We start from the raw sequence: 56,539 nt of genomic DNA on the forward strand, positions 1-56,539 counted from the left end.
CCGCGCGAGAGCGTCCAGAAGCTGCTCCTCCGGGTGCGGCATGACCCAGCGCAGGTGGTTCTTCTCCGGGGTCTCGCACCAGTACGCGGCCTGCACGGCGGACAGCCGCACGGTCGGGATCGCCGCGGCGTTGGCCCGCTCCAGGGAGGCGGCCACCTCCGGGCTCGCGTTCTCCGCGTCCGGCACCCAGAACTCGAAGCCGCTGTGCACGACCGGCTGGAAAGCGCCCTCCGGGTCGAGCAGGTCCTGCAACCGCGGGCCCTCGGCGGGGGCGCGGCGGCCCTGCACCGGGGTGCCCGGCTCGGCCTCCAGGGCGCGCAGCAGCGTGTCGGCGAGGTCGCGGCTGATGTCGCCGGACGCCGTGTCGTTCTGCAGGCCCAGCAGGACCGAACCGTCGTCCCGGCGCAGCGCGGGCCAGGCCATCGGCAGCACCGTGGCCAGCGTGACCGACGGGACGCCGTCGGGCAGGCCGTCCCGCAGGGTCAGTTCCGCGGTCGCGGCCGGGACCAGCTCGCGCAGCGCGACCCAGTCGCACTCGCCGGGCAGTCCCTCGAACGGGCGCTGCACCAGCTCGGTCACGGCGTGCGCGGCGGCCCGGCCGTGGCAGGCCTTGTAGCGCCGGCCGCTGCCGCAGGGGCAGGGCTCGCGGGCGCCGACAACCGGGATCTCCCCGTCGATCGGCTGCGGCTTGGCCTTCGTCTGGGGGCGCTTCTTGGCCATGGTGGGTGTCTCCCGGTTACGGCTCTTCTCGTACGTCGGGAGCCTAGCCGCTTCGGCCGTGACCGACGGGAACCTGTGGACAACGCACGGGCGCTCGACGGCTGGTGGCGGTAACGGAATCCGGTCCGCCGGTGTCCGGTGCGCCGGTGCCCGGCGTCGCGCGCGGGTGGCGGCCCGTCGCGCCGGCCGGCCGCCGCCGGCCCCGCGGGGTCAGTCCAAGTCCTCGAAGGCGTCCGTGAAGTCCAGACCGGACAGGTCCGGCAGCGCCAGGCCCGGGGTGGTCAGGCCGGACAGGGGCACGTCCGTCGTGGTGATGCCCGTGAGCGTCGCGTCCGATATCGCTGTCAGCGGCAGGTCCGGCAAACTCTCGTCCGCCGGCGACAACCGAGGCAGCGGCACCTCGCCGGCCACCGCACCCGTCAGTGCCGTCTCCGGGGCCGTCGCCACGGCCGGCAGCGCCAGATCGGCGAGCGGTGCCTCCCGGGCCAGGTCCGCGAGCGGTGCCTCCCGGGCCACGGGCCGGGTGACGCGCGTAGCGAACGGGTCGCGGGGGCAGCCGGCATCGGGATCGTGGACGTCGCCGTGGACCACCACCCAGACCGTCACCTCGCCCTCGACGTCGTCCCGGACGCCCCAGTCGTCGGCGAGGGCCGTGATGATGTTCAGCCCGCGCCCGCCGTGCGCGGTCACCGACGGTGTCGCCGGTGCCGGGCGGGTCGGGCCGCCGCCGTCCGTGACCTCCACGAGCAGCCGTCCGCGCGCGTCGACCCGCCACGCGGCGCGTACGTCGCCGTCCCCGGCCGGCGCGTCCCCGAGGGGCCGCCCGTGCCGGCAGGCATTGCTCAGCAGTTCCGAAAGGATCAGTACGGCGTCGTCGATGACCGACTCCGCCACGCCCCCGCTGCGCAGCTGCGCCCGCATCCGGTGCCGCGCCTTCCCCACGCCCGCAGGGCCATGGGGTACGGCCATGCTCGACGACGTGGGCACTTCCTGTGCCACCACCAACGCCACCCCCGAGACCTCCTTCGCCCCACGCCACGGTGTGGATGCCCTTTTGGTCTGCGCCGGAAACCGGCCAGTCCTCTTCCGGTGACGCACTCGACACAGACGGACACCGAGCGAACGCGCCGGTGCACTCCCCGTGACGGCGTCTTCCCGCTCGTGTCCGGCGGGGGCCTCCGGTCGGCGGCTCAGCGGCCGAGACGGCGCAGCACCGCGCGCGGACGGTTGGTGATGATGGCGTCGACGCCCAGGTCGAGGCAGAGGTCGACGTCCTCGGGCTCGTTCACGGTCCACACGTGGACCTGGTGGCCGGACTGCCGCAGTCGCTCCACATAGGCGGGGTGGTTGCGCACGATGCGGAGCGAGGGCCCGGCGATGCGCACGCCCGCGGGGAGCCGGCCGTCGCGCAGCCGGGGCGAGACGAACTGCATCAGGTAGACCGTCGGCAGGGTCGGCGCCGCGGTGCGCACGCGGTGCAGCGAACGGGCCGAGAAGCTCATGATCCGGACCGGCGACTCGGCGGCGGAGGCCGGCACTGCCAGGCCGAAACGGTTCAGCAGGGCCAGCAGCCGCTCCTCGACCTGGCCCGCCCAGCGCGTGGGGTGCTTGGTCTCGATGGCCAGCTCCACCCGCCGCCCGGCGTCCGCGACGAGTTCCAGCAGTCTCTCCAGGGTGAGGACGGAGGTCTCCTCGCGGTCCTCCGGCCGGTGCTCCCAGTCGGGCTCCTCGTCCCGTCCGTGCCAGGCCTCGCGCGTCTTCCAGGAACCGAAGTCGAGCGCGGCCAGGTCGGCCAGTTCCAGCGCGGAGACCGCGCCGCGGCCGTTGGAGGTACGGTTCACCCGCCGGTCGTGGACGCAGACCAGATGTCCGTCCGCGGTCAGCCGTACGTCGCACTCCAGGGCGTCGGCGCCGTCCTCGATCGCCTTCCGGTAGGCGGCGAGGGTGTGCTCGGGGGCGTCTTCGGAGGCGCCGCGGTGGGCGACGACCTGGATGGAGCGCTGGGGTGCGTGGGTCACCGCGTCATGGTGCCACCGTCACCGGGTAGCCGTGGCGGGGTGGGTGCGACTCCCCGGCGAACGGCGGCTTCGCCGCGGACAGGCGAGGACCTCCTGGTCGCTTATATAACTTTTACGGTAAATGCCGTTAAAGATCCTATATAAAGAGGACCGCCGGACGCACAGGCACCGCTTATGGTGCTCTGACGGCTCGTGGGAAAAGCTGACGCAAGACAGTGCGACCGACGACAACAGGCGTGGACCGAGGAGAAGAGCTGTGAGCACCGAGAACGAGGGCAACGCGGTACCCCCGGCGCCGTCCGCACCTCCCGTGCCGGTGGCCTCTCCCGACGCTTCCCCGCAGGGCCCCGGGCCCGAGGGGAGCGCCCCGACGGCACCGCTTCCGCCCGTGCCCCCGGAGAACCCGGCGGCCCCGCCCGCGGCCCCCGCGTCCGGCCCGGCCCCCGACGGCTCCTGGCCGCCTCCGCCCCCGGCCACCCCGTCCTACGGCGACCCGGGGCCCTACGGCGCCGGCCCGTCCCACGGCGGCGGCCCCTCCTACGGCGCCGGCCCGTCCTATGGCGGCGACGCGGGCGGTCAGGGCACCGGCTGGGGCGCCACCTGGCAGCAGCCCGCGCCCAAGCCGCGCGGTCGCGGCGGCCTGGTGGCGGCGGTCCTGGTGGCCGCGCTGGTCGCGGGCGGCCTAGGCGGCGGCCTCGGCTACACCCTGGCCAAGGACCGTGACGACCACGGCTCCACCACGATCTCCGCCTCCGACGGCGCCACGCAGGTCAAGCGCGCACCGGGGACGATCGCGGGCGTGGCCTCCAGGGCGCTGCCCAGCACGGTGACGATCCAGGCCGAGAGCAGCGACGGCGAGGGCGGCACGGGCACCGGGTTCGTCTTCGACACCCAGGGGCACATCGTCACCAACAACCACGTGGTCGCGGAGGCGGTGGACGGCGGCCGGCTCACGGCCACCTTCGCGAGCGGGAAGAAGTACGACGCCGAGGTCGTCGGCCACGCGCAGGGCTACGACGTGGCGGTCATCAAGCTCAAGAACGCCCCTTCCGACCTCAAGCCGCTCGCCCTCGGCGACTCCGACAAGGTGGCCGTCGGCGACGAGACCATCGCCATCGGCGCCCCCTTCGGACTGTCGAACACGGTGACGACCGGCATCATCAGCGCCAAGAACCGCCCGGTGGCCTCCAGCGACGGCAGCTCCACCAGCAAGGCGTCCTACATGAGCGCCCTGCAGACCGACGCGTCCATCAACCCGGGCAACTCCGGCGGCCCGCTGCTGGACGCTTCCGGTGCGGTCATCGGCATCAACTCCGCGATCCAGTCCACGGGCAGCGGCGGCTTCGGCTCCGCGCAGTCCGGCTCGATCGGCCTGGGCTTCGCCATCCCGATCAACCAGGCGAAGTACGTCGCCCAGCAGCTGATCAAGACCGGCAAGCCGGTGTACGCCAAGATCGGCGCCTCCGTCTCCCTGGAGGAGTCCTCCGACGGCGCGAAGATCACCGAGCAGGGCACGAGCGGCGCCGCCGCGGTCGAGTCCGGCGGCCCGGCGGACAAGGCCGGCCTCAAGCCCGGGGACGTCATCACCAAGCTCGACGACCACGTGATCGACAGCGGCCCCACGCTGATCGGCGAGATCTGGACCCACAAGCCGGGCGACAAGGTGACGATCACCTACAAGCGGGGCGGCCAGGAGCACACGGTGGACCTGACGCTGGGCACCCGGCAGGGCGACAGCTGACGGGGCCGGCCCGCCACGGCCGGAGGGCCGGTAATCTGTACCCGCGCCGTCGATCTCCGTCGGCGCGGGGAGGTGTGCCCGAGCGGCCGAAGGGAACGGTCTTGAAAACCGTCGTGGCAGCGATGTCACCGTGGGTTCAAATCCCACCGCCTCCGCAGAGGTTGTAGATGTACAGGTGAGAAGGGGTGCTCCTTGATGGGGGCACCCCTTCTGCGTGGGCCGCGTCCGGTGGGTCCGGGTCGGCTCCGGGGGCCGGGGCGGGTACCAGAGCTTGCGGGCGGTGCCGGTGCCGATGGTGAAGACGTGCGGATCTCCTCGTCCGACGGCTGGCGGGCCGTGGCGGGCCGCGGCGGGGTGTCTCTCCCGGGAGGCGCCCCTGCCTCGCTGTCCGGTCCCGCCGTCCGTCGGTTACTCCACGGCCGGGTCCTCCTGGGCCTGTCGTACCGCGCGGCGTACCGCCTGCTCGACCTCGTGCGGGTCGGTGCCCGTCGCCTCGGCGCGCGTCGTGATCGCCTCGTGCACCGCGTCCGAGGCCGTGCAGAAGCGGCGCTGCTGCTCGGCGTACGCCTCGCCGGTGAGGCCCGCCAGGCGCGCGCGTTCCTCTTCGGCGGTGCGTTCCAGCCTGATCAGTTCATCCGGTATGTCCGTCACGTTCGGATCGTAAGAGGCTTCGCGCCACCGCGCCTGCCCAGCGGTCCCCAGGCCCTGCCCGGCGGTCCGGAGCCGCCGGCCCGGCGGTCCGCGGCCCCCCGTTCAACGCTCCCGGTGCGTGGTCATCCGGGCCGCCGACGCGATCGTCGCGCGGGCCTCGCGCTCCGGCAGGCCGGTCGTGCAGGCCGCCTCGGTCAGGGCGTCCGCCAAGGCGGGGCCGATGCCGCTCTCGTAGGCACGGCAGGCCGCCCAGAAGAGGCGGGTGTTGCGCTGGCCCTCGTGTGCGGAGAGGACGAAGTGGACCAGGCCGTGGCCCTGGTCGCCCGGGGTGGACGGTGCCGGGTGGCGGGGCCGGGGCGGAGGCGCCAGGAGGCGGAGCAGGGCCGGCGGGCAGGGGGCCGGAGGCAGGTGGGCGGTGCCGGGCGCGGTGGTGTAGACGCCGTGGTCGGTGCGGGAGCCGGGGCCCACCAGATAACCGCCGGCGCCCCGGATGTCGATGCCGGGGGCGAGCCGGCCGGCCGAGTTCGGGACGACGGTGTCCGGCGGTCCGGTCAGCCACAGGTGGCGGCCACCGCTCGGAGTGAGCACGACGACCGTTTCCGGGATCGTGAACAGGTGGCGCAGGGCCAGTTCGCGCAGGGCGGCCGGGGCGTCCGTGCCGGTCTTGGTGTCCAGGTCGACGCCGATCAGGTGGTACGGCGGCAGCCCGCAGGCGATGCCGTAGCCGGTGGCCCGGGGTGCGGCGGCGAACAGGGCGCGGATGTGTCCGGGGTCGGTGGAGGCGTCGTACACACCGTGGCCGAAGCGGCCGCAGGCGCCGTGGCAGGGCGGTCCCTCGGGTGCCGGCTCGTCGCGGTGGGGGGAGCGCAGGGCCGGGAGCTTCGTCCGGGACAGGGGGATGACGGCCAGGCCGCGCTCGGCGGCGGACAGGGCGTGCGCGAGGGCCAGGGTGGTGGCCTGCCGGTCGGGGGTGGCCATGACTCTATCGTCGTACGTGTGTTCGAAAATGGGAAGGGCGGGGTGGTGGTCGCGCGTCTGGTTCGGGAGTGGGTGGAGCGGAAAGGTGCCGATGGGGGTTTATCGACCTTTCATCACGCTTGCGTGGGAATCATGGGCCTCGGTGCGGTTCGCCGGAGTCCCGGTGGGCAGCAGACCACTCTCACCGCAGTAGGGGGTGAGCCTCGGCTGAGGTCCTTCGTGGGGAGGGGTCTCAGGGGGTGTGCTTCAGGGTCGAGACGCATGTGCGCGGCGGTGCTCCGGCGCCGCCGCGCGGTGTCCCTGGAGGTCTTGACGGTTCCGAATGAACGAATGATGCGCAGGAGGGGATGACCGGCTTCTGCCGGGACGACCCGGCACGGCGGCCGCGGGGCGCGGCCGTGAGCCAGGTGCTCGCGGCCTTGCGGACCCTGGTGACGGCCGGTGCCGGGGTGCCGGCATCAGGGCTGGTCCCGACGGCGGACGGGTGAGTCCTCAGGGTCGTACCCGCAGACGGGACGGACCCGTGGTCCACCTTCAGGAGGTGGAGCCAGCCCCACCCCTACAACCTGAGGGGGACTCGCCTTCAGGACCTGCGGCCGATACCCGGCGGGGGAGGCCGCTCCTAGCGTGGAGGCATGACCACACCCGTCTGCACCAGCGCCTCGGCCGCCGCCGCACCCGGGCGGCAGACTCCCCTCTACCCGACGTTCGCGGCGTACGTGCGGGCCCGTCAGCCGGTGCTGCTGCGCACCGCCCGCTCGCTGACGGCGAACCCGACCGACGCCGAGGACCTGCTGCAGACGGCCCTGGCCAAGACCTATGTGGCCTGGGAGCGGATCGAGGACCAGCGCGCGCTGGACGGCTATGTGCGCCGGGCGCTGCTGAACACCCGGACCTCCCAGTGGCGCAAGCGCCGGGTGGACGAGTTCACCTGCGACGAGCTGCCCGAGCCCGAGCGCCTGCCGTGCGGCGACGACCCGGCCGAGCGGCAGGCGCTGCGCGACGCGATGTGGCGGGCCGTCCTGCGGCTGCCGGCCCGCCAGCGGGCGATGGTCGTCCTGCGGTACTACGAGGACCTGAGCGAGGCCCAGACCGCCGAGGTGCTCGGGGTGTCGGTCGGCACGGTGAAGTCGGCGGTCTCCCGGGCGCTGGGCAAACTGCGCGAGGACCCCGAACTGGCGCCGGCCCGCTAGGGCCTGTCTGACAATTCGCGTCGTCGCCCGAAGCGCGGCAGACGGGAATTGCCAGACAGGCCCTGGGGCGCCGACGCCCGCGGTGACCTGAGCGTGACACGCCTCCTAGTGACATACCGCGTGGTATGTGCGCAGAATCAGCGCAACCTCTACCACCGCGTAGGCAATGTCGCCCGGGAGGACTCCGTGCTGAGCACCATGCAGGACGTACCGCTGCTGATCTCCAGGATCCTGACCCACGGGTCCACGGTCCACGGATCGTCGCGGGTGACCACCTGGACCGGGGAGTCCGAGCCGCACCGGCGCACCTTCGCCGAGGTCGGGGCGCGCGCCGCCCGGCTGGCGCACGCCCTGCGCGACGAGCTGGGCGTGCGGGACGACGACCGGGTGGCCACGCTCATGTGGAACAACGCCGAGCACGTCGAGGCGTACTTCGCCGTGCCGTCCATGGGCGCGGTGCTGCACACGCTCAACCTGCGGCTGCCCGCCGAGCAGCTGGTGTGGATCGTCAGCCACGCGGCCGACAAGGTCGTCCTCGTCAACGGTTCGCTGATCCCGCTGCTCGCACCGCTGCTGCCGCAGCTGCCGACGGTCGAGCACATCGTCGTCTCCGGCCCCGGCGACCGTGCCCCGCTGGCGGGAGCCGGCGCCCGGGTGCACGAGTACGAGGAGCTGATCGTCGGCCGGCCCGACCACTACGACTGGCCCGAGCTGGACGAACGCCGGGCCGCCGCCATGTGCTACACCTCCGGCACGACCGGCGACCCCAAGGGCGTGGTCTACAGCCACCGTTCGGTCTACCTGCACTCCATGCAGGTCAACATGACGCAGTCGATGGGCCTGACGGACCGGGACACCTCGCTGGTGGTCGTCCCGCAGTTCCACGTGAACGCGTGGGGGCTGCCGCACGCCACCTTCATGACCGGCGTGAACATGCTGATGCCGGACCGCTTCCTCCAGCCGGCCCCGCTCGCCGAGATGATCGAGTCGGAGCGGCCCACCCACGCGGCGGCCGTCCCGACCATCTGGCAGGGCCTGCTCGGCGAACTCACCGCGCGCCCGAGGGACGTCTCCTCCCTCGGCCAGGTCACCATCGGCGGCGCCGCCTGTCCGCCGTCCCTGATGACGGCCTTCGACGAGCTGGGCATGCGGGTCTGCCACGCCTGGGGCATGACGGAGACCTCCCCGCTGGGCACGGTGGCCCGTCCGCCGGCCCATGCGGCCGGCACCGACGAGGAGTTCCGCTACCGCGTCACCCAGGGCCGCTTCCCGGCCGGTGTCGAAGCCCGCCTCACCGGCCCCGGCGGCACCCGCCTGCCCTGGGACGGCGAGTCGGCCGGCGAGCTGGAGGTGCGCGGCCCCTGGATCGCGGGCGCCTACTACAACGGCCCCGACGCCGACCCCCTGCGCCCCGGCGACAAGTTCAGCGCGGACGGCTGGCTGAAGACGGGCGACGTCGGCACCATCTCCGCCGACGGCTACCTCACCCTCACCGACCGCGCCAAGGACGTCATCAAGTCCGGCGGCGAGTGGATCTCCTCGGTGGAGCTGGAGAACGCCCTGATGGCCCACCCGGACGTCGCCGAGGCCGCCGTGGTCGCCGTACCCGACGACAAGTGGGGCGAGCGCCCGCTGGCCACGGTCGTCCTGCGGCCCGGCGCGAGCGCCGACTTCCAGGCCCTGCGCACCTTCCTCGCGGAGGAGGGCCGGATCGCCCGGTGGCAGCTGCCGGAGCGCTGGACCACCGTGCCGGTGGTGCCGAAGACGAGTGTGGGCAAGTTCGACAAGAAGGTGCTGCGCCGGCAGTACGCGGACGGGGAACTGGAGGTCACCCGCCTGTGACGGCGGTACGGACCCGCCGGCCGTGACGAGGGCCGGGGCCGGTACCCCCGCCCGTGGCGGGCCCCGGTCCCGGCCCCGGTGTCACCGGCGGCCGGTCCGCAGCGTCGCCGCCCAGCCCAGCGCCAGCCACACGCCCGCCACCGCGCACACCCCGGTCCAGCCCCAGTGCCCGAAGGCGGGGCCCGCGGCGGCCGAGGCGAGCGCACCGCCGGCGAAGCCCGAGACGACGTAGGCCGTGTTGGCGGTCGCCGGAGTGGTGGTCGTGGTCAGCGCCACGGTCTGGTTGGCCACGTGGGAGGCGACCAGGGCCGCGTGGATCGCGATCGCGGCGGCGAACAGCGCCGGCAGCACGTGCCCGCCGAGCCAGAACAACGGTACGGCGACGGCGGCCAGCACGAACGCGGTGCCGACGACCCGCGCGGCACCGAACCGGTCCACCAGGCCGCCCGCCAGCGGCGCCACCGCGCTGGCGGTCAGCCCGAAGAGGCCGAAGAGCCCGGCGGTCGCGGTGGACAGGCCGTACGCCGGCCCGGTCAGCAGCAGGGCCAGCGAGGTCCACAGGGCGCTCCAGGCGCCGAACATCCCCGCCTGCCGGATGCAGGCGCGCCGCAGCTCGGACGACTGGCGCAGCAGCCCCGGCAGCTCGGCTATGCCGGAGAACAGCCCGCCCTGCCGCGCCCGCCGCTCGGCCGGCAGGGCCAGGGCGGTGGCCAGACCGAGCGCGAGGGTGAGGACGGCGGACCCGGCGAACACCCAGCGCCAGCCGAGGCCCTGCCCGGCGAGACCGCCGAGCACGCGGGCCGCGACGATGCCGGTGAACAGACCGGCGATGACGGCGGCGACGTGCCGGGCGCGCCGGTCGGCCGGGGCACGCGCGGCCACCAGCGGGACCAGCAGCTGGGGCACGACCGTCGCCGCCGAGGCGACGAAGACGGCGGCGGCGAGGGCCGCGGTGCCCGGCGCCGCCGCCGCGCCGGCCAGCGCGACCGTGGTGGCGACGGAGAGCCAGGCGACGAGCGAGCGGCGGTTGACGCGGTCGCCGAGCGGCGCGAAGAAGAGCAGGCCGGCCGCGTAGCCGAGCTGGGCCACCGAGGCGATCCAGGCCACGGCCGAGGCGGTGGTGCCGAAGTCGCGGGCGATGAGCGGGAGCAGCGGGGCCGCGAGGTAGATGTTGGCGGCCGTGACGGCGGTGCAGACGGCGATGAGCAGGAGGAAGAGGGTGCCGGAGGCCGACCGCTCGCGGGCGGGGACCCGGACGGGCGGTGTCTGGCGGGTGGTGGTGGCTGACGGCATGAGCGGAGGTTCTCCTTAGAGCCGACTCACACAACTAACTGGTTGGTTGCAAGGCTCCAACAGCGTGCCCCGGCCCGCGCATTCCCGTCAACCAAATAGTTGGTTACCGCTTCCCTGACGCCTACCCTGTCCCCATGGCAACAGTGAGGGACCCCGAGGCCACCAAGGCCCGCATCTTCGAGGCGGCGGTCGCCGAGTTCTCCCGGCACGGCATCGCGGGCGCCCGCATCGACCGCATCGCCGCCGCGGCCAAGGCCAACAAGCAGCTGATCTACGCCTACTTCGGCAACAAGGCAGAGCTGTTCACCCAGGTCCTCGGCCGGTGCATGGTCGACCTGGCGTCGTCTGTGCCCGTCGACCCCGACGACATCGACGGCTGGGTGGACCGCCTCCTCGACTACCACGCCGCCCATCCCGAACTGCTGCGCCTGCTCTTCTGGGAGGGCATCGAGTACGGCAGCGCGGACCTGCCCGACGAGGCGGCCCGCCAGGACCACTACGCCCGCAAGGTCGCCGCGATCCGCGACGGCCAGGACCGGGGCGTCATCACGGACGTCATCCCGGCCGGCGACCTGCTCATCCTGCTGATCTCGCTGACGAACTGGATCTCCGCGGTCCCGCAGATGCGGCGCATCCTCGCGGGCTCGCGGGACGACGACCGCGACCGCCTGCGGGCCTCCATCAAGGAGGCGGCCCGCAGGCTGGTGGCACGCTAGTCCGGCGCCGGGCCGGTGTCCGGCTGCGGTCGTCCGTCGTCCGGCTGCCGGCGTCCTGCGGTCGTCCGTCGCCCGGTGGCCGGCCGGGGCCGGTCCGGTGTTCGGCCGTGGCCGGCCGGTGGCGCCTAGTTGGTGCCGATCCGGGCCAGCAGGTCGACGATCCGGCTCTGCACCTCCGTGCTGGTGGACCGCTCGGCGAGGAAGAGCACCGTCTCGCCCGAGGCCAGCCGGGGCAGGTCGGCCTGGTCGACGGCGGCGGTGTAGACGACCAGCGGGGTGCGGTTGAGCTGCCCGTTCGCGCGCAGCCAGTCCACGATCCCGGCCCGCCGGCGGTGCACCTGCATCAGGTCCATCACCACCAGGTTCGGCCGGAACTGCGCCGCCAGCGTCACCGCGTCGTTGTCGCTCGCGGCCCGCGCCACCTGCATGCCCCGCCGCTCCAGCGTCGAGGTCAGCGCCAGCGCGATCTCCGCGTGCTCCTCGATGAGCAGCACCCGCGGCGGATGCTGCTCGCTGTCCCGGGGAGCCAGCGCCTTCAGCAGGACGGCGGGATCGGCGCCGTACGCCGCCTCGCGCGACGCCTGGCCGAGCCCGGCCGTGACCAGCACCGGCACCTCCGCCGCCACCGCGGCCTGGCGCAGCGACTGCAGCGCCGTACGGGTGATGGGCCCGGTCAGCGGGTCCACGAACAGCGCGGCGGGGAAGGCCGCGATCTGCGCGTCGACCTCCTCGCGCGAGTGCACGATCACCGGACGGTAGCCGCGGTCGCTGAGCGCCTGCTGGGTCGTCACGTCCGGCGCGGGCCAGACCAGCAGCCGGCGCGGGTTGTCCAGCGGCTCCGGAGGCAGCTCGTCGTCCAGCGGCTGCGGGCGCGGGGTGTCCGCCACCTCCACGGCCCCGCCGGGGCCGTCCAGCGGCTCCGGTCCCTCGGCCGCGTCGGGCTCCGGGGCGCCGATGGCGTACGACCGCCCGGCTCCTTCGGTGCCCGGGGCCGGCCGTCCCGGCAGGGGCGGCTGGCCGGCCGGCGCGGGCTGCGGTGCCGGCGGCCGGCCGCCGGGGGCCGGGTGCGCGGACAGCGCCTCGGGCGCCGGGTGCGGCCGGGCACCCTGGTCCGGCCTGGGCTCCTGGCGGGCGGCCGGGTCCGGAGGCGTGCCGAGCTTGCGCCGGCGGCCGGAACCGCCGGGCGCGTGCGGCGGCGGGGTCGCCGTCGGCTGCTGCGCCTGCGCGGCCTGCCGGGCGAACGGCACGCCCTGCCCGAGCGTCCGCACGGAGATCGCCCGCCCCTGCGTCGAGTCCGGGTCGACCGGACCGCCGCCCACGGATTCGGCGGGCAACGGCTGCGCGGCGCGCGGCGGCTGACCGGGAGGAGGAGGCGTGGACGTGGTGGGTACGGCGGTCCCGGCGGGCGCCGAGGGTCCGGCGGGGAGAGGGGTGCCCTGAGCCGGTGTGGTCGGCGCCGGGGCGCCGGGAGCCGGGAGCGGGGTTCCCGCGCCCGCGGTGTCACCGGCACCCGGCCACTGCGGCGGGGCGCCGGTCGCGGGGCCGGGCGGCACCGGCACGGGCCGGGCCCCCGGCGCCTGACCGGGTGCGGCCTCGGCGGGCAACGGCAGCGGACCGGGGCCCGCCACCGGAGTACCGGCGGGCGGGGTTCCCGGCTGCGTGGCGGCCGGAGTCCGCGGCGCCCGGGCGGGAGCGGCGCCCGGGGCGGGCGTGCCGTGGGCGGGAGTGGCCTGCGCGGGCGTGCCGTGCGTGGGCGTGCCCTGTGCGGGTACGGGCGCGGCGGGCATCGGGGTGCCGGGTGCGGCGGGGCGGCCCTGGACGGGGATGCCCTGTCCGATCGTGCCTTGCGCGGCCGCGCCCTGCGCCGGAACGCCGGGCACCTGGGCGGCCTGGGCCCCTTGGCCCGGAACCGGCGGTACGGCGGCGGCCCTCTGCGGACCCGGACCGGCAGTGCCCGGCATCGGAGTGGCCCGCGACGGGGTCTGGCCGGGCACGGCGGGCCCCGGCGCCGTCGCCTGGGCGGCCTCCGCGGGCCGGGCCACGGCCCGGCGCCGACGGCCGGTCGGGGCGCGCTGGGGGTGCGGCTGCGGCGGGGTGTGGTCCTCGGACTGGTCGAGCGGTACGGCGTCGTGCCGCCCTTCGAGGCCCGGCAGCCCCTCGGCGGACATCGGCATCTGCGCGGGCACCTGCACCTGACCGGGCAGCGGCCCGGCACCGGGAACGCGCGGCAGGCCGGCCTCGGCGGACCCGGCCCCCGGAGTGACGGGCGTACCGGCGTCCGGAGTCACGGGCGTACCGGCGCTCACGGCGGCGCCCGGGGCCATCGGTACGGCCGTAGGCGCGCCCGGGGCCGGAACAGGTCCACCCGCCGGAACAGGTCCACCCGTCGGAACGGAGCCACTCGCCGGAACAGGACCACTCGTAGGAGCCGTGCCGCTCGCCGGCGCCGGAATCGTCTGGGCCTCCTCGGTCCCGTGAGCCTCAGCGGTCTCAGGGGTCTCCGGAGTCCGGTCGGCCTCGGCCGGCGGCAGGGCGAACACCGTACGCGGGCCGCTCGCCTCCTGCGCCGCGGCACGCTCCGCCGCGGCGGCCAGCGCCCGACGGCGCCGCCCGGTCGGCTGCGCCTCCTCGGCGCCGTCCGCCTGAGCCGGATCCCCCGCCGCGGGCAGGGCGGGCGGCAACGCGGCCTGCGGTGCGTCCACCTCGTGGTGGGCACGCCGGCCCGGGCCCACGGGCACGCCCTGCGGCGGTACGGTGCCGCCCAGCCCCGTACCCGAGGCGGCGGCGCCCGCGCTCTGCTCGGCCGAGGTCACGACGGCACCCTCGGCCACGCCCTTGCTCTCACCGGCACCGGCACCGGCGTCCGTACCGGCGTCGGCACCATCGGCCGGCCGCGCACGGCGCCGACCGGTCCCGCCGGACGCGTTCTCCGCGCCCTCGGCCGCAACCGCCGCGCTCTCCTCGGCGGGCGCGACGGCCCGCCGGCGGCGCCGGCCGGTCGGGGCCGCCGTCCCGAACTCACCGGTGTCGCCGGCACCGGCCAGGTCGCTCTCCAGGAAGGCGTCCGTGGAGGACCGCCGGGCCCGCCGCCGGCCGCCTCCGCCGCTCTGCTCGGCCGCGCCGGCATCGTCCCCGGCGGCCTCGCCGGCGTCCGGCAGCGGCATACCGGCGACGGCCTCCGGCAGCGGAGCCGCGGCAGCGGCGTCCGGCAGCGGGGCACTGGCGACGATCTCCGGCATCGGCGCACCGGCCGAGGCGGCGGCCGGGCCCGGGACCTGCGCGGCGACCGCGCCCGCCCCGCCGCCGAGCGGCACCTCGAGGACGTACGCGCTGCCGCTCATGCCCGGCACCTCGTGCGTCTGGAGCACGCCGCCGTGGGCGCGCACGATCCCGCGCACGACCGGCTCGTGCACCGGGTCTCCGCCGGCGTACGGCCCGCGTACCTCGATCCGCGCGACCTCGCCGCGCTGGGCGGCGGCGATCACGACGGTGTTGTCCAGGTAACCGCCCGCCGCCACCGGCGTGTTGCCGGTGGCGTCGACGCCGGCGACATCCGCCACGAGATGCGCGAGCGCGACGGCGAGCCGCTGGGGGTCGACCTCGGCCTCGATGGGCGGCGCGTGCACGGCGAACTGCACCCGTCCCGGCCCGATCAGCTCCACGGCCCCGTCCACACCGGCGGCGACGACGGCGTCCAGCATCACCTTCGTACGGGTGATGTCCTCGCTGCCCGCGTCCAGCCGCTGGTAGCCGAGGACGTTGTCGATGAGGGTGGTGATCCGGGAGTAGCCGGCGGACAGGTGGTGCAGGACCTGGTTGGCCTCGGGCCACAGCTGGCCGGCGTCGTCGGCCGCCAGCGCGGACAGCTCGCGCCGCAGCTCGTCCAGCGGGCCGCGCAGCGACTGTGCCAGCAGGGTCAGCAGCTGCTCGTGCCGCCCGGAGAGAGCCTCGTACCGGTCCTTCTCCCGCTCGGCGAGCGCCGCGTACCGCTCCTCGTCGGCCGCCAGCTCCTCCGTGTGCTTCTCGCGCAGCTCCCCGATCTCGGTGACGTGCTTCTCGCGCAGCTCCTCGACCTCGGTGACGTGCTGCTGGCGCAGCGCGGTCAGGTCGGATGCGTGCTCCTCGGAGAGCCGCTCCAGCTCCTCGGCGTGCGCCTTCTCCAGCGCGGCCTTCTCCTCCACCAGGGCGTCGTACGGCCGCCGGTCGGCGAAGGTCATCACGGCGCCGACGAGCTGGTCCCCGTCCCGCACCGGCGCGGTGGTCAGATCGACCGGCACCTTCTTGTCGCCCTTGGACCACAGCACCTGCCCGCGCACCCGGTGCTTGCGCCCGGAGCGCAGCGTGTCGGCGAGCGGCGACTCGTCGTACGGGAAGGGCGAGCCGTCGGCGCGCGAGTGCAGCACGAGGGTGTGCAGCTCCTTGCCGCCCAGCTCACCGGCCCGGTATCCCAGTATCTGGGCGGCGGCCGGGTTGACCAGCACGATCCGCCCGTCCGTGTCGGTGCCTACGACACCTTCCGAGGCCGCCCGCAGGATCATCTCGGTCTGCCGCTGCGAGCGGGCCAGCTCCGCCTCGGTGTCGACGGTCCCGGACAGGTCCCGGACCACGATCATCAGCAGCTCGTCGCCGGTGTAGCCGTAACCGTCGTACGCCTGCTGCCCGTTCTCCAGGTTCGCGCTGGTGACCTCGACGGGGAACTCGGTCCCGTCGGTCCGCCGCGCGACCATCCGGGTGGGCTTGGTCCGCCCCCGGGGGTCCATGTGGCTGGGCCGCCGCATCGAGCCGGGGATGAGCCGCGAGTCGAACTGCGGCAGCAGATCGAGCAGCCCGCGGCCCACGAGAGCCGTGCCGGGCGTCTCGAAGGCCTCCAGCGCGATGGTGTTGGCGTTGACGACGGTTCCGTTGGCGTTGACCAGGACCAACGCGTCCGGCAGCGCGTCGAGTATGGCTGCGAGGCGAGCAGCGCCTCGGGATGGCCTGCTGCTCACGAGACGCCTTCCTCCCTGTTACCGCACCTTGCCGACCGCTCGGGCCATCTTGCCAAGGGGCCCGCTACGTGTCACGCGAGGGAGTCTAAGGGCACGGATCGTCCTCGCGGCGCCGGACGACGGCGAGGTCCCACGAGGAAGTGACGGCGAACGCGTGACCGATGCCCCGGCTCCGCGATACCTCCCCGGGTCCTTTACGGAACCGGTGCGTCCGTCGAGCCCGCAGGTCACCCGCGTCGTCCGCCGCCGCTCGGGGCCGGTCTAGGCGGGGTCACCCATCCTCGGCAGGAGGGGCACCATGCGGTCCCAGCGGGCGATCCGGCACCCGTCACCGCGGTCGTACGAGGCGTCGACCGGGCGTCCGGCCCAGGTGCCGGTGATCCGGGCGGTGGCCGGGCCGCCGTAGAGCTGGGTGCAGAGGGCGCCGGGGTCCACCGGCGCGAAGGGGTCCTCGCCCCAGCGCGTGTGCGAGTCGAGCGCCCGGCAGGCGCCGGCGGCGTCCGGGTGCCGGCCGGACTCCGGGTGGCAGCGGACCTGGTACGTCCCGTCCCGCCCGGCGCCGGCGTGCCGGACCACGACGGTGAGGTGATCACCTCCGTCCTCGGGCCGGACCGGCGGCGGCATGGCGCCGGCCGCGGCGGCGGGGACGGCGAGGAGCGGGACGAGGCAGGCGGCGGTGGCCAGGGACGCCAGGAGGCGGCGGTGCCCGGGGGCCGGCAGGAGGGAGACCATGCCCTGTCCAACGCGCCACCGGCCGGGACGTTGCGCCGCGTCACCGGGAAGCCCTTTGCCCTGCGGCCCGACTGCCTAGTACCGTGGGGGACGATTGGTGGCAGGGCACCCGCCTGTGTCATCATCTGCACGCACCACTCGCGCGCTCGCGTGGGAGGTTGTGCTGGAGGCGTCGCCTAGTCCGGTCTATGGCGCCGCACTGCTAATGCGGTTTGGGCCTTAAAGCCCATCGAGGGTTCAAATCCCTCCGCCTCCGCTCCATCCGAAGCCCCGGTCCCCAGGACCGGGGCTTCGGCGTTTCCCTCCACCCGAGCGGCGTCCCGGACGTTTCCGCAGGTCACAAGGGGTGCGGGGATCGGATTTCACATGACGGCGGCAGTCATGTAATGTTCTTCCTGTCGCCGCGAGCGGGCCGAAAGGACCGGGAGCGAAGGCAAAACAAAAGAACAAGCACTCGTAGCTTAACGGATAGAGCATCTGACTACGGATCAGAAGGTTGCAGGTTCGAATCCTGCCGAGTGCACACAGATAAGAGGCCCCGGAGAGATCCGGGGCCTCTTGCGTTTGCGTTGACCACGGACGGCGACAAGCGCGCCCGCCGCCCGTCGGGGAGCGTCGACGCCCGGGATTCAGCTCAGGGCCTTGCCGACCTCGTAGATCGTCGGCCTGTCCTCGGGAGCATGGCTGAGCATGGCCTCGATCAGTTCTCCCAGCTCGCCTTGCACCTTCACGGGTCGGCGCTTGCCGTCGGCCACGGCCCTGCGCTGCACGGGGCGCGGGGCGTCGTCCGGGTAGTCGATCGCCCGCCAACCCGTGGCGGAGATGAGCAGCGCGGCGCCGAGCGCGTAAATGTCGGCCTCCCGCGTGGGCTCTGCCACTCCGGTCGCGAGCACACTGCGCGCGATCTCCGGAGCTTCGTAGTGGACGAGGCAACCGCGGAACGGGAAGTCGTACCCCTCGGGCACGCGACCACCGCGCGCCAGCGCCAGGTCGATCAGGTGTGTGCGATCAGGACCGACGATGAGGTGCGCAGGCTGTACGTCGCCGTGGGCCCACCCTTTCGCGTGCAGTTCGGCCAGGGCTTCCACACAGCCCAGAGCCACACGGGGGTCCGGTTCGATGCGCGACTCCGGATCGCGGCAGGGCTGCCACAGCCGATAGAGGTCCGGCCCCTCGCGCCACGGCTGGAAGTTCCAGGTGCCGCCGTCCCACTCGCCGTACGCGAAGTCGTGGAAGCCGAGGCGGCACAGCACGGCGCCCTCGCGTGCGGGTGCGAGCGCCGTCCAGGGCTGGGCCGGCCAGTCGGCCGTTGCCTCGATGGGGTATCCGACCTTCACGGCGTAGTGGCCGCGATGGCTCTCGACCTCCCAGACCCTGGAGCCCCGGCGATCGAGGACCAGGCGCTGAGCCGTGGGCATGAGTGCGTCGAGCACGACGATCGGCAGTTCGGGGGGTGTCCCGGGCAAAGTCTGTTCTCCTTCCGGGCGACGCGGCCGACGCCGTACCCGAGGCCGGCCGCGTCGCTGGTGTCGTGTCCCTACGCCTGACCGTACGGACGGCCGCAGTCCGCGTCGCACTGCGCGAGGTTCGTGCCGTCCACGGTCCAGAGGTCGTCGAAGACCATGAACCCGGCCGCCTTCATCGCGTGTGCGGAGGCGGCGACCTTCTTCGGGTTACGCGCCCCTCCACCCGGCTTGGGGTTGTGGTGGAGGAAGCGGCCCGCGCACCGCTCGCACAGTTCGGCGTACTCCTTGGTGTGCAGGATGAGCGCGTGGAGGCCGAGGTCCACGTCGTCCGACGGGACCATGGGCACGGTGGCGGTCGCCGCGGTCACCACGAAGGCCACCGCCTGGTCCGCGATCCGCTCGGCGCGCTCGTGCGGCTGTCCGTTGTGGACCACCATGAAGTGGATGAGGCTGTCGAGCAGTTCCTCACCAGCCACCGCGCGACCGGTCTTCTGGTCGTTGGCCGTTGCCGTCATGCGAATACTCCTTGAGTGTCGCTGTGCTCTGGCATTTGCGCCCGCACCGGTCACCGAGGCGGGGACCACGGGCCACCGGGGGTTTGGAAGGCCAGCACCGAACGGGGAAGGGAGAGCCAAGGAAGGTGTCATCCCGTTCGGGGCGGCCGGTCTACTGGCTGATACCGAGGGCCACACCGATCACCAGGCCGCAGGACCCACTGACCACGATGACGAAAAGACCCCTCGCGAACCGGCCGATGGCGCGCATCACAGGCCACCCCGGCTGTTGCCGTTCTTGATGGCAAGGCGGGCGCTCAGTTCCTCCCGCGCGGACGGCGCCACCAGGTTGTTCGGCAGGGCGTCCCACTCGACACCGCCGCCGACGGGCCTTATCTGCACCCTGGCGCCGACCTCATCCATGACGACGCCGATCCGCCCACTGGCAGTGTCTTTCGCGAGTTCACCGATGCCTGGTCTGGTCTGCTGGTTGCTCGCCATGCGGCAGAGCGTCCCGCCGCTCGGCAGGACGCCAGAACCCCCGACGCCCCCCACTTCGGGACGTCCTGCGTCGGGTAGAACGTCCCTAGTGCCGTCCCTGCGTGTCAGGAGAGATCGGGATGCCGAACGAGAGGCTGCGCGCCGCCATGGCGACCGGCGGTTGGACGTACGCCGCCCTTGCGAACAAGGTCGAGGTCGACCCCAAGTCCGTCGAACGATGGGTCAATCTGGGGCGTACGCCGCGTCGCGCCACGGCCATGCTGACAGCAGAAGCACTAGGAGAAGACGTGCACGCTCTATGGCCCGGCTCAGGCAGGCGCGCCCTGCCCGCGCCGTCAGCCCGGAACTTGTGGCTCTCTACGACCAGCGGGCAGACATCCCCGTGTCCACCTTCGTGGACATGCTGACCCAGGCCCGCGAGCGGATCGACGTGTTGGTGTACGCCGCTGTTTTCCTGCACGAGGCGTACCCGCGGCTCAACGACCTGCTGCGAGAGCGAGCCGCCGATGGGTGTGCGATTCGTATCGCAGTCGGCGACCCGGACAGCCCGAATGTCCAACAGCGCGGCACCGAGGAGAAGTTCGGCCACGGCATCGAGTCCCGCTGCCGACTCGCCCTCATGCACTACCGCCCGCTGGCCGAAGTCGCCGGCATCGAGGTCCGGACCCATGCCACGACGCTCTACAACTCGATCTATCGTGCGGATGATCAGGCGCTGGTCAACGCCCACGTCTGGGGAGTGAATGCCTACGGTGCTCCCGTATGGCATCTGCGTCGTAGCGGAGAAGGTGGCATTTTCGATACCTACGCCAGCAGCTTCGACGCGGTGTGGGAAACCGCGACGCCGGTAAGCGAAGAAGGGTGACCATGGCCAGGACCGAGTATTACGACGACCCGGCGGCACCGGAGCCGAACAGCATGGTGGTCGCCGCGTCCGCCGTGGTGACCGACGACGAAGGACGCATTCTCCTCCAGCGCCGTCGGGACAACGATCTCTGGGCGCTACCAGGCGGCGGCATGGAGATGACCGACTCACTCCCGGGAACAGCCGTCCGCGAGGTGAAGGAGGAAACGGGTCTGGACGTGGAGATCACCGGGCTCGTGGGCACGTACACCGACCCTCGCCACATCATCGCCTACTCGGACGGTGAGGTGCGCAGGCAGTTCAACGTCTGCTTCACCGCCCGGGTGGTCGGGGGTCGGCTCACGATCTCGGACGAGTCCACGGATCTGCGTTTCTTCCCGGTTGATGAGCTTGCCAAGCTGCCCATGCACCACACGCAGCGACTACGGATTCAACACTTTATGGAGCATCGGGAGCGGCCATACCTCGGCTAATGCTGTCCGCCGCATGAAGCAACAATGGTGACAGTGACGATACACCTATCCAGAACCTGCGTGAGGACCCATCACCTTGATGATGGGTCCTCACGCAGGTTCGAGGTTTAGCTCCTCCATGCTTATCCTGTTGCTATCGAGGCAAGAGGTGCCTAGCTTATGAGGGATTATGAAGCCAGTCCTTGCTGTATCCTCTTGCGGGCAAGAGCGAAGGCGCGGTTCGGCACGGGAACATCGGTAGCAGTGATCTGCTCGTAGGCGGAATTTAGAGAGCGCAGCAACCCTTGCGCCTCGTTCCAGTCGATGTCTTTTGAGAGCAACCCGATCTCAACCTGATATTTATGGCGAAGTGCCGTATAAGACCGGGCGGACGATTGGAAGTCTGCGGCCTTCTTAGTCGAGCCGAGGAAAGGAGCTGTGGCCGCGTCGAGTGATGCCATCTTCAGTTTGCGATTGCCTATCATGTGGACTTTCGCACGTCTTCGCATCATTGTCCACGACGTCTTCCAGGAGATAGGAATCTCGGCTCGATGGTTCCATCGGTAGCTGTAGACCGAGGAATGGCGAGCCTTGTCTACCTCGGCGGCGATCCCGAATATTAGGGCATCGTAAACAAGTCTATCCCGGGCCGAAAATCGCGCCAATGGGCGCACGGCGATATCGTTTTTCGGGTAGTCTACGATTTCGGTGTGGCTGGGCCCGATGTTGCCATCTCGTATGACCGCAGCTAGCTCGTCGCAATACCCCTTATTCCATTGATCTGCAACGTCGGCGTAGACAGCAACGTCGGGGATCTCTGAGAACTCTTGTCCAGAGATCAAGAGGCGCAAGGCGGTTGTAAGCTGCTCGGCGATATCGTCCACGAATCCCCCCTCCCTAGTAACAGATGGTAAGGGAGGGAGCGACCACTATATCCACGGAGCGGCCGCCAGCTCCCGCACGGCTTCCAATCGCGGCGTAACTGTCGACCGTATGACGCCATGCGACCATCCTCTGGCCGGCAGGAGCAGGGCACTGCGAACGGTCAGAGGCTGACGGCAACGTTGACGGCAACGACGGCACACAGAGACCGACGATCACGAGCCGCAGCGATCAGTACCGCTGAGGAGGGAGCCCTCGTCCAACATGCCGCCCGATCCTACGGATCAGAAGGTTGCAGGTTCGAATCCTGCCGAGTGCACACAGGTGAGAGGCCCCGGATTACTCCGGGGCCTCTTGCGTTTCAGGGGCGTACCGCAGGGCGAACACGCGTTGCCCGGCTCGATCGGCGTCCCGTACTTCGTGGTGGCCGAGGCAGAGGACCGGCGCCCGGGCGGCGGTCCGTGGATACGGCGGCAGGTTGTCGCGGACAGCAGCGAAGTACCGCGACCACGGCAACCCGCCCTGCCCGCGGGCGTCCTCGGGGTGTCAGCAGTCTTCGGTCGGGGTGTTGCGGTTGAGTTTTTCCAGGTATTCGTGGGCCAGGGTCGTGGTGCGGGTGAAGCAGTCGGTGATGAGTGCGAGTTGCTCCGGGGAGTAGTCCGCGAAGAGGGCCGTCAGGCGCTTGGAGTGGCCCGCGTAGACCGTCCGTACGCGGGTGATCGCCTCCGGGACCGCCGCCACGCGGACGCGGCGGCGGTCCGCGGGGTCCGGGCGGCGGGTGACGTAGCCGGCGCGTTCCAGGCGGTTGAGGATGCCGGTCACCGCTCCCGTGGTGACGTGCGCGCGGGCCGCGAGGTCGCCCGCCGTGAGCAGGTCGTCGCCGGCCTCCAGGACGAAGGTGAAGCAGGCCAGGTCGGTGACCGTCAGGCCCAGCCGGCGGGCCAGCTCCTGCTGCCCGATGAGGTGGGCGGCGATGAGGTGGTCCATCGCCGACAGCGCTTGGGCGGGGGTGGCGGGCTCGGTCGGCGTGCCGTGCATCTTCTCGGGGTCCCTGAGTGGTGAGGTTTTCGGTTCGTATCGCTTAGCTGGTAAGAGAACCATGGTGTCAGACCCGGCCCTTACCCTCGCCAGTGATGGCACAGGTCTGGAAATGCGCGGGGCTTCGCTGGATGGCGGACGGCCCGGTGCTGGTGTGGAGCGGTGGGCGGCGCAGTGCGCTCATCCGGGGGAAGCGGATCGGGTTCGCCGTGCCGGAGGGGGGTGTGCGGACGTGCGCGGGAGCGCGGGGGAACGGGTGTCCGGTGCGCGCCGTCGTGCCGGGGAGGAGTACGGGCGGCCGGTGCGAGGAGTGCGCGCGGCTGGAGCGGGCGCACTCGGTGGCCGCCGACAAGGTCGCGGACGATCCCCGGCCGTACCGGGTGTACCTGGCCTGGTTCGGGCCCGGGATGGTGAAGGTCGGCATCACCGCCGTGGAGCGGGGGCCGGCCCGGCTGCTCGAACAGGGTGCCGTCTGCTTCAGCTGGCTCGGCACCGGTCCGCTGATGGCCGCGCGGCGCACCGAGGAACTGCTGCGGGCCGCGCTGCGCGTGCCGGACCGGGTGCCGTATGCCGAGAAGCGGGCGGTGCGGGCCGTGCTGCCGGAGTCGGAGGCGGAGCGCGCCGCCGAGCTGCGGGAGCTGCACGCGCGGGCCGTCGCGCTCCCCGGCCGGCCGGAGTCGCTGCGCGCCGAGCCCTGCCGGGTCGTCGATCAGCTCGGCGTGTTCGGGCTCGCCGGTGGACCGGAGGCGTTCGGTGAGGTCGTGGAGCTGGTGCCGGGCGGGGCCGTGCGCGGGGAACTGGTCGCGGTCGCCGGGCCCGATCTCCATCTGGCCGTCGGCGGGCGCGGAGCCGTCGCTCTGGACACCCGGCTGATGACCGGCTGGGAACTGGTGCCGGCCGGCACCGCGGCGGACGGATGCGGCTTCCCCGTCCGGGAGTTCGGCAGGCCGCCGGAGAGGCTGTTCTGAGCCGTCCGGTCCACAACCCTCTGACCGGTGCCCGGCCGCCCCGGCCCTTTCTCAGAGAAATCACAGACTCCGGAAAGCGTCCTCTCAGAGCACGCCGCCAGGGTGTCCGCCATGACCACGACCTCGCCCCAGGGGCGCACCGAACTGCTGAGGCCGGACGGGAGCCCCGTCCGCGTGCTGGTGGTGGACGACGAGTTGTCGATCACCGAGCTGCTGAGCATGGCCCTGCGCTACGAGGGCTGGCAGATCAGGAGCGCGGGCGACGGACAGGGCGCGATCCAGGCGGCCCGTGAGTTCCGGCCCGACGCCGTCGTGCTCGACATGATGCTCCCGGACATGGACGGCCTGTCCGTGCTCGGCCGGCTGCGGCGCGAACTGCCGGACGTGCCCGTGCTCTTCCTCACCGCCAAGGACGCGGTGGAGGACCGTATCGCCGGGCTCACCGCCGGCGGCGACGACTACGTCACCAAGCCGTTCAGCCTGGAGGAGGTCGTCGCCCGGCTGCGCGGGCTGATCCGGCGGTCGGGGGCCGCCGACCGGCGGTCCGACTCCGTGCTCGTCGTGGGGGACCTGACGCTGGACGAGGACAGCCACGAGGTCGCGCGGGGCGGTGAGTCGATCCACCTCACCGCCACCGAGTTCGAGCTGCTGCGCTTCCTCATGCGCAACCCCCGGCGGGTGCTCAGCAAGGCGCAGATCCTGGACCGCGTGTGGTCGTACGACTTCGGCGGCCAGGCCAATGTCGTCGAGCTGTACATCTCCTATCTGCGGCGGAAGATCGACGCCGGTCGCGAGCCGATGATCCACACCCGGCGGGGAGCCGGCTATCTGATCAAGCCCGCCGCGTCGTGAGCGGGCGGCGACGGCCGCTGCGACGCGGACAGCCGCGCACCCTGCGGACGCGGCTCGTCGTCGCGTCCGTGACGCTGATCGCGGTGGTGTGCGCGGTGATCGGCACGGTGACCACGCTGGCGCTGCGCTCGCACCTGTACGAGCAGCTGGACGGCAAGGTCACCGAGATCGCCATGCGCGGGGTCGGGCACCTGGAGCCCGGCGGCGCCGGACCGGGAGCGCCCCGGATGCCGGCCGCCTCCACCCCGGACACCCAGGTGGAGAACCTGCTGACGAAGGGCCCCACCCCGTTCGGGGCCGTCGCCGCGTATGTCCGCGGCTCCTCGATCACCAGCGCCGCCGTCGCCCGGCAGCAGAACGACGACAACGGCTTCTTCAAACGGTCGCGGGCCGTCGGCCTGACCACCGAGCAGAAGGCGGCACTGCGCACCGTGCCGCGGGACGGCGCCGCGCACACCGTGCGGCTCCCGGGCCTCGGCGGCTACCTCGTCAAGTACAGGGCGAGCGAGGACGGCGGCGACGCCTTCTACGTCGCGCTTCCCACCAAGGACACCGACGACAACATCAACACGCTCGTCCTGGTCGAGATCAGCGTCACCGCCGCCGGTCTGGTCGCCGCCGCCATCGCCGGCTACGTGCTCGTCGGTGTCGCCACCCGCCCCCTGCGCAGGGTCGCCGCCACCGCCACCCGGGTCTCCGAACTGCCGCTGCACACCGGCGAGGTGATCCTCAGCGAGCGGGTCCCGGAGGCGGAGTGCGACCCGCACACCGAGGTCGGCCGGGTCGGTGCCGCACTCAACCGGATGCTCGACCACGTCCACGGCGCCCTGCACGCCCGGCAGCGCAGCGAGACGCGGGTACGGCAGTTCGTGGCCGACGCCAGCCACGAGCTGCGCACCCCGCTCGCCTCCATCCGCGGGTACGCCGAACTCACCCGGCGCGGACGCGAGGAGGTCGGGCCCGACACCCGGCACGCCCTCGGCCGGATCGAGTCCGAGGCCGGGCGGATGACCCTGCTCGTGGAGGACCTGCTGCTGCTCGCCCGGCTGGACGCCGGCCGGCCGCTGCGCTTCGAGCACACCGATCTGGTCCCGCTGGTCGTCGACGCGGTCAGCGACTCCCGCGCCGCGGGCATGGACCACACCTGGCGGCTGGACCTGCCCGCCGCGCCGGCCCCGGTCCGCGCGGACCCGGCCCGGATCCAGCAGGTGCTGGTCAACCTGCTGGGCAACGCCCGCAAGCACACCCCGCCCGGTACGACCGTCACCGCGCGGGTGCGCCGGCGCGGGCCGTGGATGTGCGTGGACGTGGAGGACGACGGCCCGGGCATCCCGGCGGAGCTGCTGCCGCACGTCTTCGAGAGGTTCGCCCGGGGCGACTCCGCGCGCACCCGCGCCACCGGGTCCACGGGCCTCGGGCTCGCCATCGTGCAGGCCGTGACCGCCGCGCACGCGGGCACCGTGACCGTGGACAGCGCGCCCGGCCGCACCGTGTTCACCCTGCGGCTGCCCGCCCTCGCCGGACCGGTGCCGGAAACCGGCCCGTCACCGCACTCACAGCCGCGGCACAGCGCCACCACACGGGCGCGACAGGGGACCTGAGAAGAGTCGGTGCCATGCGAACCGACTCTTCTCCCGGCACCCTGCCGGCGCGGGAGCACCTCCCGGCCACAGACGCCGGTAGGCCTGTCCTGGACGTAGTGATCCCCGTCTACAACGAGGAGAAGGACCTCCAGCCGTGCGTCCGCCGGCTGCACGCGCACCTCACGCGCACCTTCCCGTATTCGTTCCGCATCACCGTCGCGGACAACGCCTCCACCGACGCCACCCCGCTGGTGGCGGCGCGGCTGGCGGCCGAGATCCCCGGGGTGCGGACCGTACGGCTGGAGCAGAAGGGGCGGGGACGGGCGCTGCGAACCGTGTGGTCGGCCTCCGACGCCCCGGTCCTCGCCTACATGGACGTCGACCTGTCCACCGACCTCAACGCCCTGCTGCCGCTGGTGGCGCCGCTGATCTCCGGCCACTCCGACCTGGCGATCGGCTCCCGGCTGGCCCGCGCCTCCCGGGTCGTACGCGGCCCCAAGCGGGAGTTCGTCAGCCGGGCCTACAACCTGATCCTGCGCGGTTCGCTCCAGGCCCGCTTCTCGGACGCGCAGTGCGGCTTCAAGGCGATCCGCCGGGACGTGGCCCAGGCGCTGCTGCCGCTGGTGGAGGACACCGGCTGGTTCTTCGACACCGAGCTGCTGGTGCTCGCCGAGCGCGCGGGCCTCAGGATCCACGAGGTGCCGGTCGACTGGGTCGACGACCCCGACTCCACCGTGCACATCGTCAGGACGGCCACCGACGACCTCAAGGGCGTGTGGCGGATCGGCAAGGCGCTGGCCGCCGGTTCGCTGCCGCTGGACCGGCTGGCCCGGCCCTTCGGCGACGACCCGCGCGACCGCGAACTGACCGACGTGCCGCACGGCCTGGCCCGCCAGCTCGTCGGCTTCTGCGTGGTCGGCGGCCTGTCGACCCTCTTCTACCTGCTGCTGTACAGCGCCTTCCGGCAGGCCGTCGGCCCGCAGACCGCCAACGCGCTCGCGCTGCTGGTCTCCGCCGTGGCGAACACGGCCGCCAACCGCCGGCTGACCTTCGGGGTGCGCGGCCGGGGCGGCGCGGTCCGGCACCAGGCGCAGGGCCTGGTCGTCTTCGGCATCGGCCTCGCCCTGACCAGCGGCTCTCTCATCGCCCTGAACGCGGCCGGCGACAGCCCGGCGCACTCCACCGAACTGGCGGTGCTCATCGCCGCCAACCTCGCGGCGACCGTGCTGCGGTTCCTGCTCTTCCGCGCCTGGGTCTTCCCGGACCGCGCGGAGACCGGCCCGCTCGCGGTGATCGCCGCGTCCCCGTACGACCGGCCCTGCCGGCCCACCGCCCACCTCAGCGCCGACGAGGCCGCGGACGCCGTCCCGCGGCCGCGGCCGGTGCGCCCGCACGACACCGACCCGGGGGACGCCCGATGACCACCCACTACGATCCGCCGACGACCGCGCCCGGCCCGGCCGCACGGGAGCCGGCCGCCGGGCCGGGCCGGCCGTTCCTCCGGCGGCTGTGGCGCGGCCGGCCCGAGGACCCGCGCTGGGCGCGCCCGGCGCTGCTGGTCCTGCTGGCCGCCACCCTCCTGCTCTACCTGTACGGACTCGGCGCCTCCGGCTACGCCAACTCCTTCTACTCGGCGGCCGTCCAGGCGGGCAGCAGGTCCTGGAAGGCGTTCTTCTTCGGCTCGCTGGACGCGGGCAACGCCATCACCGTCGACAAGCCGCCGGCCGCGCTGTGGCCGATGGCGCTGTCCGTGCGCCTCTTCGGCCTGAACTCCTGGGCGATCCTGGTGCCCGAGGTGCTGATGGGCGTGGCGACCGTCGGCGTCGTGTACGCGGCCGTGCGCCGCCGGTCCGGCCCGGTGGCCGGCCTGGTCGCGGGCGTGGTGCTCGCGCTCACCCCGGTCGCGGCGCTGATGTTCCGGTTCGACAACCCGGACGCGCTGCTGGCCCTGCTGATGTCGGTGGCCTGCTACCTCGTCGTCCGGGCCGTGGAGGACGGCCGTACGAAGTGGCTGGTGTGGGCCGGAACCGCGATCGGGTTCGCGTTCCTCGCCAAGACGCTCCAGGCGTTCCTGATCCTGCCGGCGCTGGCGGTCGTCTACGCGGTGTGCGCGCCGGTGGCCTTGCGCAAGCGCTTCGCGCAGCTGGCCGCGGCGACGCTCGCGCTGGTCGTCTCGGGCGGCTGGTGGGTCGCGGTGGTCGAGCTGTGGCCGGCCTCCTCGCGTCCGTACATCGGCGGCTCGCAGCACAACAGCTTCCTGGAACTGACCTTCGGCTACAACGGCCTCGGCCGGCTGAACGGCGAGGAGACCGGCAGCGTCGGCGGCGGTGGCGGGCCGGGTGGCGGCGGCATGTGGGGCGAGACCGGCTGGGACCGGATGTTCGACTCCGCGACCGGCGGCCAGATCTCCTGGCTGCTGCCCACCGCGCTGATCCTCCTCGCGGCCGGCCTGGTCGTCACGCGCAGGGCCCGCAGGACCTCGGTCACCCGCGCCTCGTTCCTGGTCTGGGGCGGCTCGCTGCTGACGACCATGGTGGTGTTCAGCTACATGGCGGGCATCTTCCACCAGTACTACACGGTGGCCCTCGCTCCCTACCTCGCGGCCGTGACCGGCATGGGCGCCGGGCTGCTGTGGGAGCGGCGGCGCGAGGGCTGGGCGGGCGTCACGCTCGCCGCGTCCCTCGTCGCGGCGGCGGCCTGGGGCTACGTCCTGCTGCACCGCACCTCCGGCTATCTGCCGTGGCTGAGGTGGCTGGTGCTGGTCGGCGGGCTGGCCGCGGCGCTCGGCCTGGTCTTCGCCGGCCGGCTCCCTCGGCGTCTCGTCCTCGCGACGGCCGCCGTGGGCCTGGTGGCCGCGCTGGCCGGACCGGCCGCGTACACCCTCAGCACCGTCCGGCAGGGCCACACCGGTTCGATCGTCACGGCCGGCCCGGCGGGCGCGAGCGTGAGGGGCGGCCGGGGCGGCGGTCCGGGCGGCGCGCGGGGCGGCTTCGGCGACGGCATGCCCGGCCAGGAGCAACAGAACCAGCAGGGTCAGCCGGGCGGGACCGGCGGTCAGGGCAACGGCTTCCCGGGCGGCGGCTTTCCCGGCGGCCTTCCGGGCCGGAACCAGCAGAACGGCAACGGCTTCCCCGGTGGTGCCGGACGGACCGGTGAGGCAGGCATGGGCGGCGCCGGCGGCCTGCTGAACGGCGCGAGCGTGCCGGCCGAGGCCCGGAAGCTGCTGGAGAAGGACGCCGGGACGTACACCTGGGTGGCCGCCTCCGTCGGCTCGCAGAACGCGGCGAGTTACCAGCTCGCCACGGGCGACCCGGTGATGGCGATCGGCGGCTTCAACGGCACCGACCCCTCCCCGACGCTCGCGCAGTTCGAGAAGTACGTCGCGGACGGCAGGATCCACTACTTCATCGCGGGCGGCGGCATGGGCGGCGGCGACAGCGGCACCGCTTCCCGGATCAGCTCCTGGGTGCAGAGCACCTTCGAGAAGGTGACGGTGGGCTCGGCGACGTTCTACGACCTCACGCGGAAGGCGGACGACTGAGCCCGGAAGCCGACCGGAAAGTGTGTTGTACACCGTATAGCAGCGCTATACGGTGTACGGCATGCCCACCTCGCAAGGCCATCCCCAGCGCTGGCTGATTCTCGGCGTCATCTGTCTCGCGCAGCTCACCGTGCTGCTCGACAACACCGTCCTGAACGTGGCCATCCCCTCGCTCACCCGCGAACTGCGCGCGACGACGTCCGACATCCAATGGATGATCAACGCGTACTCCCTGGTCCAGTCCGGCCTGCTGCTCACCGCGGGCAGCGCCGCCGACCGCTACGGCCGCAAGAAGATGCTGATCACCGGGCTCGTCCTGTTCGGCGCCGGCTCGCTCGTGGCCGGGCTCGCCGGCAGCACCGCCCAGCTGATCGGCGCGCGGGCCGGCATGGGCATCGGCGGCGCGCTGCTGATGACCACCACGCTGGCCGTGGCGATGCAGATCTTCACTCCCGAGGAGCAGCCGAAGGCGATCGGCATCTGGAGCGCGGTCAACGCGCTCGGCTTCGCCGGCGGCCCGCTGATCGGCGGCTTCGTGCTCGACCACTTCTGGTGGGGCGCGATCTTCCTGATCAACCTCCCGGTCGCGGCGCTGGCCGTGGTCGCGGTGGTGATCCTCGTCCCCGAGTCCAAGAACCCGCGCGGCGACCGTCCCGACCTGCTCGGCGCGGTGCTGTCCACCATCGGCATGGCCTCGCTCGTCTACGCGATCATCTCCGGCCCCGGCCACGGCTGGACCTCGGCGCGCGTGCTGGTCACGGCGGCCGTCGCGGTGCTGGTGCTGGGCGCCTTCGCCTGGTGGGAGAGCCGGGCCGACGAGCCGATGCTCGACGTCCACTTCTTCCGCGACAAGCGGTTCACGGGCGCGGTCGCCGGAGCGGTGCTCATCGTCTTCGGCATGGGCGGTGCGCTGTTCCTGCTGACGCAGCACCTGCAGTTCGTCCTCGGCTACGAGCCGCTGGAGGCCGGTCTGCGGACCGCTCCGCTGGCGCTGACGGTGGTGGTGCTCAACTTCAGCGGGCTGTCCGCGAAGTGGTCGGCGCGGCTGGGCACGCCGGCGTCGATCGCGCTGGGGATGGTCTGCATGTCCGCGGGCCTGGTGTCGATCGCGGAGGTGGACTCCGGCGGCTACGCGGGAACGCTGCTCGGGCTGCTGCTGATCGGCGCGGGCTGCGCGGTGGCGAACCCGGCGATGGCGCACGCCATCATGAGCGCGATCCCCCGGGAGAAGGCCGGAGTCGGCGCCGGGATCAACGGCACGCTGGCCGAATTCGGCAACGGGCTCGGTGTGGCCGTCCTCGGCGCCGTGCTCAGCTCGTCCGTGGCCTCGGGCGAGTCGTTGTCCGCCGGGCTGAACACCGGGCAATTGGTCGGGGCGGTCGCCGTGCTGGCCGGCGGGTTCGTGGCGGCGGGGCTGCTGCGGCGCGCGGAGAGGGTGTCCGCCTGATGGCCCTCGGGCGTCGGGGCTGGTCGCGCCCGCGCGGCGGCGGCCGGGCCCTGACCCGGCCCCGCGCCTTTCCGGGCCGGCCGCGGTCCTAGCATCGTGGAGAGCGATCCGAGTTCGAGGAAGGTGCGCCGGTGACGAAGGCAGCAGGTCGGTCGGCGCGGGACAGTGTCTGGCGGGAGCGCGGGGCCCGGCGCGGAGGACGCGGCGGGCAGCCCTCCGGGCTCGACCGGGAGCGGATCACCGAGGCGTCGGTGCGGCTGCTGGACGCCGAGGGGCTGGCCAGGTTCTCCATGCGCCGGCTGGCCGCCGAGCTGAACGTCACCGCGATGTCCCTGTACTGGTACGTCGACACCAAGGACGACCTGCTGGAACTCGCCCTGGACGCGGTCTTCGCCGAGCTGCGGCTGCCCGACCCGGACGACACCGGCGAGGACTGGCGGGAGCAGCTGCGGGACCTGGCCGCCGCCTACCGGGAGCTGCTGGTCCGCCATCCCTGGCTGTCGCCGCTGGCCGGGCGCTACCTCAACATCGGCCCGAACTCGCTCGCGTTCTCCCGCGCGGTCCAGCGGGTCGTCCGCCGGGCCGGGCTGCCCGCGCACGGGGTGACCGGGGCGATCTCGGCCGTCTTCCAGTTCGTCTACGGCTACGGCACGATCGAGAGCCACTTCCTCACCCGGATCGCGGACACCGGGCTGTCCCCGGAGGAGTACTTCGAGCAGGCGATGTCCCTGGTCGACGAGGTCCCCGGGACCGCCGAGATCATCCGGGAGTCCAAGGACATCATGGCGGCGCGCGGCGGTGACACGGTGGCCGAGATGCTGGACCGCGACTTCACCTTCGCCCTGGACCTGCTGATCGCCGGCATCGAGGCGATGGTCGCCCGGGGCTGACTACCCCTCTTGGACCAGCCGCGCCGGAAACCCGCCGGTCGCCACCGGCCCCCACCGTTCGGGCGTCACCCGGATGATGGACTTGCCCTGCTTGAGCATGGCCTGCCGGTACTCGTCCCAGTCGGGGTGTTCGCCGGCGATGTTGCGGTAGTACTCGACGAGGGGTTCCACCGAGTCGGGGGCGTCGACGACCTCGGCCGTGCCGTCGATCTGCACCCAGGGGCCGTTCCAGTCGTCGCTGAGGACGACCAGGCTGACCCGGTTGTCGCGCTTGGCGTTGCGGGTCTTGGCCCGGTCCGGGTAGGTGGACATCACGATCCGGCCGGAGTCGTCCACGCCGCAGGTCAGCGGGGATGCCTGCGGGGAGCCGTCGGACCGGCGGGTGATCAGCAGGGCGCGGTGCCGGGGCCGTACGAAGTCGAGCAGTTCGGCCGGCGATACCCGGGTGTTCGTAGCGATGTTCGGTGCCATGGGGGCAGCCTAGGGGCAACGGGTGCCCCCGTGGCTGACCCTGCCGTGTCTACGCCTGGGGGAGCGAGTCGCCCTGCACGGCCTGGATGTCCAGCTCCACCTTCAAGGTGGTGCCGATGGCGGCGATGCCCGCCTGGAGGACCTGGTTGTAGTTCATCGCGAAGTCCTCGCGGCGCAGTTCGGCGGTGGCCCGGAACGCGGCGCGGGTGCCGCCCCAGGGGTCGGCGCCGGTGCCGAGGTAGGCGAGGTCCAGGTCCACCGGCCGTACGACGCCGTGCAGGGACAGTTCGCCGTGCACGGTCCAGCGGTCGGAGCCGGCCTGGTCCAGGCCCGTCGAGCGGTAGGTGATCTCCGGGTGCCGTTCGACGTCCAGGAAGTCGGCGGAGCGCAGGTGCGTGTCGCGCATGCCGTTGCCGGTGTCGATGGAGGCCGCCCGGATCACCGCCTCCACCCGGGACTTGGCGATGTCGTCGGGCGCGATCTCGATCGTGCCGCCGAACTCCGTGAACCGGCCGTGCACGCTGGAGATGCCCAGGTGCTGCGCGACCGCGGCGACGGAGGAGTGCGCCGGGTCGATGGTCCACGGTCCGGGCGGCGGCAGCTCGGTGCCGCCCTGCCGGGCCAGCGTGACCGTGCCGACCTCGGCCCGGCCGCTCGCGGTGACGATCGCGGAGGAGGCCGCGGGCGCGTAGCCGACGGCCGTCACGATCACGGTGTACGCCCCCGGCGCCAGCTCGGTGGCGTCCCGGACGGCTCCCTCGTGATCCGCCTCGGCACGCAGCACCTGCGTACCGGTCATGTCGGTCACCGTGACGACCGCGTGCGACACGGCCCACCCGTCCCGCGTACGGATCTTCGCGGTCAGTCCCATCCCGTTTCTCCCTGAAAAAAGCTCAAAAATTGCTCGTACGAGACCGGCCCGCGGCGGGCGCGCCTCCGCTCGGGACGCGCGCCGCCACGGGCCGTGGTGTGCCTACTCGCCGGGGTGGGCGAGTTCGATGTCGTGGCCGTCCACACCGGGGCCGGTCACGGTCAGCGCGGTGGCCACCGGCGGGTAGCCGGTCGCGATGACGGTGTACTCGCCGCCGTTCAGGTCGGTGAAGGCGTACGCCCCGTCCGTCCCGGTGGTGGCGGTGCCGACCACGTTGCCCGCCTGGTCGACCAGGGTGACCCGGGCGTCGGCCAGCGGGCCGTGCGGGGCCCGGACGACACCCTGGAGCCGGGCGCCGGCGTCCAGGTCGACCTCGATCCGGGTGACGCCGGTGGCGCCGACCTCGACCGGCAGGGCGCGCGGCCGGAAGCCGCTCGCGTTGACCGCGACGGTCACCGTGCCGGGCACCAGGTCGGTGAGGGCGAAGTCGCCCTGCTCCCCGGTGGCGGCGGTGGCCAGCAGGTCACCGCGCACATCGGTGACGATCACCATCGCGTCCTTGACCGGCAGCGCGCTCCCGGCGGCCCGGACCACACCGGTCAGCCCGCTGGTGCCGCTGAGCAGGATGTCGTACGACACCGGCTCCTCGCCCACCACGATGGTGGAGGCCTGCGGCTGGTAGCCGTCGGCGGAGGCGATCAGGACGTAGCTGCCGGTGCCCGGGGCGTCGAGCGCGTAGGAACCGTCGGCCTGGGCGACCGAGCGGCCCAGCTGGCGGCCGGACAGCGAGATCAGGGTGACCGCGGCCTGCGCGACCGGGGCGCTCTCGGCGCCGCGGACGAAGCCGTGCACCGGGGTGCCGCCGTGGCCGGTGCCGGGTTCGGCGACCGTGGCGACGGCCGCCATGGGCCGGGTGTCGGCGGCGGTGCCGTCGGCCGCGGCCGGGGCGGTCCGGGCGACCGCGACCGGGACCGTGGCGGGAGCCGCGGCGGCCTGGGCGGCGGCCGAGGCCTGGGCTGCGACCGAGGCCTCGGCGGCGGCCGGGGAGTCGCCGTCGGCGGACTGCGCGAGCGCGCCCTTGGTCTTCAACGGGACCTCCTTGATGAACAGCGTGATCAGGAAGGCGACGGCGGCGAGGCAGCCGGCGATGAAGAAGACGTCGGCGATGCCGTGGCCGTAGGCGCTCTCCATCAGCGTCCGGATGGGCGCCGGGAGCTTGTCCATGTCCGGGATGCTGTCGGTCGAGCCGGAGCTGCCGGCCAGCGCGGCCTGGGACTTCGGGTCCAGCGCGGAGACGCCGTCCTGGACGTAGTGGGTGATCCGGCGGGACATCACGGCACCGAGCGCGGAGACGCCGACCGCACCGCCGAGGGAGCGGAAGAAGGTGACCGTGGAGCTGGCCGAGCCGAGGTCGGAGGGCGCCACCTGGTTCTGCGTGGCGAGCACCAGGTTCTGCATCATCATGCCGATGCCGAGACCCAGCAGGGCCATGAAGATGGCCATCTTCCAGTAGTCCGTGTCGTACCGGATGCCGCCGAGCAGCAGCAGGCCGGCCGTGACCAGCACGCCACCGCTGACCAGCCACGCCTTCCAGCGGCCGGTGCGGGTGATGAACTGACCCGAGACGGTCGAGGAGACGAACAGACCGCCGATCATCGGGATGGTCATGACGCCCGACATCGTCGGGGACTTGTCGCGGGCCAGCTGGAAGTACTGGCTGAAGAACACGGTGCCGGAGAACATCGCGATACCGACGAACAGCGAGGCGAGCGAGGCCAGCGTGATCGTGCGGTTCTTGAACAGGCGCAGCGGGATGATCGGCTCGCTCGCCCTGGACTCCGCGAACACGAACAGCGCGCCGAGGACGATCGAGCCGCCGACCATCGCGTAGGTCTGCCAGGACAGCCAGTCGTACTTGTCACCGGCGAAGGTGACCCAGACCAGCAGCAGGGAGACGGCGGCGGCGATCAGGGTCGCGCCGCCCCAGTCGACCTTGACCTGGCGCTTGACCACGGGCAGGTGCAGGGTCTTCTGCAGCACGATCAGCGCGATGATCGCGAACGGGACACCGACGTAGAAGCACCAGCGCCAGCCCAGCCAGGAGGTGTCGGTGATGACGCCGCCGAGCAGCGGGCCGCCGACGGTGGCGACGGCGAAGGTGGCGCCGAGGTAGCCGGAGTACCGGCCGCGCTCGCGCGGGGAGATCATCGCCGCCATGACGATCTGCGCCAGGGCGGACAGACCGCCGACGCCGATGCCCTGGAACACCCGGAAGGTGATGAGCATGCCGGGGTTCTGCGACAGGCCGGCCGCCATGGAGGCGACCACGTAGATGACGAGGGCTATCTGGACGAGAGCCTTCTTGCTGTACAGGTCGGCGAGCTTGCCCCACAGGGGAGTGGCCGCGGTCATCGACAGCAGGGCGGCCGTGACCACCCAGGTGTAGGCGGACTGGCCGCCGCCGAGGTCTCCGATGATCTCCGGCAGGGCGTTGGAGACGATCGTGGACGACAGGATTGCCACGAACATGCCGAGCAGCAGCCCGGACAGGGCCTCCATGATCTGCCGGTGCGTCATCGGGGCGTCGCCTGGGCCTCCCCCGTGCTTGGCGTGAGCCCGCACACCGGCTGGTGTGGTCGTTGCCATGGGCTTCCTTTTCTTACGTGCTTGCGGGTGTACGGGTGGTCTCTTCGATTACGGGGGCGGGGAGCCGGACCGGAGCGGACCGGCAGTCTCCGAAGGAGTCGCGCAGCCGCGTCATCAGCCGGATCAGCTGGCCGACCTCGTCGTCGGTCCAGTCCGCCAGCCGCTCGGCGAGCAGATGCGTGGTCCGCCGGGACAGCTCGTCGAGCTGCTCCAGGCCCTCCGGGGTCAGACGCAGGATGCGCGACCGCTTGTCCGCCGGGTCCGGGAGCCGCTCGATCCAGCCGCGTGCGGCCACGTGCGCGACGTGCCGGCTGGTGACCGACATGTCCACGGCGAGCAGTTCCGCGAGCTTGCTCATGCGCATGTCGCCGTGGCGGCCGAGCAGGGTCAGCACGGCGGCCGAGCCGGCCGGGCAGTCGGGCGGCAGGATCCGCCCCATGTCCCGTTTCACGGCTCCGACGGCACTGAGCTGACGCGCCAGCTCTTCGTACTGCGCCCGCTCGGCCATCACACCTCCCGTATTCGTTGCTTGGGGCAACCATAAGACTGTTTGGTTGCTGAAGGCAAACAATCATGGAGTCGACCGCGCAAAAACTTGGCAAAGGCAAGTATTGCGAACGTAAATGTGCAGGTGAGTGCGAGTGAGGTGCCCCCGTCTGTCCCGAAGGCCCCGCACTTGGGCCGGTCACCTGGATTCGCTAGGGTCTCGGGGCATGGCTAACACCCAGGGCCCCCAGGGCAATTACGACCCCGCCGGCAGTACCCAGATGTTCCGCGCCTTCGTCGACGAGGCACCTCAGGCCCGGCAGCAGCAGGCGGCCTCCTCCGGCCCCCGGGTCGGTCTGATCGTCGGCGTCATCGTGGCGCTCGTCGTGGTGGCCGGCGTCGCCTGGCTGGCGCTGAAGTAGGGGCCGGCCCGTAAGGGATCAGTCCCGGTCGGCCGGGACGTCCCGCGTCACGATCCGCGTGCCGGGCGGCACCCGCCACGCCTCCACGCACACCGTCCAGGCCGGGCCCGTGCGCGCTCCCGGCGCGAGCGGCACCGGCAGCTCCACGGCCGACGGCCGATGCCGAGCGCGCCGATGATGTCCGTCCCGAACGCCACCGGGCCCTGACGGACCGCCGCGCCACCGGAGTTGTGGAAGGCGACGGTCGCCTCCCGGCGACGGCGCGTGTCGGTGCCCTCGGTCGCCGGCTCGCCCCAGGTCAGAGCGGCCGGCGCCGTAGGGCCGGGCGCCGGGCGGTGCCGGGGTGGGCGGGGGTGTCGACGCGGCCGGTGGCGGCGGTGCCGTCGTACGGCCGTCCTGCCCGACCGCCGGGTTTCGGGATGCCGGGAGCCGCGCCGTGCGTTCCGCCGTGCCCTGGGGATGCCGACGCGGTCGCGTCCGTACGGCCGGCGAAAACCTCTCTGCCCGCCCGGACCCCGGTCGCGCGCGGGGCCTCCCCTCCGTTCGCCCCGCCCACCGCGGGCCCGTCCAGCGGCACCGGCGGCACCGGGTCCGCCGGCGCCACGGCCGCCGGTCCGTCCCGGCCCGCGCCGACCGTGGTGTGACCGCTGCCCGGCCGGCCGTGCCTGCGGGCGGCCACCGTCGACGCCGTCGTGACGGTGAGCCGCGTCGGTCCGTCCCGGCCTGTGCCGACCCCGGTGTGACCGCTGCCCGGTCCGCCGTGCCCGCGGGCGGTCGCCGTCGCGCTCAGGGCGGCGGCCGCCGGCGCCGTCGTGACGGTGAGCCGGCGGCCGTGTGCCCATGCCGTCGGGTGCGGTGTCCCGGTACGCGGCGTCGGTTCCCGGCAGTTGACGTGCCGTCGGACGGGAGGCCGGCGGAAGACCTCAGTCCGAGATCAGGCCCTCGCGCAGCTGGGCCAGCGTGCGGGTCAGCAGCCGGGAGACGTGCATCTGGGAGATGCCGACCTCCTCGCCGATCTGCGACTGGGTCATGTTGGCGAAGAAGCGCAGCATGATGATCCGGCGCTCGCGCGGCGGGAGTTTGGCGAGGAGGGGCTTGAGGGACTCGCGGTACTCCACACCCTCCAGGGCCGTGTCCTCGTAGCCGAGCCGGTCGGCCAGGGAGCCCTCGCCGCCGTCGTCCTCGGGGGCCGGCGAGTCGAGGGAGGAGGCGGTGTAGGCGTTGCCGACCGCGAGGCCGTCGACCACGTCCTCCTCCGACACGCCGAGTACGGCGGCCAGTTCGGTGACCGTGGGGGAGCGGTCCAGCTTCTGCGACAGCTCGTCGCTGGCCTTGGTGAGCGCCAGGCGCAGTTCCTGGAGCCGCCGCGGGACCCGCACGGACCAGGAGGTGTCCCGGAAGAACCGCTTGATCTCGCCGACCACGGTGGGCATCGCGAACGTCGGGAACTCCACGCCCCGCTCGCAGTCGAACCGGTCGATCGCCTTGATCAGGCCGATGGTGCCGACCTGGACGATGTCCTCCATCGGCTCGTTGCGGGAGCGGAAGCGGGCCGCCGCGTACCGGACCAGCGGGAGGTTCAGCTCGATCAGGGTGTCCCGGACGTACGCCCGTTCGGGGCTGTCCTGCTCCAGCGCGGCCAGGCGCAGGAACAGCGACCGGGACAGGGTGCGGGTGTCGAGGTTCGCCGCGGCCTGCGGGGCCGGGAGCGTTTCGGCGGACGGGTCGGCGGCCTGGGCCGGCACGGTGTCGAGGGCCGGCACGGCGTCGAGGGCCGTGACACCCTCGAAGCCGTCGAGGACGTCGAGAGCGTCGAACTCCTTGGGCGCTGCCTCGCTCTTCGTCGGCGTCAGCACCTTCGAGCTGCCCTGGTCTGCGGACATGCCACCCCCTTTGGGTCGCGGGACGGTCGCGGCGGCGCCGTCGTCGAGCAACGCAGCCTTCACCTGAATACCGGAGCCGGAGCCACGGCAAACGCGCTTCCCGCAGAATGTCACATGTCGGCAACGCGCTGTACCGACATGTCGACACGTGAGCGGTGAATCGGCCCTGCAGGGAAGGGGTCTGACGGGGTTTCGGGTCGTGTTTGTCGGCATCCGCCCTGGTGAGCGATTCGCTCGTGCCGGTTACCGATCGATCGGGTATGCGATGCAGCGCCATGGGGGTCGTGCTTCCGTGCGCCCGCCGTGCACCGGGCGGGACCCCGGTGTGCTCCGGCCCGGTGCCGGTGGAGTTCGCGTACCGTTCGTGGGTTACGCGTCGATCCGGTTCGCGGAGCGCAGCCGCTGGAAGCTGCGCGCGAGCAGCCGGGAGACGTGCATCTGGGAGACGCCGAGTTCGGCGCTGATCTGGGACTGGGTGAGATTGCTGTAGTAGCGCAGCAGCAGGATGCGCTGTTCCCGCTCGGGGAGCTGGACCAGGAGGTGGCGGACCAGATCGCGGTGTTCGACGCCGTCCAGGGCCGGGTCCTCGTAGCCGATCCGGTCCAGCAGGCCGGGCAGTCCGTCTCCCTCCTGGGCGGCCTCCAGCGAGGTGGCGTGGTAGGAGCGCCCGGCCTCGATACAGCTGAGGACCTCCTCCTCGCTGATCCGGAGCCGTTCGGCGATCTCGGCGGTGGTCGGCGAGCGGCCGTAGAGCGTGGTCAGGTCCTCGGTCGCGCTGTTGACCTGTACCCACAGCTCGTGCAGCCGGCGCGGGACGTGGACGGTGCGGACGTTGTCCCGGAAGTAGCGCTTGATCTCGCCGACCACGGTGGGCATGGCGAAGGTCGGGAACTGCACGCCCCGGTCCGGGTCGAACCGGTCGATGGCGTTGATCAGGCCGATGGTGCCGACCTGGATGACGTCCTCCATCGGCTCGTTGCGGGAGCGGAAGCGGGCGGCGGCATAGCGTACGAGCGGGAGGTTCGCCTCGATCAGCGCCCCCCGCACCCGGTTGTGCTCCGGCGTGCCGGGGGTCAGCTGCTTCAGTTCGGTGAAGAGCACCTGGGTCAGGGCGCGGGTGTCCGCGCCACGGCGCTTCGCGGGGGCCGACGGGGTCGGGGACGCCGCCTCGTCCTGAGGGGGCGCAGTACTGGCCGACACGGTCAACGCCACCTCTTCGTCCGTCAATCATCCGTCAAAAGCGGTCATAGCATCACAAGACATGTGCACGGTGTGCAAGCACCTGCTAACGCCGTGTTGTGGCCCGGTGCCGACAAGTTGACGGGCGCGCGCCCATGCGGAAGCCCCCCGCCGGAATCGATCGGCGAGGGGCTTGCGGGCGTGCGGGGCTCAGAACTCGTAGTCGGCGATCACCCAGGTGGCGAACTCGCGCCACCGCGCGCCGGCCGCCTGGTGGGCCGGGTGCTCCAGATAGCGCTTCAGGGCGTCGGCGTCGTCGACGGCCGAGTTGATCGCGAAGTCATAGGCGATGGGCCGGTCGCTGATGTTCCAGGCGCACTCCCAGAACCGCAGCTCCTCGATCTGTCCGCCGAGGGCCCGGAAGGCCTCGACGCCCGCCACGACCCGCGGATCGTCGCGCTCGACGCCTTCGTTGAGCCTGAAGAGGACCAGATGGCGGATCATGGGGGTACCTCAGCTCTTTCCTCCGTTGGCGGCCCAGGTCATGAAGTCCCCGACGGCCCCGGCCGCGTCCGATATGCCTTCGAAGCCTATCTGGACGTAGTCGGCCGCCTTGGCCGGGTCCGTGATGATCACGTACAGCGCGAAGACCACCAGGACGTACACGGCGATCTTCTTGACGTTCACCGTCACCACGGCCTCCCTGTGCCGGGCCCCAAGGCCCCCCTGTTGCCGGCCGCGAGTGTAACCTCCGGGCCCTCGGTGCCGGGTCGGCAAGCCCGTCGGCGCCCGGCCGTTGTGAGCCGGAACACGCGAAGGGCCCCGCCTCTCGGCGGGGCCCTTCGACGAGCGGTAGCGGAGGGATTTGAACCCTCGGTGACTTGCGCCACACTCGCTTTCGAGGCGAGCTCCTTCGGCCGCTCGGACACGCTACCGAGGGAGACCTTACAGCACGGGGCGGCGTGGTTCGAAATCGGTGTCCGCGCGGCCGGTGACCGCGCCCGGCCTTCCGTCCGGCGGCCCGTCCGGCGGTCCCGTCAGCGGTCCCGGAAGAACTCCGTGAGCGGCCGGGCGCACTCCTCTTCGAGGACGCCGGCGACGACCTCCGGGCGGTGGTTGAGCCGCCGGTCGCGCAGCACGTCCCACAGGGAGCCGGCCGCGCCCGCCTTGTCGTCGCGGGCGCCGTAGACCACCCGGTCCACCCGGGACTGGACGAGCGCGCCCGCGCACATCGTGCAGGGTTCCAGGGTCACCACGAGCGTGCAGCCGGTCAGCCGCCACTCGCGGGCCCGCCGCCCGGCGTCCGCCGCCTCGTTCAGGGTGGCCGCCGCACGCCGGATGGCGAGGACCTCCGCGTGGGCCGTGGGATCGCCGGTGGCCTCACGCTCGTTGTGCCCGGCGCCGAGCACCGTCGTGCCGTCCGGGGACAGCACGACGGCGCCGACCGGGACGTCGCCGCCCCGGGCGGCCAGGCCGGCCTGGTCCAGGGCGAGCCGCATGGCGGCCCGCCAGGGGTCCCGTACCGGGTCCGGCGTGCCCTGTGGATGCCCCGCCGGGTCCGGGATGTCCTGCGGATTCCGTGCCGTGGTCAGCGGACGGTCTCCAGCACCTCCGAGGCGCCCAGCGCCTCGGCGATCGTGCCCAGCGCGTCGTCGGCGTCCAGGGCACGCAGCTCCTTCTCGCTGATGCCGAGGTCGTCGAGGATGCCGCTGTCGCCCACCGGGCTGTGCGACACCGCGTCGGTGGCGGCCACCTCCTCGTGCTCCTCGTCCTCCTCGGACTCACCTTCCTCGGTGCCGTCGAGGTCCAGGGCGTCCAGGTCCGGACCGTCGTCCGTACCGGGCTCCCGGCCGAGCAGCTCGTCGGTGAGCAGCAGCTCCCCGTACGCGCTGCGGCGGGCGGCGGCGGCGTCCGAGACGTAGATGCGAGGGTCGTCCTCGCCGTCCACGCGGAAGACGCCGAACCAGGAGCCCTCCTGCTCGATCAGGACGAGCACCGTGTCCTCGTCGGGAGAGGCTTCCCGGGCCAGGTCGGCCAGATCCGACAGGGTCTCCACATCGTCGAGCTCCGTGTCGCTCGCTTCCCACCCGTCTTCGGTGCGCGCGAGCAGTGCGGCGAAGTACACCGTGACTCTCCCACTGGTCATAGGCGTGCCGGTTGGGGGTCCCCCCGGCGGAGGTACTTGGGCGGAGAGAGCTGGGCTCCGAGCCCCACCCACTCGGAATCGTGGCAGAAACAAGGCGTTCAGGGGACGTCTTCGACTCCCTGTGTCCGGCTGTTTCGATCGTGGATCCGTGATCGGCTCAGCGGCGCGCTCGTTGCCGCCACCTGCGGATCGTACGCGGCTTTTCGCCGCGCTCCCGCACGGCCACCTCTCCAACACCGGTGCGGACACCGGTCTTCCGCGCCGGTCACGGCCTCGCGGACTACCAGCGGAACGTGCGCATCCGCAGCGCCTGGCGCAGCCGGGCGGCCTTGGCGTGCCGGGGACGCACCCGGGCGCGCAACTCCCGGGCCTCGGCGAGATCGCGCAGGAACCGGGCGCGCCGCCGCCGGCGCTCGGCCTCGCTCTCGGGTTCCTCGGGCTGGTCAGGCAGGTCGGACACGTCACACCACCCCATTCCCTCACTCCCACTTTCCCCCGAACGGCCGGTTTGACGCCAGCGTGAGAGCGGCCGGAGGCGCAGGTACCGTTAGGGGCATGCGTCTCCATGTCGTCGACCACCCCCTGGTCGCTCACAAGCTCTCCACGCTGCGCGACCGGCGCACCGACTCCGCGACCTTCCGGCGGCTCGCCGACGAGCTGGTCACCCTGCTCGCCTACGAGGCCACGCGGGACGTGCGGACCGAGGCCGTCGACATCCAGACACCGGTCGCCCGCACCACGGGCGTGAAGCTGGCCCGTCCGCGTCCGCTGGTGGTGCCGATCCTGCGGGCCGGTCTCGGCATGCTGGACGGCATGGTCCGGCTGCTGCCGACCGCCGAGGTGGGCTTCCTGGGCATGATCCGCAACGAGGAGACGCTGGAGGCGTCCACGTACGCCTCGCGCATGCCGGAGGACCTGTCGGGCCGCCAGGTGTACGTGCTGGACCCGATGCTGGCGACGGGCGGCACGCTGGTCGCGGCGATCCGGGAGCTGATCAAGCGCGGTGCGGACGATGTGACGGCCGTGGTGCTGCTGGCCTCTCCCGAGGGAGTCGCCGTCATGGAGCGCGAGCTGGCGGGGACGCCGGTGACCGTGGTCACGGCGGCGGTCGACGATCACCTCAACGAGCAGGGGTACATCGTGCCGGGGCTCGGGGACGCGGGCGACCGGCTCTACGGAGCCGCGGAGTAGTCCCCTCCGGTCAGCCGGTCAGCCGGTCAGCCGGTCAGCAGGTCTTCTTCTGGCTGCCCGCCGGTTCGGGGGCCGTCAGCGTGGTCACGGCCTTGTCGGCCGTCTGCCGGCGGGTCAGGGCCTTGAAGGCGTCGCCGATGATCAGGTCGAGGTCGGCGCCCTTGCGGGCGTCGGCGCGCAGGCCGGCGCCCGCGAGCTGGGTGGCGAGCACCCGTAGCGAGGTGTCCTGGGCGGCGGGGGAGCCGAGGAGCAGGCCCGTGCCCTTGACCTTCTTGTCGTACGCCTTGGCCGCGTTGCCCACCTTGCCGATCCGGAAGCCGCGCCGGCGCAGTTCGTCGGCGGTCTTCTTGGCGAGCCCGGTGCGCTCGGTGGCGTTGTAGACGTTCACCGTGATCCGGCCGGGCGCGGGCAGGGCGTCCGCCTGCGCCGCCGGGGCCGGCTCGGCCCGGCCGGCCTGGTGGGCCTTGGTGCGGCAGTCCGTCGTACGGGCGGCCGCCGTGGTGTCGCCGCCGCCGGTGAAGACGTCGATGAGCTGCACGGTGCCCCAGCCGAGCAGGCCGAGCACGGCGACGGACGCCGCCGCCGCGGCCACGAGCCTGCCGCGCCGGCGGGACGGACGCATGCGGGGGTACTTGTCCCCCGTGATCCGGTACTGGCCGCCCATGCCGGGAGGAGTCAGCATGCTCATGAGCGCAGCGTAGTGCGCCCGGGCGGCGATGCCTATCAGATGATCAGCCGATGGGGCTCAGCGGAACCCGAAAGGGTCAACGGCCGTGTCGCGCCGGGTCAGTCGAGTTCGAGCACGCGTGCGTGCAGCACCTGGCGCTGCTGGAGGGCGGCGCGGACCGCGCGGTGCAGCCCGTCCTCCAGATACAGGTCGCCCTGCCACTTCACGACGTGCGCGAAGAGGTCGCCGTAGAACGTCGAGTCCTCCGCGAGCAGGGTCTCCAGGTCGAGTTGCTGCTTGGTGGTCACGAGCTGATCGAGGCGGACCGGGCGCGGCGCGACGTCCGCCCACTGCCGGGTGCTCTCCCGGCCGTGGTCGGGGTACGGCCGGCCGTTTCCGATGCGCTTGAAGATCACACGGAAAGCCTACCGGCCAACACGTTCCGGGCGCAGCCATGGCGGCCCGGTGCGACGCTTGAAAAGACGGTTCAAAGACAGGCCAAATACGGATCAAGACGGGCATACAGGCTGCAACGGGAACAGGGGCCCGAGATGAGTGACAGCGAGAGCGTGCCGTCCGCCGGCTCCCCGGAGTCCGCCGCGCTGCCCGGCGCCGCGGCGCGGATCGCCTCCGGTTACGTCTTCGCCGGCCCCGCGCTCGACCTCGGCGCCCTCCTGTGGGACGGCCGGTGCCTGCCGGGCGCGCCCGTCCGCGTCCCGCTGTCGGTGCTCAACCGGCACGGCCTGGTCGCGGGCGCCACCGGCACCGGCAAGACCAAGACCCTCCAGCTGATCGCCGAGCAGCTGTCGGCAAGGGGCGTGCCGGTGTTCCTCGCGGACGTCAAGGGCGACCTGTCCGGCATCGCGCGGCCCGGACGGGACGGCGACCGGGTACGGCGGCGGGCCGGCGAGGTCGGCCAGCGATGGACCCCGGCCGGCTTTCCGGCGGAGTTCTACGCGCTCGGCGGTCTCGGTCACGGCATTCCGGTCCGGGCCACGGTCACCAGTTTCGGCCCGGTGCTGCTGGCCAAGGCCCTGCGGCTGAACCGGACCCAGGAACAGTCCCTCGGCCTGGTCTTCCACTATGCCGACACCAAGGGCCTGGAGCTGATCGACCTCAAGGACCTGCGCGCGGTGGCCGCCTTCCTCACCTCCGACGAGGGCAGGGCCGAGCTGAGGGCGATCGGCGGGCTGTCCGCCGCCACCGCCGGGGTGATCCTGCGCGCGCTGACGGAGTTCGAGGCGCAGGGCATGGCGGACTTCTTCGGCGAGCCGGAGTTCGACACCGCCGACCTGCTGCGCACGGCACCGGACGGCCGGGGCGTCGTCTCGGTCCTGGAGCTGCCCGCCGTCCAGGACAAGCCGCTGCTGTTCTCCACCTTCCTGATGTGGCTCCTCGCCGACCTCTTCCACGACCTGCCCGAGGCCGGCGACCTCGACCGGCCGAAGCTGGTCTTCTTCTTCGACGAGGCGCACCTGCTGTTCGAGGACGCCTCCAGGGCCTTCCTGGAGGCCATCACCCGGACAGTGCGGCTGATCCGCTCCAAGGGCGTCGGCGTCTTCTTCGTCACCCAGACCCCGAAGGACGTGCCCGGCGATGTCCTCGGCCAGCTCGGCAACCGGATCCAGCACGCCGTGCGCGCCTTCACCCCGGACGACCACAAGGCCCTGCGGGCGACCGTGCGGACCTTCCCGGAATCGGCGTACGACCTGGAGGAACTGCTCACCGGGCTGGGCACCGGCGAGGCCGTGGTGACCGTGCTCGGCGAGACCGGCGCGCCGACGCCGGTCGCCGCCACCCGGCTGCGCGCCCCGGAGTCCCTGATGGGACCGGTGGACACCGCCGAGATGGACCGGGCGGTCCGCGGCTCCGCGCTCCACGACCGTTATGCACAGGCTGTGGACCGCGAGTCGGCGTACGAGAAACTGAGCGCCGCGAGACCGCGGGAGGCGGCGCCGAGTCCCCGGGCGGTCTCCCGCGAGGAACACGAGGAGGAGCCCTCGCTGGTCGAACAGGTCGTGAGAAGCGGGGTGTTCCGGTCGCTGGCCCGTTCGGTCGGCACGCAGATCGGCCGGGAGATCACCCGCTCCCTGTTCGGCACGGCACGGCGGCGGAGGTAATTTTCAGGGTCGGAAGGCGCCTGCGTTCGGGCGCACGCGGGGCCAGCGCGGCCGGGGACGGTCACAGTGTCCGTGGCACCCGGCGGGCCCGGCCGCGCATGCGCAGCGCGGTGAGGACCTCCACGACGCCCACCGCGACCAGCCAGATCCCGCCGACGAGCGTGAGCACCGCGACCGACTTGAACGGCGAGTCGATGAGCACGATCCCGGCGACGAAGGTGAGGACGCCGAGGAGGATCTGCCAGCCCCGGGCGGGCATCCGGGGGTCGTGCAGGGCGGCCAGGGACTGGGTGATTCCCCGGAACAGCCAGCCGATCCCGATCCACAGGGCGAGCAGCAGCACCGACTGCATGGGCCGGCGGAAGCACAGCAGGCCGAGCAGGATCGACAGCGCGCCGCTGATGAAGGCCAGCACGCGCAGCGAGGTCGCCTGGTGCGTGCCGAAGGCGGAGACCAGCTGGAGGACCCCGCTGTAGAGCAGGTACAGGCCGAACAGCACACCGGCGGCGAGCAGGGAGGCGCCCGGCCAGACCAGCACCAGGACGCCGAGCACCAGGGAGCCGATGCCGGTGAGCAGGACGACCTGCCAGGCGGCGCGGGACAGGGCGTGCAGCGGGCCCTCGAACGGCGGTTCCGGTTCCGGATGGCCGCGGGCCGGTTCCGCGGCGGGCCGCCCGCGGGCCGCGTCTGCCGCGTGGACGTGCCGGTCGTCGTACTCACGGTCCCCGGCGGGGCCGCCACTCGGTGCGTCGGTCATGCCTCATGCTGCGAGCGGGCGAGTGACAGGGGCCACCGGGGTGGTCCGGACGGGGGACGGGCGCTTCCGTTTCCGCTGCTCCCGCCCGCTTCCTCCGCTGCCTCCGCTGTTCTTCTACTTCTTCGCCGCCCTGGCGGCCTTGGCCGCCGCCTTCGTCTCCTGCTTGTGGGCGCGCACCTTGGCCAGCGACTCGGGTCCGGTGATGTCGGCGACGGAGCGGAAGGAGTCCGGTTCGCCGTAGGCACCGGCGGCCTCCCGCCAGCCCTCCGGGGCGACTCCGAGCCGCTTGCCGAGCAGGGCCAGGAAGATCTGCGCCTTCTGCTTGCCGAACCCCGGCAGAGCCTCCAGCCGGCGCAGCAGCTCCGGCCCGCTGCCGGCGTCCCGCCAGACCGCCTCCGCGTCCCCGTCGTAGTGCTCGACGAGGTACTGGCACAGCTGCTGGATCCGCTTCGCCATCGAGCCCGGGTAGCGGTGCACGGCCGGCTTGCCGGAGAGCAGCCCGGCGAAGGCCTCCGGGTCCATCGCGGCGATCTCGTGGGCGTCCAGGTCCTCGGCGCCGAGCCGGTCGGCGATGGTCCGGGGACCCTTGAACGCCCACTCCATCGGGATCTGCTGGTCCAGCAGCATCCCGGTCAGCGCGGCGAGCGGGGAGCGTCCGAGGAGCGCGTCGGCCGCGGGGTCCTGGGCGAGGTGCAGGGTGACGTCCATGCGTCGATGATCCCGCGCCCCCGCCCGCCCCGCCCGCTCAGTCCGCTGCCTCGGCCGGCGAGTCCGCGCGCCAGTACCCCAGCGCGTGCACCCGCTGTTTCGGCACGCCGAGTTCCTTGCGCACGTAGGCCGCGAGGGTGCGGGTGGTCGCCGTGTCGCAGGCGATCCAGACGTACGGGTGCGGGGTGCCGGCGAGGACGCCGGGCAGTTCGGCGCGGACCCGTTCCACCAGGTGGGCACCGGCGTCCCGGCGCGGCACCGGCCGGATCTCGTGCCGACCGGGCTCATTCCGCCGGGGCAGTCCCGCCGGCTCGCCCTCGAACCACACGGTGGCCGGGGCCGAGCCGAGGGCGCCGAGCAGGGAGTTGATGGCGGGCAGCGAGGCCGCGTCGCCGATCGCCACGAGGTGGGAGGGCGCGGGGTCGGGGTCCCGGAAGCCGGTGCCCTGGACGGTGGCCTCGATGGTGTCGCCGGGACGCGCGGCGCGGGCCCAGTCCGAGGCCACGCCCTCGTGCAGGGCGAATTCGAGGCCGAAGGTGCCGGTGGCCGGGTCGGGATCGACCAGGGTGTAGGCCCGCTGGTGCGGCCGGCCGTGGTCGGAGAACCACAGCCGGACCCACATCGTCGGATGGACTCCGGTCGCGGCGAGCAGCCCGCCGTCGCTCAGCCGCAGCCGCCGGTAGTCGGGTGTCACGTCCTCGGTGCCGAGGACGGTCAGTACGAAGTCCTTGGCGCGCAGCAGTCGTAGGACCGCGCCTTCCCAGCCCCGCCCTTGTCCCATGCCCCCTCCATCGTTCGCGTACGATTCCGCCACAGAAAAAACTTAGGCAAGGCTAACCTAAAATCCTCAAGGGGGTCCTTCGTGGCCATCGAGATCTACCGCGACGCCCGGGGCGTCCCCCACCTGCGCGCCTCCGACGCCCGGGAACTCGCCCACGCCCAGGGCCTGGTCACCGCGCACGACCGGGCCTGGCAGCTGGAGGTCGAGCGCCACCGGGCGCAGGGCACCTCCGCGTCCTTCCTCGGCGCCGAGGCCCTGTCCTGGGACGTCTTCGCCCGCCGGGCCCGGCTGGAGGACACCGCCCGGCGCTGCTTCACCGCGCTGGAGCGCCGGGACCCCGAGACGGCCGACTGGGTACGGGCGTACGTCGACGGCGTCAACGAAGGGCTGACCGACGGCGCCCGCCGCGCCCCCGAGTTCACCCGCTCCGGCCTGACCCCGGGCCGCTGGCAGCCCTGGACGCCCCTCGGCGTCTGGCTCGGCACGCACATCCTGTTCGCCGGGTTCCCCGCCAAGCTCTGGCGCGAGCAGGCGATACGGCACCTCGGCCCGGAGGCGGCCGGCCTGTTCGCCACGGACGGGACGGGCACGGCGGGCAGCAACGGCTGGCTGGTCACCGGCGAACGCACCGCCGGCGGACGGGCGCTGCTCGCCGGCGATCCGCACCGGTTCATCGAGGACCCCGGTGTCTACCAGCAGATCCGCCTGGCCTGCCCCGAGTTCGACGTCGTCGGCCTGGCCGTGCCCGGCGTGCCCGGCATCCCGCACTTCGGCCACGCCGGCACGGTCGCCTGGGCCATCACCAACGCCATGGCCGACTACCAGGACCTCTACCGCGAACGGCTCCGCCGCACCCGCGCGGGCGTCGAGGCCCTGGGCCCCGACGGCACCTGGCGACGCGCCGCCCGCCACACGGAGACCGTCGACATCGCGTCCGAACCACCGCTGGAGATAGAGCTGATCGAGACGCCTCGGGGTCCGGTGATAGCCGGCGGACCGGAGGGGCTGGACGCCCTCGTGGCGCCGGGCACGGACGCCGGTCGGCATGCGGCCGGTGCGGGCACGGGTCGGGGTTCGGGCGTGCCGGACGCGGATGCCGGTCAGGGACTGCCGGTGGTGGCGGAAGGCTCCGCGCGCGCAGCCGCGGCCGCCGGCGCCGGGACCCGGCCGCCGGGGCCGTCCGCACCCGGCGGCGAGAGCAGCCGCACGGACGGCGCGGACGGGTACGAGGACCCGGCCGGCGGCGGAGCCGAGGCGCTCGCCCTGCGCTACCCGCCCCGCGTCACGGAAGACCTCGGCTTCAGCGCCCTGCTCCCGCTCCTCCGCGCCCGCACCGTCACCGACGTCGACCGCGCCCTGGACGCCTGGACCGAGCCGGTCAACGTCGTCCAGGCCGCCGACACCGCCGGAGGCACCCTGCACCGCGTCGCCGGAAAGGTCCCCCGCCGCGCCGCCGCCAACCTCCTCCACCCGGTCCCGGCCTGGCAGCCCGGCCACGACTGGCACGGCACGCACGAGACGCCGTACGCCGACCCGCCCACCACCGACGGCATCGCGGTGATGGCCAACGCCCGCGGCCTGGCCGCCCCCCTCGGCGTCGAGTTCGCCCCGCCGCACCGCGCCGCCCGTATCGCCGCCCTGCTCGACACGCGCCGCGTCTGGACCGCCGACGACATGGCCGCGATCCACACCGACACCCACCTCGGCTCCGCCGCCCCGCTGCTGGAGCGCCTCACCGCCCTCACCGACCTCAGCCCCGCCGCCGCGGCCCTGCGCGACCGCCTGCTCGACTGGGACCGCCGGATGGACGCGGACAGCACCGACGCGGCGGCGTTCGCGGCACTGCGCCACGCGGTCGTACGCCGCCTCGCCGCGCACCCGGCCTTCGCCCCGCTCGCCGAGCCCCCGGCCTACCCGGACGTCCTGCGACCCTGGCTGGCCCTCATACCCCGTATCGGCCACGCCCTCGAACACCTCCTGGAAGCGAAGGAGCTGTACGACATCGACCGCACGGAGGCCGTCCGCGCGGCCCTCGAGGAGACCGCCGCCGCACCGCCCGCCCGGCCCTGGTCCGCCACCCACCGCCTGGCCGCCTGGCGGGCGCTGCCCGGGCAGCCGGACGACGGCACCGCCGAACCCGGTCTCGGCGGCGACCACGACTGCGTGCTGTGCACCTCGGCCGTCCCCGGCGTCACCGACCGCGCCGCCCGAGGCCCGGCCGCCCGCTTCGTCTGGGACCTGTCCGACCGCGCGAACAGCCGCTGGGTGGTGCCGTTCGGCGCCGACGGCGTACCCGGCACCGCCCACCACCGCGACCAGCTGCCCCTGTGGCTCGCGGGCGACCTCGCCCCGGTGGTCACCGACTGGTCCCGGCTCACCCCCGAACGCACCGCACACCCGGCACTCCCGAGGAGACCCATGACCGACCTGCACGTCCAGCACATCGACGGCTACGGCACCGTCCGGATCCGCGCCGTCGACCCGGAGGGCGACGCGGAGCTGATCCACTCCTGGGTGAGCGACGAACGCGCCGTGTTCTGGGGCATGAACGGCCTGACCCGGACCCAGGTCGCCGACGTCTACGCCCACCTGGCCACCCTCGACACCCACCACGCCCACCTGGTCGCCAAGGACGGCGAACCGGCCGCGCTCCTCCAGACGTACGAGCCCTCGGCCGACCGCGTCGGCGAGTGCTACGACGTCCGCCCCGGCGACCTCGGCGTCCACCTCCTCCTCGCGCCCGCCGGGTCCGACGGCCCGCACCCCGGCTGGACCTCCGGCCTGCTGACGGCGCTGACGACGTACGTCCTGCGGGTCCTGGACCGGCCGCGGATCGTGATCGACCCGGACGTGCGCAACGACAAGGCGATCGCCCGATTCGAACGCCAGGGCTTCACCCGCGGCCCCGCCGTCGTCCTGCCCGAGGTCGACCTGCCCGAGGTGTACCTGCCGGAGAAGCACGCCCAACTCGCGTTCCTGGACCGGGCGGTAGCCTTCCCCGGGTGACGACGCCCGAAGAGCTGATCGCGCGCTACGGCCTCGAACCCATCCCCCGCGAAGGCGGCCTGTTCCGGCGCACCTGGGCCGGGCCCGAGCGCCCGGACGGCCGCCCCGAGGGATCGGCGATCGTGGCGCTGCTCACCGCCGACGACTTCTCCGCCCTGCACCGCCTGCCGTTCGCCGAGACCTGGCACTTCTACCTCGGCGACCCGCTCCACCTGCTGCTCCTCGCCCCCGACGGCACCACCCGCCGTCCCGTCCTCGGTCCGGACCCCGGCTTTGGCCAGCACCTCCAGCTGACCGTGCCGGCCCGCACCTGGATGGGCGCGCGGGTGGCGGCGGGCGGCGCGTGGACGTTCTTCGGCTGCACCATGGCCCCCGGATTCACCTACGCGGACTACGAACACGGGGACCCGGCCGACCTCACGGCGCGTTATCCGGCCGAGGCCGCCTCGATCACGGAACTCTGCCGCCCATGACACCGTCCCCGCGCCTGCTCGAAGGACAGATCGCCCTGGTGACCGGCGCGGGCGGCGGCATCGGCCGCGCCCTCGCCCTGCGCTTCGCGGAGCACGGCGCGGCGGTCGCCGTGCACTGCCGTACGGCGCTCACCGCCGCCACCGAGGTGGCCGACCGCATCCGGGCGGCGGGCGGCAGGGCGGTGGTCCTCCAGGCCGACCTGACCGACGAGGCCGCCTGCCGGCGCCTGGTCGAGGAGACGACGGCCTGGTCGGACGGACACCTGACCGCGCTCGTCAACAACGCGGCCGTCCAGTCCGTCCAGCCGCTGCCGGAACTGACCGCGGAGGACTGGCGTACGGTCGTCGACACCAACCTCATCAGCGTCTTCGCCTGCACCCAGGCCGCCGCGGCCCACATGCGCGCCCACGGCGGCGGCACCATCACCCACATCGCCTCCATCGAGGCCGCCCACCCGGCCCCCGGCCACGCCCACTACGGCGCGGCCAAGGCGGCGGTGGTCGTGCACGCCCGCGCGGCGGCCCTGGAGTACGGCCCCGACGGCATCCGCGTCAACACGGTCTCGCCCGGCCTGATCGACCGGCCCGGCCTGGCCGAGTCCTGGCCGGACGGCGTCCGCCGCTGGCTCGCCGCGGCCCCGGCCGGCCGCCTGGGCCGCCCCGAGGACGTGGCCGACGCCTGCGCCTTCCTCGCCTCCCCGCTGGCCTCCTGGATCACCGGCCACGACCTGGTGGTGGACGGCGGAGTGACCTCCCGCCCGACCTGGTGAGCACACCGTCCGCTCCCTCCGTACGTATACCGGGTCCCTGCAGACGGGCGCGGACACACGAGGAGACGGACGGAGGCCGAGGGTGGGGCACGAGAAAAACGAAGGACAACCGCCCACCCCGTCCCGGACCCCGGCGACGCGCCCGGCTCCTCACGGAGGATGGCCGACCCTCCCGTTGCGGAACCTGGTGGCGCGGCCGATCCCCCGCGCCGGACGTCGAGGGGAAGGGCGGGAGCCGGGGGCGGGGCGCGGTGAAGGCGGAGGACGACCGGCCGGCCCGCCCCGGGACCCGGTGGCGCGCCCGGCCCTACACGGAGGACGACCGACCGCCCCGCCCCGGACCCCGGCGACGCGCCCGGCCCCTCGCGCCGGACGGCGAGACGACCGGCGGGTCCGGCTTGGCGGAGCCCTCCTGCTCCCCGTCCTCCTGTTCGGCCTCCTCCTCGGTGCCGCCGCCCCCGCCCGCGCCCACGCCGTGCCGCGGGCGTCGGACCCCGCCGACGGAACCGTCCTGCGTACCGCGCCCCGTCATGTGACCCTGACCTTCAGCGAGCCGGTCGGCCTGCTGACCGGCTCCTTCCGGGTCTACGACCCCGGCAACCACCGCGTCCGCACCGCCCCCGCCGATCACGCCCCCGGCCGCTCCGACACCGCCCGGGTCACCCTGCCCGCCCGCCTCGGCCCCGGTACGTACACGGTCGCCTGGCGGGTGGTGTCGGCCGACAGCCACCCGGTGTCCGGCGCCCTCACCTTCTCGGTGGGCGCGCGCACGGCGGCACCGGCGGCCCCGCCCGCGCGGCCGGCGGAGCACCCGGTCACCACCGCCCTGCACACCCTCGCCCGCCACCTCGCCTACCTCTCCCTGGCCCTGCTCCTGGGCACCGCCGCCTTCGTGGCGTACTGCCGTCCGCCCGCCACGGCCCACCTGCGCGTCCCCGCCCTGGCCGCCGCCGGCACCCTGCTCGCCGCCACGGCCGCCGGCTACCTCCTGCGGGCGCCGTACGAGCAGGGCACCGCCCCGGCGACCGCGCTCACCACCGCCGCCCTCACCCACACCGCGACGACCCGCCCCGGCCTGCTGCTCCTCGCCCGCGCCGCACTGCTGCTCCTGGCGGCGGCCGGCGCGGCCCTGCTGCGCGCGCGCCGCGTCCGGCTCCCGCGCCGCGCCACCGTCGCGGCAGGCGCGGTCACCGCCGTCGGCCTCTGCCTGACCTGGTCGGCCTCCGGTCACGCCGCGGCCGGGATCCAGGTCCCGGTGGCGATCGCCGCGGCCACCCTGCACCTGCTGGCTACGGCGGCCTGGCTGGGCGGCCTGGCCGCGCTGCTGTGGACGCTACGGCGCACCCCGGTCCCGGATCGCCTGCCCGCCTCCGTCCCGGCCCGCTTCTCCCGGCTGGCGTCGGCCTCGGTGACGGTCCTGGTGCTGACCGGCGTCTACCAGTCCTGGCGCGGCCTCGGCTCCTGGCAGGCGCTGACCGGCACGGCGTACGGGCACACCCTGCTGGCCAAACTGGCGGCGGTCACCGCCCTGCTCCTCGCGGCGGCCTGCTCCCGCACCTGGACCACCCGCCTGACCGGCACCGCCACCCCGACCGTGGCCCACGCGCACCCGCTGCGCCGCTCGGTCCTGGCGGAGGCGGCCGTGGCCATCGTCGTCCTGGCGCTGACCACCCTCCTGACCGGCACCGTCCCCGGCCGCGCGGCGACGGAGCCGGCGACCGCGTCCGCACCCGTACCGGCCGGCATTCCCGCGGCCGCCGTCATCACGATCCCCTTCGACACCGGCGCCCCCGGCGGTCACGGCACCGTCCAGATCACCCTGGACCCCGGCCGGACCGGCCGGAACTCGGTCCAGGCGGTGGTCTACGGCCCCGACGGCGGCCTGTCGTCCGTCCCCGGGCTCCGGGTCACCCTCACGCTCCGGGACCGGCGCGTGGGCCCGCTGGACACCCGCGTCACGGACCGCGGCGGCTACTGGGCCACCGATGCCTTCACCCTCCCCCTCCCCGGCACCTGGACCCTGAAGGCGACGGTCCGGGTGTCGGACCTGGACCAGGTGACGGTGTCGGCCCCGCTGCGCGTGGCGCGGTGAGGGGCCCGGCACGGCGGTCTCCGGCAATAGCGTGGTGACCGTCAGTGGCTGGCGATAGTCTCCTGCCCGCAAGGTCCGGAGAGCGGTGAGGCGGGACAGCGTTGAGCGTTTTGCATATTCGACAGGTGGACGCCCACATCCAGCGCAAGATAGGGCCGCACCTGGACCTGGACGACGTCAGGAAACGCAAGGGCGATGTCCATATGGCGACCCTCACCCGCGGTCTCGCCGCCCTCGCCGTTCAGGTGCTCACCGGATTCGATGTAGAACAGGCCACGGCATGTGTCATTGACGGATTCCAGGACAATGGAATCGATGCCATCGCCGTCGATGAGACGCAGAGCCGCATCATCATCGTGCAGTCGAAATGGCACGCCGAGGGCCGCAAGACGATGGACCAGAGTGAGGCGCTCAAACTGGTCCACGGCGCGAAAGATCTGTTCAGTCAGAAATTCCACCTCTTCAACGAGCGGGCCCGGAAGCTGCAAGGGGCCATCGAGGCCGCTCTGATCAACCCCGAGGTGAGGATCACCATCGCCTTGGCCACGACCGGGCCCGGCGTACTCCCCGCGGAAGTGCAGCGACCGCTTCAAGACCTGCTGGTCGAGGTGAACGGCGCAGACGACCTGGACGACCTCGTCGACCTGAAGGTGCTCGGGCTGGGAGACCTGCACGGCTTCCTGACCGACAAGATGGCCTCCAAAAAGCTGGACCTGGATCTCCATCTCTCTGAATGGGGTTCCGTCCAGACTCCGTACCAAGCCTATTACGGCCTGGTGCCCGCCAGTGAAATCGCCGCCTGGTACGACAAGCATGGCGAGCGCCTTTTCGACGGTAATATCCGTCACGCTCTTGGGCGTACTTCGGTGAACGAGGCGCTGGTCGCCACACTCCGTCGCGAGCCACACCACTTCTGGTACTTCAACAATGGCATCACTGTTCTCGCCGAGAGCATCAACCGGGCCGCCCGGGACAGTCACAGCCGGACGAACGGGCTTTTCCGGCTGACCGGGGCCACGGTGGTCAACGGGGCACAGACCGCTGCCAGCATTCATGCGGTGATGCAGGAGGACGAAACCCTGCTGGAAGACGCGGAAATCTGGATCCGAGTGATCGGGCTGGACGGATGCCCGGAGGGTTTCGCCTCGTCCGTGACCCGGGCGACCAACACGCAGAACGGGGTGGACGCCCGGGATTTCATCGCCCTCGATCCCAACCAGGACCGCATCCGCGCCCAGCTCCGGCTCCAGTTCGACAAGGCGTACGGCGTCAAGAGGAGCGCTGACCCCGTATCGGGGGACAGTGGCTGCGATGTCGAGGAGGCCGCGATCGCGCTTGCCTGTGCCCACTCGGACCCGGCATTCGCCGTCGACGCGAAACGCCAGGTCAGCGTGTTGTGGGCGTCCACCGACGACCCCGTCTACCGCGAGCTGTTCCCGGAAGACCTGAACGTCGCCCGGCTGTGGAACAGCGTCCTGGCCCTCCGCCTGATCGACGCGGAGCTGGCTCGCCTGCGCAACATGTACGACGACAGCCGGGCGGCCGGCGTCCTCGTCCACGGCAATCGACTGATCGCTCACCTGGTGCTGTCCCGGCTGGGCTCCGCCACGCTGAACGACCCCGACGCGGCCCCCGGCGGCCTTCTGGAACGGGCGACCGGCCTCACTCGTGAACTCAGTGGGCTGCTCGGTGCGGTCGTGGATGCCCACTACTCCGGAGCGTTCCTCGCTCCGCTCTTCAAGAACCACTCGAAGTGCCGGGAACTCGTCTCGGAGACGCTCAGCAGATATGCGGGCGAGCCCGTCCAGCTGCCCGAGCAGCGGCGGTCGGTGAAGCAGGCCACCCGGGCGGTGACCTCCGCGCCGCGTCCTGTGCGCCGTGCCCGCGCCCCTCAGCCGAGCGCTGGCCGGAAACAGGACGCGGTCAAGGTCATCCAGGCCGCCGGAGTCCTGCAAGAGGGCGCGAACCTCGTATTCAAGCCGGGAACGAAGCGTGAGGAGCAGCTCCTCGTGCCATGGG

48 protein-coding genes, 4 tRNA genes and 2 pseudogenes (2 of these 54 cut by a window edge) are annotated in these 56,539 nt (G+C 72.8%); 24 read left to right on the top strand and 30 right to left on the bottom strand.

All coding sequences use genetic code 11. The features are described from left to right. The 3 genes and pseudogenes from SCK26_RS19185 to SCK26_RS19195 all read right to left on the bottom strand — a co-directional run. Positions 1 to 720: the 5' portion of a DUF5926 family protein gene (locus SCK26_RS19185; RefSeq protein WP_318202532.1), read on the bottom strand. Its footprint begins 243 nt before the window's first position; the window shows 720 of its 963 coding nt (coding positions 1-720); its start codon is at positions 718 to 720; its stop codon lies beyond the left edge, outside the window. A gap of 483 nt (positions 721 to 1,203) precedes the next feature. Continuing rightward, a pseudogene (locus tag SCK26_RS19190) lies at positions 1,204 to 1,818 on the bottom strand (ATP-binding protein); the annotation flags it as partial. A gap of 92 nt (positions 1,819 to 1,910) precedes the next feature. Beyond that, complete coding sequence (locus SCK26_RS19195; protein ID WP_318202533.1) at positions 1,911 to 2,738, bottom strand: glycerophosphodiester phosphodiesterase; 828 nt, start codon at positions 2,736 to 2,738, stop codon at positions 1,911 to 1,913. 256 nt (positions 2,739 to 2,994) lie between these two features. On the opposite strand from SCK26_RS19195, the gene SCK26_RS19200 reads away from it, so the two are divergent. Together SCK26_RS19200 and SCK26_RS19205 are read left to right on the top strand one after the other, a co-directional pair. Next, positions 2,995 to 4,479, top strand: a complete 1,485-nt coding sequence (locus SCK26_RS19200; RefSeq protein ID WP_318202534.1) for a S1C family serine protease — start codon at positions 2,995 to 2,997, stop codon at positions 4,477 to 4,479. Positions 4,480 to 4,547: 68 nt separating this feature from the next. After that, positions 4,548 to 4,634: transfer RNA gene (locus SCK26_RS19205), tRNA-Ser, on the top strand. Between the two features lie 253 nt (positions 4,635 to 4,887). Here SCK26_RS19205 and SCK26_RS19210 read toward each other — a convergent pair. Together SCK26_RS19210 and SCK26_RS19215 are read right to left on the bottom strand one after the other, a co-directional pair. Continuing rightward, positions 4,888 to 5,130: a hypothetical protein gene (locus SCK26_RS19210; protein ID WP_318202535.1), complete on the bottom strand. Its 243-nt coding sequence runs from the start codon at positions 5,128 to 5,130 to the stop codon at positions 4,888 to 4,890. A gap of 102 nt (positions 5,131 to 5,232) precedes the next feature. After that, positions 5,233 to 6,108, bottom strand: a complete 876-nt coding sequence (locus SCK26_RS19215) for a bifunctional DNA primase/polymerase (protein WP_318202536.1) — start codon at positions 6,106 to 6,108, stop codon at positions 5,233 to 5,235. A gap of 635 nt (positions 6,109 to 6,743) precedes the next feature. Between SCK26_RS19215 and SCK26_RS19220 the strand changes: the two genes are divergently transcribed. Then, entirely contained in the window at positions 6,744 to 7,301 is a 558-nt protein-coding gene (locus tag SCK26_RS19220; protein WP_318202537.1) for a SigE family RNA polymerase sigma factor, read from the top strand. 198 nt (positions 7,302 to 7,499) lie between these two features. Further along, entirely contained in the window at positions 7,500 to 9,143 is a 1,644-nt protein-coding gene (locus SCK26_RS19225; RefSeq protein WP_318206047.1) for a long-chain fatty acid--CoA ligase, read from the top strand. Between the two features lie 81 nt (positions 9,144 to 9,224). Here the strand turns inward: SCK26_RS19225 and SCK26_RS19230 are convergent, their stop codons facing one another. Then, positions 9,225 to 10,436: an MFS transporter gene (locus tag SCK26_RS19230; protein WP_318202538.1), complete on the bottom strand. Its 1,212-nt coding sequence runs from the start codon at positions 10,434 to 10,436 to the stop codon at positions 9,225 to 9,227. A 134-nt stretch (positions 10,437 to 10,570) separates the two neighbouring features. On the opposite strand from SCK26_RS19230, the gene SCK26_RS19235 reads away from it, so the two are divergent. Beyond that, the gene (locus SCK26_RS19235) at positions 10,571 to 11,152 is read left to right on the top strand and encodes a TetR family transcriptional regulator (RefSeq protein ID WP_318202539.1); all 582 of its coding nucleotides are present in this window, start codon (positions 10,571 to 10,573) and stop codon (positions 11,150 to 11,152) included. A 125-nt stretch (positions 11,153 to 11,277) separates the two neighbouring features. Here SCK26_RS19235 and SCK26_RS19240 read toward each other — a convergent pair whose 3' ends face one another. Continuing rightward, a complete protein-coding gene (locus tag SCK26_RS19240) occupies positions 11,278 to 16,140 on the bottom strand; it encodes a PAS domain-containing protein (protein WP_318202540.1) in 4,863 nt (1,620 codons plus the stop codon). A 261-nt stretch (positions 16,141 to 16,401) separates the two neighbouring features. Then, positions 16,402 to 16,872: an SSI family serine proteinase inhibitor gene (locus SCK26_RS19245; RefSeq protein WP_318202541.1), complete on the bottom strand. Its 471-nt coding sequence runs from the start codon at positions 16,870 to 16,872 to the stop codon at positions 16,402 to 16,404. A 165-nt stretch (positions 16,873 to 17,037) separates the two neighbouring features. Between SCK26_RS19245 and SCK26_RS19250 the strand changes: the two genes are divergently transcribed. Beyond that, positions 17,038 to 17,128, top strand: a tRNA-Ser gene (locus SCK26_RS19250). A 194-nt stretch (positions 17,129 to 17,322) separates the two neighbouring features. Further along, positions 17,323 to 17,395: transfer RNA gene (locus SCK26_RS19255), tRNA-Arg, on the top strand. 106 nt (positions 17,396 to 17,501) lie between these two features. Here SCK26_RS19255 and SCK26_RS19260 read toward each other — a convergent pair. The 3 genes from SCK26_RS19260 to SCK26_RS19270 all read right to left on the bottom strand — a co-directional run bounded on the left by SCK26_RS19260 (position 17,502) and on the right by SCK26_RS19270 (position 19,333). Beyond that, entirely contained in the window at positions 17,502 to 18,338 is an 837-nt protein-coding gene (locus SCK26_RS19260; protein WP_318202542.1) for a protein kinase, read from the bottom strand. Positions 18,339 to 18,409: 71 nt separating this feature from the next. After that, a complete protein-coding gene (locus SCK26_RS19265; RefSeq protein WP_318202543.1) occupies positions 18,410 to 18,853 on the bottom strand; it encodes a hypothetical protein in 444 nt (147 codons plus the stop codon). Between the two features lie 249 nt (positions 18,854 to 19,102). After that, positions 19,103 to 19,333, bottom strand: coding sequence for a hypothetical protein (locus tag SCK26_RS19270; RefSeq protein WP_318202544.1), 231 nt, complete (start codon positions 19,331 to 19,333; stop codon positions 19,103 to 19,105). A gap of 119 nt (positions 19,334 to 19,452) precedes the next feature. Here SCK26_RS19270 and SCK26_RS19275 point away from each other — a divergent pair. Continuing rightward, a pseudogene (locus SCK26_RS19275) lies at positions 19,453 to 20,198 on the top strand (XRE family transcriptional regulator). Between the two features lie 2 nt (positions 20,199 to 20,200). Continuing rightward, complete coding sequence (locus SCK26_RS19280) at positions 20,201 to 20,671, top strand: NUDIX domain-containing protein (RefSeq protein ID WP_318202545.1); 471 nt, start codon at positions 20,201 to 20,203, stop codon at positions 20,669 to 20,671. Positions 20,672 to 20,838: 167 nt separating this feature from the next. On the opposite strand, the gene SCK26_RS19285 is transcribed toward SCK26_RS19280, so the two are convergent. Both SCK26_RS19285 and SCK26_RS19290 read right to left on the bottom strand, forming a co-directional pair. After that, positions 20,839 to 21,534 (bottom strand): hypothetical protein, encoded by a 696-nt coding sequence (locus SCK26_RS19285; RefSeq protein ID WP_318202546.1) that lies wholly within the window; start codon positions 21,532 to 21,534, stop codon positions 20,839 to 20,841. Positions 21,535 to 22,078: 544 nt separating this feature from the next. Beyond that, positions 22,079 to 22,570 (bottom strand): MarR family winged helix-turn-helix transcriptional regulator, encoded by a 492-nt coding sequence (locus SCK26_RS19290; protein WP_318202547.1) that lies wholly within the window; start codon positions 22,568 to 22,570, stop codon positions 22,079 to 22,081. Positions 22,571 to 22,665: 95 nt separating this feature from the next. On the opposite strand from SCK26_RS19290, the gene SCK26_RS19295 reads away from it, so the two are divergent. From SCK26_RS19295 to SCK26_RS19325, 7 genes are all read left to right on the top strand, one after another. After that, positions 22,666 to 23,538, top strand: a complete 873-nt coding sequence (locus SCK26_RS19295; RefSeq protein ID WP_318202548.1) for a DUF2797 domain-containing protein — start codon at positions 22,666 to 22,668, stop codon at positions 23,536 to 23,538. A gap of 111 nt (positions 23,539 to 23,649) precedes the next feature. Beyond that, positions 23,650 to 24,390, top strand: a complete 741-nt coding sequence (locus tag SCK26_RS19300) for a response regulator transcription factor (protein WP_318202549.1) — start codon at positions 23,650 to 23,652, stop codon at positions 24,388 to 24,390. Beyond that, the gene (locus SCK26_RS19305) at positions 24,387 to 25,991 is read left to right on the top strand and encodes a HAMP domain-containing sensor histidine kinase (protein ID WP_318202550.1); all 1,605 of its coding nucleotides are present in this window, start codon (positions 24,387 to 24,389) and stop codon (positions 25,989 to 25,991) included. Before SCK26_RS19300 ends, SCK26_RS19305 begins: the two co-directional genes overlap by 4 nt. Before the next feature lie 14 nt (positions 25,992 to 26,005). After that, complete coding sequence (locus SCK26_RS19310) at positions 26,006 to 27,394, top strand: bifunctional glycosyltransferase family 2/GtrA family protein (protein WP_318202551.1); 1,389 nt, start codon at positions 26,006 to 26,008, stop codon at positions 27,392 to 27,394. Further along, entirely contained in the window at positions 27,391 to 29,514 is a 2,124-nt protein-coding gene (locus SCK26_RS19315; protein ID WP_318202552.1) for a glycosyltransferase family 39 protein, read from the top strand. Before SCK26_RS19310 ends, SCK26_RS19315 begins: the two co-directional genes overlap by 4 nt. 52 nt (positions 29,515 to 29,566) lie before the next feature. Further along, positions 29,567 to 30,961 (top strand): MFS transporter, encoded by a 1,395-nt coding sequence (locus SCK26_RS19320; protein ID WP_412080760.1) that lies wholly within the window; start codon positions 29,567 to 29,569, stop codon positions 30,959 to 30,961. A 131-nt stretch (positions 30,962 to 31,092) separates the two neighbouring features. Beyond that, positions 31,093 to 31,851 (top strand): TetR/AcrR family transcriptional regulator, encoded by a 759-nt coding sequence (locus SCK26_RS19325; protein WP_318202554.1) that lies wholly within the window; start codon positions 31,093 to 31,095, stop codon positions 31,849 to 31,851. On the opposite strand, the gene SCK26_RS19330 is transcribed toward SCK26_RS19325, so the two are convergent. The 4 genes from SCK26_RS19330 to SCK26_RS19345 form a co-directional block, all read right to left on the bottom strand. After that, positions 31,852 to 32,322: a PPOX class F420-dependent oxidoreductase gene (locus tag SCK26_RS19330; RefSeq protein WP_318202555.1), complete on the bottom strand. Its 471-nt coding sequence runs from the start codon at positions 32,320 to 32,322 to the stop codon at positions 31,852 to 31,854. A 49-nt stretch (positions 32,323 to 32,371) separates the two neighbouring features. Then, a complete protein-coding gene (locus tag SCK26_RS19335) occupies positions 32,372 to 33,193 on the bottom strand; it encodes a YceI family protein (RefSeq protein ID WP_318202556.1) in 822 nt (273 codons plus the stop codon). A 102-nt stretch (positions 33,194 to 33,295) separates the two neighbouring features. Continuing rightward, on the bottom strand, positions 33,296 to 35,839 hold the full coding sequence (locus SCK26_RS19340) for an MFS transporter (protein ID WP_318202557.1): 2,544 nt from the start codon (positions 35,837 to 35,839) through the stop codon (positions 33,296 to 33,298). Between the two features lie 13 nt (positions 35,840 to 35,852). After that, positions 35,853 to 36,347 carry a MarR family winged helix-turn-helix transcriptional regulator gene (locus SCK26_RS19345; RefSeq protein WP_318202558.1) on the bottom strand — a complete coding sequence of 165 codons (495 nt, stop codon included), beginning with the start codon at positions 36,345 to 36,347 and terminating at the stop codon, positions 35,853 to 35,855. Between the two features lie 205 nt (positions 36,348 to 36,552). On the opposite strand from SCK26_RS19345, the gene SCK26_RS19350 reads away from it, so the two are divergent. Beyond that, on the top strand, positions 36,553 to 36,747 hold the full coding sequence (locus SCK26_RS19350) for a hypothetical protein (RefSeq protein WP_318202559.1): 195 nt from the start codon (positions 36,553 to 36,555) through the stop codon (positions 36,745 to 36,747). A 923-nt stretch (positions 36,748 to 37,670) separates the two neighbouring features. Here SCK26_RS19350 and SCK26_RS19355 read toward each other — a convergent pair. The 8 genes from SCK26_RS19355 to SCK26_RS19390 form a co-directional block, all read right to left on the bottom strand. After that, entirely contained in the window at positions 37,671 to 38,630 is a 960-nt protein-coding gene (locus SCK26_RS19355; RefSeq protein WP_318202560.1) for an RNA polymerase sigma factor SigF, read from the bottom strand. A 369-nt stretch (positions 38,631 to 38,999) separates the two neighbouring features. Beyond that, positions 39,000 to 39,836 (bottom strand): RNA polymerase sigma factor SigF, encoded by an 837-nt coding sequence (locus SCK26_RS19360; RefSeq protein ID WP_318206048.1) that lies wholly within the window; start codon positions 39,834 to 39,836, stop codon positions 39,000 to 39,002. Positions 39,837 to 40,019: 183 nt separating this feature from the next. Next, positions 40,020 to 40,313, bottom strand: coding sequence for a Dabb family protein (locus SCK26_RS19365; protein ID WP_318202561.1), 294 nt, complete (start codon positions 40,311 to 40,313; stop codon positions 40,020 to 40,022). 9 nt (positions 40,314 to 40,322) lie between these two features. Then, complete coding sequence (locus tag SCK26_RS19370; protein ID WP_318202562.1) at positions 40,323 to 40,502, bottom strand: hypothetical protein; 180 nt, start codon at positions 40,500 to 40,502, stop codon at positions 40,323 to 40,325. A gap of 157 nt (positions 40,503 to 40,659) precedes the next feature. Then, positions 40,660 to 40,744, bottom strand: a tRNA-Ser gene (locus tag SCK26_RS19375). Positions 40,745 to 40,846: 102 nt separating this feature from the next. Beyond that, entirely contained in the window at positions 40,847 to 41,308 is a 462-nt protein-coding gene (tadA, locus tag SCK26_RS19380) for a tRNA adenosine(34) deaminase TadA (protein WP_318202563.1), read from the bottom strand. Between the two features lie 89 nt (positions 41,309 to 41,397). Next, positions 41,398 to 41,934, bottom strand: coding sequence for a hypothetical protein (locus tag SCK26_RS19385; RefSeq protein WP_318206049.1), 537 nt, complete (start codon positions 41,932 to 41,934; stop codon positions 41,398 to 41,400). Positions 41,935 to 42,235: 301 nt separating this feature from the next. Next, positions 42,236 to 42,430 (bottom strand): hypothetical protein, encoded by a 195-nt coding sequence (locus SCK26_RS19390; protein WP_318202564.1) that lies wholly within the window; start codon positions 42,428 to 42,430, stop codon positions 42,236 to 42,238. 80 nt (positions 42,431 to 42,510) lie between these two features. On the opposite strand from SCK26_RS19390, the gene upp reads away from it, so the two are divergent. Further along, positions 42,511 to 43,146 (top strand): uracil phosphoribosyltransferase, encoded by a 636-nt coding sequence (upp, locus tag SCK26_RS19395; protein ID WP_318202565.1) that lies wholly within the window; start codon positions 42,511 to 42,513, stop codon positions 43,144 to 43,146. A gap of 34 nt (positions 43,147 to 43,180) precedes the next feature. Here upp and SCK26_RS19400 read toward each other — a convergent pair whose 3' ends face one another. Next, the gene (locus SCK26_RS19400) at positions 43,181 to 43,834 is read right to left on the bottom strand and encodes a LytR C-terminal domain-containing protein (protein ID WP_318202566.1); all 654 of its coding nucleotides are present in this window, start codon (positions 43,832 to 43,834) and stop codon (positions 43,181 to 43,183) included. Between the two features lie 98 nt (positions 43,835 to 43,932). After that, positions 43,933 to 44,229: a type II toxin-antitoxin system VapB family antitoxin gene (locus SCK26_RS19405; RefSeq protein ID WP_004943146.1), complete on the bottom strand. Its 297-nt coding sequence runs from the start codon at positions 44,227 to 44,229 to the stop codon at positions 43,933 to 43,935. A 135-nt stretch (positions 44,230 to 44,364) separates the two neighbouring features. Between SCK26_RS19405 and SCK26_RS19410 the strand changes: the two genes are divergently transcribed. Continuing rightward, positions 44,365 to 45,933: a helicase HerA-like domain-containing protein gene (locus SCK26_RS19410; RefSeq protein ID WP_318202567.1), complete on the top strand. Its 1,569-nt coding sequence runs from the start codon at positions 44,365 to 44,367 to the stop codon at positions 45,931 to 45,933. A gap of 61 nt (positions 45,934 to 45,994) precedes the next feature. Here the strand turns inward: SCK26_RS19410 and SCK26_RS19415 are convergent, their stop codons facing one another. From SCK26_RS19415 to SCK26_RS19425, 3 genes are all read right to left on the bottom strand, one after another. Next, positions 45,995 to 46,690, bottom strand: coding sequence for an HdeD family acid-resistance protein (locus SCK26_RS19415; RefSeq protein ID WP_318202568.1), 696 nt, complete (start codon positions 46,688 to 46,690; stop codon positions 45,995 to 45,997). A gap of 114 nt (positions 46,691 to 46,804) precedes the next feature. Next, positions 46,805 to 47,398 carry an HhH-GPD-type base excision DNA repair protein gene (locus tag SCK26_RS19420; protein ID WP_318202569.1) on the bottom strand — a complete coding sequence of 198 codons (594 nt, stop codon included), beginning with the start codon at positions 47,396 to 47,398 and terminating at the stop codon, positions 46,805 to 46,807. Between the two features lie 37 nt (positions 47,399 to 47,435). Beyond that, positions 47,436 to 48,179, bottom strand: a complete 744-nt coding sequence (locus SCK26_RS19425) for a siderophore-interacting protein (protein WP_318202570.1) — start codon at positions 48,177 to 48,179, stop codon at positions 47,436 to 47,438. Between the two features lie 81 nt (positions 48,180 to 48,260). On the opposite strand from SCK26_RS19425, the gene SCK26_RS19430 reads away from it, so the two are divergent. The 5 genes from SCK26_RS19430 to SCK26_RS19450 form a co-directional block, all read left to right on the top strand. Then, a complete protein-coding gene (locus SCK26_RS19430; protein WP_318202571.1) occupies positions 48,261 to 51,185 on the top strand; it encodes a GNAT family N-acetyltransferase in 2,925 nt (974 codons plus the stop codon). Then, positions 51,182 to 51,658 carry a cupin domain-containing protein gene (locus tag SCK26_RS19435; protein ID WP_318202572.1) on the top strand — a complete coding sequence of 159 codons (477 nt, stop codon included), beginning with the start codon at positions 51,182 to 51,184 and terminating at the stop codon, positions 51,656 to 51,658. Before SCK26_RS19430 ends, SCK26_RS19435 begins: the two co-directional genes overlap by 4 nt. Then, complete coding sequence (locus SCK26_RS19440) at positions 51,655 to 52,428, top strand: SDR family NAD(P)-dependent oxidoreductase (RefSeq protein ID WP_318202573.1); 774 nt, start codon at positions 51,655 to 51,657, stop codon at positions 52,426 to 52,428. The genes SCK26_RS19435 and SCK26_RS19440 overlap by 4 nt, the downstream gene beginning before the upstream one ends. 412 nt (positions 52,429 to 52,840) lie before the next feature. Then, complete coding sequence (locus tag SCK26_RS19445; protein WP_318206050.1) at positions 52,841 to 54,520, top strand: copper resistance protein CopC; 1,680 nt, start codon at positions 52,841 to 52,843, stop codon at positions 54,518 to 54,520. 125 nt (positions 54,521 to 54,645) lie between these two features. Then, a protein-coding gene (locus SCK26_RS19450; RefSeq protein ID WP_318202574.1) for an AIPR family protein crosses the window boundary here: on the top strand, positions 54,646 to 56,539 show its 5' portion. 260 nt of this gene lie beyond the right edge of the window; 1,894 of the gene's 2,154 nt are visible here — the first part of the coding sequence; it begins with the start codon at positions 54,646 to 54,648; the stop codon falls past the right edge of the window.

Origin of the sequence: Streptomyces sp. SCL15-4 (genome assembly GCF_033366695.1) — a bacterium.
Lineage (GTDB): Bacteria > Actinomycetota > Actinomycetes > Streptomycetales > Streptomycetaceae > Streptomyces.

Coding starts and splice junctions, on each gene's coding strand:
- SCK26_RS19340 (WP_318202557.1), bottom strand. CDS start 35,839: ATGGCAACGACCACACCAGCCGGTGTGCGGGCTCACGCCAAGCACGGG.
- SCK26_RS19345 (WP_318202558.1), bottom strand. CDS start 36,347: ATGGCCGAGCGGGCGCAGTACGAAGAGCTGGCGCGTCAGCTCAGTGCC.
- SCK26_RS19215 (WP_318202536.1), bottom strand. CDS start 6,108: ATGGCCACCCCCGACCGGCAGGCCACCACCCTGGCCCTCGCGCACGCC.
- SCK26_RS19300 (WP_318202549.1), top strand. CDS start 23,650: ATGACCACGACCTCGCCCCAGGGGCGCACCGAACTGCTGAGGCCGGAC.
- SCK26_RS19270 (WP_318202544.1), bottom strand. CDS start 19,333: ATGGCGAGCAACCAGCAGACCAGACCAGGCATCGGTGAACTCGCGAAA.
- SCK26_RS19265 (WP_318202543.1), bottom strand. CDS start 18,853: ATGACGGCAACGGCCAACGACCAGAAGACCGGTCGCGCGGTGGCTGGT.
- SCK26_RS19235 (WP_318202539.1), top strand. CDS start 10,571: ATGGCAACAGTGAGGGACCCCGAGGCCACCAAGGCCCGCATCTTCGAG.
- SCK26_RS19425 (WP_318202570.1), bottom strand. CDS start 48,179: ATGGGACAAGGGCGGGGCTGGGAAGGCGCGGTCCTACGACTGCTGCGC.
- SCK26_RS19390 (WP_318202564.1), bottom strand. CDS start 42,430: ATGGGGTGGTGTGACGTGTCCGACCTGCCTGACCAGCCCGAGGAACCC.
- SCK26_RS19335 (WP_318202556.1), bottom strand. CDS start 33,193: ATGGGACTGACCGCGAAGATCCGTACGCGGGACGGGTGGGCCGTGTCG.
- SCK26_RS19440 (WP_318202573.1), top strand. CDS start 51,655: ATGACACCGTCCCCGCGCCTGCTCGAAGGACAGATCGCCCTGGTGACC.
- SCK26_RS19415 (WP_318202568.1), bottom strand. CDS start 46,690: ATGACCGACGCACCGAGTGGCGGCCCCGCCGGGGACCGTGAGTACGAC.
- SCK26_RS19355 (WP_318202560.1), bottom strand. CDS start 38,630: ATGTCCGCAGACCAGGGCAGCTCGAAGGTGCTGACGCCGACGAAGAGC.
- SCK26_RS19315 (WP_318202552.1), top strand. CDS start 27,391: ATGACCACCCACTACGATCCGCCGACGACCGCGCCCGGCCCGGCCGCA.
- tadA (WP_318202563.1), bottom strand. CDS start 41,308: ATGCGGCTCGCCCTGGACCAGGCCGGCCTGGCCGCCCGGGGCGGCGAC.
- SCK26_RS19245 (WP_318202541.1), bottom strand. CDS start 16,872: ATGGTCTCCCTCCTGCCGGCCCCCGGGCACCGCCGCCTCCTGGCGTCC.
- SCK26_RS19350 (WP_318202559.1), top strand. CDS start 36,553: ATGGCTAACACCCAGGGCCCCCAGGGCAATTACGACCCCGCCGGCAGT.
- SCK26_RS19295 (WP_318202548.1), top strand. CDS start 22,666: ATGGCACAGGTCTGGAAATGCGCGGGGCTTCGCTGGATGGCGGACGGC.
- SCK26_RS19420 (WP_318202569.1), bottom strand. CDS start 47,398: ATGGACGTCACCCTGCACCTCGCCCAGGACCCCGCGGCCGACGCGCTC.
- SCK26_RS19230 (WP_318202538.1), bottom strand. CDS start 10,436: ATGCCGTCAGCCACCACCACCCGCCAGACACCGCCCGTCCGGGTCCCC.
- SCK26_RS19330 (WP_318202555.1), bottom strand. CDS start 32,322: ATGGCACCGAACATCGCTACGAACACCCGGGTATCGCCGGCCGAACTG.
- SCK26_RS19365 (WP_318202561.1), bottom strand. CDS start 40,313: ATGATCCGCCATCTGGTCCTCTTCAGGCTCAACGAAGGCGTCGAGCGC.
- upp (WP_318202565.1), top strand. CDS start 42,511: ATGCGTCTCCATGTCGTCGACCACCCCCTGGTCGCTCACAAGCTCTCC.
- SCK26_RS19400 (WP_318202566.1), bottom strand. CDS start 43,834: ATGAGCATGCTGACTCCTCCCGGCATGGGCGGCCAGTACCGGATCACG.
- SCK26_RS19280 (WP_318202545.1), top strand. CDS start 20,201: ATGGCCAGGACCGAGTATTACGACGACCCGGCGGCACCGGAGCCGAAC.
- SCK26_RS19410 (WP_318202567.1), top strand. CDS start 44,365: ATGAGTGACAGCGAGAGCGTGCCGTCCGCCGGCTCCCCGGAGTCCGCC.
- SCK26_RS19310 (WP_318202551.1), top strand. CDS start 26,006: ATGCGAACCGACTCTTCTCCCGGCACCCTGCCGGCGCGGGAGCACCTC.
- SCK26_RS19220 (WP_318202537.1), top strand. CDS start 6,744: ATGACCACACCCGTCTGCACCAGCGCCTCGGCCGCCGCCGCACCCGGG.
- SCK26_RS19225 (WP_318206047.1), top strand. CDS start 7,500: ATGCAGGACGTACCGCTGCTGATCTCCAGGATCCTGACCCACGGGTCC.
- SCK26_RS19290 (WP_318202547.1), bottom strand. CDS start 22,570: ATGCACGGCACGCCGACCGAGCCCGCCACCCCCGCCCAAGCGCTGTCG.